This window comes from Streptomyces sp. Ru71 (assembly GCF_002920535.1).
Taxonomy (GTDB): Bacteria; Actinomycetota; Actinomycetes; order Streptomycetales; family Streptomycetaceae; genus Streptomyces.
Genome location: NZ_PQSS01000022.1, coordinates 1 through 57,328, shown reverse-complemented (window position 1 = coordinate 57,328; position 57,328 = coordinate 1). Strand labels below are relative to the sequence as shown.

Below are 57,328 nucleotides of genomic sequence, written 5' to 3'. Positions count from 1 at the left end.
GGGCCGCGCTCACCGCCGCCCTCGACCACGCGCAGGACTGCCTGTCCGGGCCCCGGCTGCGGCGCTACGCCTCCTGCGCCGCCGAGCGGCGGCTGCACGCGCAGTACGCCGCCGCCCTGCCGCTCGCCGAGGCCGCGACCGCGCTGGCCTGGGCCGGGGAGCCGGCCGGGCCGCGCGCGGGCGAGGGGCCGCGCCGGCTCGCGGCCGCGGTGCGCGGCAACACGCACACCGGCCCGTTGCCCGCGCCGAGCCGTTCGGCGCCCGCGCTGCGCGCCCTCGACGACGCGCTGCTGCGGGCCGCCGAGGTCTTCGACCGGGGCCACGGCACCGACCTGCCGCGGCGGCGCCGCACGACACGGCAGGTGCTGCGGGCCGTGTTCGGCGGAGGCGGACGTGAGTACGGGGTGCGGGTCGCGCTGTCCTTCGGTGCCGCGGTGGCCGTGGCCCAGGCACTGCACCACGCGCGCTGGTACGGGCAGCACAGCCACTGGTACTGGCTGCCCGCCACCGCCGTCTTCCTGGTCAAGCCCGATCTCGGGCCGCTGGCGTCCCGGGTGCTGTGCCGGGCCGCCGGGACCGTGCTCGGGGCCGTCGTCTTCGCCGCGCTCGCCGCCGTACTGCCCCGGCCCGCCGGGCTCGTCGTCCTCGTCGCCGTGTGCGGCGCGCTGGTGCCGGTCGCGACCCGGCACTTCGCCGCGCAGACCGCCGTCGTCACCGTCCTGGTGCTCGCCCTGGTCATGGTGGGCGGCGAGCCGCAGGCGTCCCTCAGCCGGATCGGGGAGACGCTGCTGGCCTGCGCCATCGTGCTCGTCGTGGGGCATCTGCCGGTGCCGGGCCGGCGCGGCGGCGGCGTGCACGACCGGCTGGCCGTGGCGGCCGGCGCCGCGGACGCCTACCTCACCCACGTCCTCACCGACTCCGAGTCGCGCGCCGCCCGCTGGGCCCTGCGGCGCGAGGCCTACCGCAGCCTGGCCCAGGCCCGCACCGCCAGCGCCCTCGCCGCCGCCGAACTGCCCGCGCTGGCCCGGCACACCGCGGGCACCGGCGAGGTCACCGCCGTCCTCGAACGCCTCGTCGACACCGCCACCGCGTGCGCGGTCCACCTCGACGACACCGGACGGCTCACCCCGCGGCACGAGCGGTCACTCGCCGAACTCGTCGACGAACTCAGGGCCTCCGGGGCGACTTCGGATTTTTTTCCGCGGCAGCGATGAGTTCCGCGCGGACCGTCGGTCACCTCCTGGGAACGGACCGTTGCACAGGAGGGGCCCATGTCGCTTCCGGAAGTCGTCACGCGTGAGCAGTGGCGCGCGGCGCGCGAGGAACTGCTGGTCAAGGAGAAGGCCGTGATCCGCGCGCGCGAGGCGTTGAGCGCTGAGCGGCGCCGGCTGCCGATGGTGGAGGTCGACAAGGAGTACGTCTTCGAGGGCGGCGACGGCAAGGCGACGCTCCTCGACCTCTTCGACGGGCGCGAGCAACTCGTCGTCCACCACTTCATGTTCGCGCCCGAGTGGGAGGGCGGCTGCCGGAACTGCTCCGCATTTCTGGACCAAGTGGGGCATCTCGCCCATCTCCACGCCAGGGGAACGTCGTTCGTGGCGGTCTCCCGGGCGCCGTTCACCCGCATCCTGCCGTTCAAGGCGCGGATGGGATGGACGCTGCCCTGGTACTCCTCGTACGAGACCGACTTCAACCAGGACTTCGAGGTGACCGTCGAGCAGGATGACGGCTCCCTCGCCGAGCGGCCGGGGATCAGCTGCTTCCTGCGGGAGCACGACCGGGTCTTCCACACCTACTCGGCGTACGAGGGAGTTCTCGACGAGGTGGGCTCCACGGGGAGCCTGCTGGACCTCACGGCACTGGGCCGGGAGGGGGCCAAGAGGGAGCCGGTGCGCTACCACGACGAGTACGACGGCTGACACGCTTCGTACGAGAGCTGCCACGTTTCGTATCGGACGCGTGCGGTCCGTACGCGGAATTTCACGGTCCGCATTGAACGCGTGTCACCTACGTCTCAGTCGTGTCACTGACCGAGCCGTTGGGCCTCCGCAGGGCGTTAACTCCTACACGTCAACGTTTTGTGGAGGTGCGAGATGGTGAACGGGCGAACCGTGCTCGAACGCTTTCCCGCAGGCGGGCCGCGCGGATCGTGGCCCGCGGAGGAGTTCGCGCACGCGCGGCGACTGGAAGGTCTGCCCGCCGAGGTTGTCATGGACCTCGCGACGGACACGTTCCTGGTGATCGTCCGGAGCGGGGACGCCGGCGAGTGACGATCGCGCCGCCTGCCGCAGGTCAGCCCGCCGCCGAACTCCTCGGGGCGGGCACCTTCAGCATGAACTGCTCCGCCTGGAGCGCGTACAGCTCCGCGTACACCCCTCCCTTCGCCAGCAGCTCCTCCGGTGTGCCGGTCTCCGCCACCCGGCCCTGGTCCAGCACGTGCACCAGGTCGGCGTGGCGCACCGACGCCAGCCGGTGCGTGATCAGTACGACCGTCTGCCCGGCGGCGGCCAGGGCGCGGATCTTGTCGAAGACCTCCACCTCCGCCCGCGCGTCCAGCGCCGCGGTCGGCTCGTCCACGATCAGGATGCGCCCGCGCCGGTAGGCCGCCCGGGCGATGCCGAGCCGCTGCCACTGGCCGCCGGACAGCTCATGGCCGCCGGAGAAGTGCTTGGCCAGCAGCGTGTCCAGGCCGCGCGGCAGGTCCGCCACCACGTCCTGGGCACCGGCCTGGGCGATCGACTCGGCCAGCCGCTCCTCGGTCAGCGGGGCGGACGAGCGGCCGATCGCCACGTTGACGCGGGCCGTGAACGGCCACCGCTTGAAGTCCTGCGCCACCATCGCCACCCGCTCGGCCAGCAGCCGCCGGTCGGCCCGGGCGGCGTCGACGTCGTCCCACATGATCCGTCCGGCGTCCGGCCGGTACAGCCCCGCGAGCAGCTTGACCAGCGTCGTCTTGCCGGAACCGTTCTCCCCGACCAGCGCGATGATCCGGCCGAGCGGGAGGCTGAGGGTGACGTCGTCCAGCGCCGGGCGGGCCGCGTCGCCGGGGTAGCGGAACGTGACGTTCTCGAGGCGGATCTCCCGGGGGTCCTCGGGCAGCGGCACCCCGCCCACCGGAATGGCCCGCTCGGCCGCCTCGACGTACAGCCGCTCCAGATCACCGACGAACAGCGCCTCCTCGTGCAGCTCGTTGATCTCCAGCACGAGGGTGTTGAGGCTCGTCGCACCGCTGCGGATCGCGACCACCGCGGTGCCGGCCACCGACAGCGCCATCGCGCCCGTGAGCAGCAGCGCACCGAGGGTGGCGTACGTCGCCACCGTGGCCAGGCCCGTCCAGGAGGCCGCGATCAGCCCGGTGCGGGCGGTGAGCCGGGCCAGCCGGGCCTGCTCGGCCTCCGCCGTCTCCGACATCGCGCGGAAGTGGCGCAGCAGGAAGGGGCCCACGCCGTGCACCCGGATCTCCGGCGCGGCCTGCGGCTCGGTCAGCAGACTGCTCAGCAGATGGCCGGCGCGGGCGTGCTGCACCCAGGTGTGGAAGGACGCGTAGCGGCGCCGGGCGTCGGTCAGCGAGCTCCAGGCGCTCGGCAGGGTCATCGTGACCAGCAGCGGCAGCAGCGCCGGATGCAGCACGGTCAGCACCCCGGCCGCCGCGACCAGGGAGATCACCGCGTTCACCAGACGTGTGCCGTACATGATCATCCGGCGGGCGGAGGAGGCGCCGTACTGGGCCGTGTCCAGCAGCTTGTGGAAGGCGTGGTCCTCGATCGCGGACAGCTCCACGTTGGCCGCCCGCTCCAGGTACAGCTCCGTCGCCACGCGCTCCACCTTGGGCTCAAGGCGCCCGGTGGCGTACGTCGACGCGGCGTTCAGCAGCGCGGAGACGAGGAGTACGGCGGACAGCGCGGCCAGTGCCGGGACGGCGCCGCGCAGGCGCGTCTCCAGTGGGCCGGCGCCGAGCAGGCGGGCCAGCACGCTGTTGACCGCGAGCAGGCTGACCGCCTGGCCGACGCCCCGGCCGGCCTCGGCCAGCAGCACCGTGCGGGTGGCCCGGCGGTCGGCCTGGCGGGCGAGACGGAGGCTGGAGCCGAGCAGGGCGGGCAGCCGGGTGACCATCGCGCGCAGGTTCAGCTCCAGGAACGCGTCCACGTGCTGGTTCCAGCCCATGTCGTAGCGCAGCGGCCCACCGAAGAGGAGCCGCTCCGACTCCGACACGTCGCGCTGTTCCGCCGCGTCGCGCTGGTCCGCGTCGTCCGTGCCGCCGCCCACCCGACCTCCCCCGACAACCGGTTCCTTCCGGCCGTCACTATCGCGGGGCGGGGCATGGGCGGGGGAGGGCGCGGAGCGGGGGGTGCGGGGCGCCGGCGGGTGCGCGGGTGGGGAGGGGTGCGCGGGGGTGCGCGGGGCGGGGGTGCGGAGGTGCGCGGGGATGGGGCGCGGTGGGGAGTCGCGAGCCGGCGGGTTCGGCCTGGGGCGCGCTGCGGGCGTTACGCGCCGGCCCCCGGCATCACGCGCCGGCCGCAGGCATCACGCACCGGCCGCAGGCGTCACGCGCCGGCCCCAGGCGTCACGCGTTGATCGGGCGCGACCGCGTCACGCGTTGACCGGGCGCGACCAGGCCGGGGTCGTGTCGGTCAGGCGGCACAACGCCAGGTAGAGCGGGATCGGCGGGGTGTATGGAACCGTGTCGTCCGGTCGGTGGATCAGGCCCGGGGCGGGCCGAGGGCCGGAGTCGGGCAGGACCGCGCCGGTGGCGTAGTGAGCGGGAGCCGGCCACTCCAGGGCGTAGTCGGAGTCGGACGGGACGATCCACCACCAGTTCGCCTCGTCGGCGTACACGCATCCGACGCGTGGCAGACGGGGCAGGACCAGCGGTCCGAAGCGGGCGGGCACGGCCACGGCGTCGCAGCCGAGCGGGGCGGTCATGCCCTCCGGCACGGCGAGCCGGCGCGGTGCCTCGGGCGTGTGCGCGCGGCGGGTGAGCTGGACGAGCGTGTTCATGGTCAGTACCTGGCCGTGGCCGGATGCGGGCCTCACGGCCTCCCCCTCTCGCGACCCGTCCCGGCCCCCCACGGGCCGTCGGGCGCGAACGCTTCGGTCATCGGCCCGGCACCGCCGTCGAGCCGAGCGGCGTCGCCGTCGAGTCGCCCGTTGCCGCCCTCGCGTCGCGCGGCGTCGTTGTTCGCTGCGGCGGCCCCGGTCTTGGGCCGGGCGTGGCCCTCGGCCTCGTCGCCGTTGTCGTCGCCCTCGCCCGAGCCGTCGCTCGGGCCGGGTTTGGGGCGGGTGCCCCAGCCCAGGTCGTTGAGGGGTTCGCCGGGGGTGCCCGGCGTGTCGGCCTGGCGCGGCAGCTCGGCCCAGACCAGCAGGCCGGGTCCGTGCTCCTGGGCGCCCCAGGCGCGGCACATCGCGTCGACCAGCAGCAGTCCCCGCCCGTGTTCGGCCTCGCCCCGCTGTCCCGCGGCCGGCCGCGGGTCGCCGGGCGCGCAGCCCTCGTCCCGTACGGCTATGCGCACGGTGTCGTCGTGGTCGTGCAGCTCGCACACCACGCGGCTGCTCGCCGTGTGCACGATCGCGTTGGTGACCAGCTCGGATATGACCAGTTCCGCCGTGTCGCAGGTGTCCTCGCCCACCGACCAGCCGGTGAGCCGGGCCCGGGTCAGATGTCGGGCCCGCGCCGGGGAGCCCGGGTGCGCGGCCAGCTCGAAACGGAACCGGCGCTCGGCAGCCTTCCCCGCGGGGTTCGCTCCCGCGGCGGCACCGAGACCGGCCCGGTCTGCGGCGGCGTCTGTTCCTAAGGGCGCGGACGGAATCACGCTTGCCACTATCTCCCCGCCTTGAACACTTGGCAAGTGTCACTCTGGAAATTGCAGAGTGCTGTGTGCGCCGTCGAAGCGTCGTGGCACACTGCTCGCATCAGCACGTCGAGCGGCGCCAGTTCGGATCGCGGAGGTCTGCCCAGATCTTCGAATAGGTCTTCGAATGGCGCCGCAAGGCTGTCAGCATGCGTCCGGGCCCCGCGTCACCGCGCGGCCCGTCGCCCTTGAGTTGCGTCGCTTCGTGGAGGTGGAGCGTGAGCGAGCCGCGGTCCGCGCCGACCGTGGGACAGGTGGTCCTCGGCCGGCGCCTGCTGGACCTGCGGGAACGCGCCGGGCTCAAGCGCGAGGAGGCTGCCCGCATCCTCCGTGTCGCCCCCGCCACCGTCCGCCGTATGGAGATGGCCGAGGTCGCGCTGAAGATCCCGTACCTCCAGCTGCTGCTGAAGGCCTACGGCGTCGAGGCCGACGAGGCCGACGCGTTCGTGCAGCTCGCGGAGGACGCCAACCGGCCCGGCTGGTGGCAGCGCTTCCACGACATCCTGCCCGGCTGGTTCTCCATGCACGTCAGCCTGGAGGGCGCGGCGTCCCTGATCCGCCAGTACGAGCCGCACTTCGTGCCCGGTCTGCTGCAGACCGAGGACTACGCGCGCGGTGTGCTGCGGTCCGGCGCCATCGGCCAGACCCGCCCCGAGGACATCGAGCGGCATGTCGCGCTGCGCATGCAGCGCCAGGACCTGCTCGCCCGTGAGGACGCCCCCCGGCTGTGGGTGGTGATGGACGAAACCGTCCTGCGCCGCCCGGTCGGCTCCGCTCAGGTGATGCGCGCCCAGATCGAGAAGCTGCTCGACGCCACACAGCTGCCGCATGTGACGCTGCAGGTCGCCGAGTTCTCCGCCGGCCCGCATCCCGGCACGTACGGACCGTTCGTGCTCTTCCGCTTCGCCATGCCGGAACTCCCGGACATGGTCTACAGCGAGTACCTGACCGGCGCTGTCTATCTCGACGCGCGTCCCGAGGTGGCCGCCCATCTTGAGGTCATGGACCGCATGGCGGCACATGCCGCGACCGCACATCGCACGAAGGAGATCCTGGAGGATCTCCGCAAGGAGCTGTGAATGGACCACACCACGTCCGCGTCCCGCCCACGGATCCGCGCCGAGCGGATATACAACGGCATGCCCGCCCGGGAGCTGGGCAGCGAGGGCTGGCACAAGCCGTGGAGCGGTGGCAACGGGGGCAACTGCCTGGAGGCGATGAAGCTCGCCGACGGCCGCATCGCCGTCCGCCAGTCCACCGACCCCGACGGGCCCGCACTGATCTACACCTCGGACGAGATGACCGCGTTCATCGAGGGCGCGAAGGCGGGGGTGGCGGACTTCCTGCTCTCCTGAACCCGACTGCTGCTTTTCGATCAACCCCCTGATGCTGAGACCCAGTTGACCGACACGCTCTCCTCACAGCCGGAGCGCGAGACCTAGACGGCCATCGGGCGGTCGTACGGCCCGATCGGCGCCGGAAGGCGTGAGCTGCCCGTCAGATAACGGTCGACGGCCGCCGCGACCGCCCGTCCCTCCGCGATCGCCCACACGATCAGCGACTGCCCGCGCGCGGCGTCCCCGGCGGCGAACACCCCGGGGGCGTTCGTCGCGAAGCCCGCGTCCCGCGCGATCGTGCCCCGCGGGTTCATGGCCAGGCCGAGCTGGTCGATCAGGCCGTCGGCCCGGTCCGGGCCCGAGAAGCCGAGGGCGAGCAGGACCAGATCGGCGGGCAGCGTCCTCTCCGTGCCCGGCATCGGGCGGCGCTGTGCGTCCACCTCGACCAGGTGCAGGGACCGCACATGCCCGTCGGCGTCGCCGGTGAACCGCAGCGTCGACGCCGCGAACAGCCGCGCGTCCGCGTCCGCCGCGGGCGCCGTGCGCAGCTCGCGGGCCTCCTCGTGCGCGGCGGACAGACGGTAGATCTTCGGATACGTCGGCCACGGCTCGGTGTCCTCGTCGCGCTCGCCGCCAGGCTGGGCGTAGATGTCCAGCTGCGTGACGGACGCCGCGCCCTGCCGCACCGCCGTGCCCAGGCAGTCCGCTCCCGTGTCCCCGCCTCCGACGATCACGACATGCCGGCCGGCGGCCGACAGCGGCGACACGTTGAGGTCGCCCTCGCACACCCGGTTGGCCGGCGGCAGATACTCCATCGCCTGATGGACACCGGCCAACTCACGCCCCGGAACCGGCAGTTCCCGCCATGCGGTGGCTCCGGTGGCGACCACGACCGCGTCGTAGCGCGCCCGCAGTTCCTCGGCCCCGACATCCCGGCCGACGGCCGTCGACGTACGGAACTTGGTGCCCTCCGCCCGCATCTGTTCCAGCCGTCGTTCCAGATGGTGCTTCTCCATCTTGAACGCGGGGATGCCGTACCGCATGAGGCCGCCGAGCCGGTCGTCGCGCTCGTACACGGCGACCGTGTGCCCGGCCCGGGTCAGCTGCTGGGCCGCGGCGAGCCCGGTCGGCCCGGAGCCGATCACCGCGACCGTCTTCCCGGACAGCCGGTCCGGCGGCCGGGGCGGGGTGAACCCCTCCTCCCAGGCCCGGTCGGCGATCGCGCACTCGACGTTCTTGATCGTGACGGCGGGCTGGTTGATGGCCAGCACACAGCCCGCCTCGCACGGCGCCGGGCACAGCCGCCCGGTGAACTCGGGAAAGTTGTTCGTCGCGTGCAGCCGGTCGCTCGCCGCCCGCCAGTCCTCGCGGGAGACCAGGTCGTTCCACTCCGGGATGAGATTGCCGAGCGGGCAGGCGTGGTGGCAGAACGGAATGCCGCAGTCCATGCATCGGTCGGCCTGCTTGCTGATGATCGGCAGCAGCGCCCCGGGGACGTACACCTCGTCCCAGTCCCGCACCCGCTCCTCGACAGGCCGGCGCGGCCAGTCCTGGCGGGGGGTCGTCATGAATCCCTTGGGGTCGGCCATGGCCGTCTTCCTCGCGTGCGCTTACGACAGGCCGTGCGTCATCGGGCGGCACACCTTCCGGCCACGATACGTCCGGCCCGACGGCTGCGCAGTGCGGCGAAGTGTGCCTTGTCGCCAGCGATGCAGGAAACGAAAAGTGTTGGGGATGGTGGTACCGGCGGTGAAGTTGAGGTGGGACGCGGAGGGGCGAGCCGTTCCCGAGGGGTCGGGCCGCCGACCGGAGGGGCGGGGTTCGCCGAGGCGCGCGCCCTCACGCCTCACGCCTCACAGCAGTGCCACGAGATACGCCAGCGCCGCCGCGACCGAGGCGATCATCCGGACGTGGTTCCACCGCGTCCATTCACGGACGTACGACGGCCAGTACGCGGCCGCCTCCGGGGATCCCGCCGTCTGCAGCATCAGCGCGTCGTTGCGCGGCACGTTCGCCGCCGCCGTCACACCGAACGAGCCGAACAGATACAGCCCGCTGCCCAGCAGCAGCTCCACGGCGCCGTCCTCGGGCCACAGCACGAAGGTGACCACGGCGATCACCGCGCACACCACCGCCGTGCCCAGGAACACCAGCATGAACGCCGGTGTCATCGCCGTCCGGTTGATCGCGTTCATCGCGGCGACGCCCTGCGCGGGCGGCAACGCGGCGAGTCCGCGCATCACGAGCACGGAGAAGGCGCAGAAGACGCCGGCCATCAGTGCCGTCGCCAGCACACCCGCCACCGCCAGCACCAGATACGGTCCCTCGACCATGGCTACGCCAATCCCCCCGTCAGGCTGCCCCAAGTGCCGTAGATCCTGCCTGGCCCCACCCCCGGCCGCCACCCCCGTGGGCAGGGAGGCGTGCGGGGGCATGTGCTTTCAGCTCGCCGACGGCAACCGCTCGTTCCGCCACCGTGCGAGCAGGGCCTCCAGACCGGGCGCGATCCGCCGCCGTGCCTCGTGACGCGGCACCCCGCTCATCAGCAGCCGGTCGTACGGTGTGTCCTGGTGCCGCAGGGCCGCCCGCACCGCCACGATCACCGCATCCTCCGACAGCGCCCGCCCCGCCGCGCTGCGGCCCACCCGCCCGCTGCCCCGCACCGAGGCGTGCGCCGCGATGGCCTGCGCCCGCTCCTGCGGACAGCCCGGGAACAGGCGCCGGATCTCGGCGGCGAACTCCGCCGTGAACCGCTCGTCCTCGGCCGCCCGCCTGCGCGCGTCCCGCGCCCGGCGCCGCCGCCGCGCCTCCGCGTCCGCGAGACAGCGCTCCTCGGCCCGGGCCAGCGCCTCCTCCTCGACCAGGATGCCCTGCCGCTCGTAGCGCGCCTTGCGCCGGTTGAACCGGACGACCACGGCCGACAGCGTGCTCTCCTCCCGCGACCGACGGGTCAGCGCCGTGTCCCCGCGCGGCAGGAACACCAGGTGCCCCAGGTCGGCGCAGTCGAGGCAGCGCGGTACACCGCCCTCCAGGACGAGCATCGCCAGCGGACCCCGCCGGCACGCAGCACACCGCTTGCGCCGCAGCGGCTGGACGACGACAGGGCCGGGACCGGGCGGGAGAGTCGCGGGACGGTGTGGGGGAGTGGGAGGAGCGGGAGGGCGAGGAGTGGGTGGGCGAGGAGTGGGTGGGCGAGCGGGGGCCATATCCCGTTCATGCCCGCCGGCAGGGGCCATGGCACGCGGGTGGTTTGGGCCGGGTGGCGCGGCGTGCCATGTGGCGTGGTGCGCCGGGTGTCGCGGTAGGCCAGGGGGCGTGCTGTGTCATGTGGCGCGGTGTGCCGGGCGGCGTGGTGCGCCGGGTGGTGTGTCGTGTCGTGTGGCGCGGTGTGCCAAGTGGTGTGTTGTGCCGGGCGGCGCGGTGTGTCACATCGCGCGTTGCGCTGGACGGCGCGGTGTGCCGGACGGCGCGCTGCGTCATGTGGCGCGGTGTGCCGGACGGCGCGCTGTGCCATGTGGCGCGGTCGGCTGCACGGCGCGCTGTGTCGCGTCGCGCGTAGCGCTGGACGGCACGGTGTGTCGGGCGGCGTGCTGTGTCATGTGGCGCGGTGGGCTGCACGGCGCGCTATGTCATATGGCGTGCCGTGTCCGTCGGTCAGTCCACCGGGCCCCGGCGCAGTCGTCGGGGCAGGTGGCGCATCATGGGCGTGTGCGACTCGAAGCGATCACCTGGGACCGGCTCGCCGACCTGCTCGCCGAGCGGCTGCTCGATCTGACGCCGGCCGACGGCAGCCCCTGGCCGCGGATCGCCTTCGACGGTGCCCCGGCCGCCCGCCCCGGCGACCTCGCCGAGCGCGTGAGCCAGGCGCTGCGGGTCCGGGGCCGCCCCTCCCTCGCCGTCGGCACCGAGGGCTTCCTGCGCCCAGCGTCCCTGCGCCTGGAGTACGGCCGGCACGACGTCGAGGCGTACTACGACGGCTGGTTCGACACCGGCGCCCTGTGGCGCGAGGTGTTCGGGCCGCTGGAGCCCGGCGGTGACGGACGTGTCCTGCCCGACCTGTGGGACCCGGTCGCCGATCGCGCCACCCGCAGCAGCTACGTCCAACTCCCGCCCGGGGGCCTGCTGTTGCTGCACGGCCCACTCCTGCTCAGGCACTGGTTCCCCTTCGATCTCTCCGTCCATGTCCTCCTCTCCCCGGGTGCCTTGCGCCGCCGTACTCCGGACGACGAGCACTGGACCCTGCCCGCCTTCGAGCGCTACGCCGACGAGACCGACCCGGCCGGCACCGCCGATGTCCTGGTGCGCGCCGACGACCCCCGTCACCCGGCGTGGAACGGGTGAGCACCGAGCGGGTGCGCAGGTGCGGCGCATGGCGGGTGCGGTGAGAATGGACGACGCCGGGACCGCGGTGCCCTCCGCGCCGCGCCGGCCGTCCGGCTCAGGGAGGTACTCCATGACCACTGCCGGAGACATCATGCACCGCGGCGCCCAGTGGATCCCCGCTCATGAAACCCTCGACCGCGCCGCCCAGCTGATGCGCGAACTCAACGTCGGCGCCCTGCCGATCAGTGACGAGAACGAGCGGCTGTGCGGCATCCTCACCGACCGTGACATCGTCGTCGGCTGCGTGGCCATGGGGCACGACCCCGCCCGCGTCACCGCCGGCGACCTCGCCAAGGGCACCCCTCGCTGGATCGACGCGGGCGCCGACGTCGGCGAGGTCCTGCGTGAGATGCAGCAGCACCAGATCCGCCGGCTCCCCGTCATCGAGAACAAGCGGCTGGTCGGCATGATCAGCGAGGCCGACGTCGTCCGGCACCTGTCCGAGGGGCAGATCGCGTCCTGGGCCGAGAGCGTCTACGCCCCCAGGTGAGATGTACTGCTCATCGCCGCCGGCCGGGGCACCGGTCTCCTCACCCGCTGTGGGCCGAAGCGGTCGGCGTCACAGCCAGCCGTTGCGCCGAAATCCCCGGTACAGCACCAGGCAGGCGACGGATATCACGCCTATGACCAGTCCGTAGCCGAACCTCCAGTGCAGTTCCGGCATGTGGTCGAAGTTCATGCCGTACACGCCGCACACCATCGTCGGTACGGCGATCACCGCGGCCCATGCCGTGATCTTCCGCATGTCCTCGTTCTGCGCGACGGTGACCTGCGCCAGATGTGCCTGGAGAATCGAGTTGAGCAGCTCGTCGAAGGCGGCGATCTGCTCCGTGGCGCGCAGCAGATGGTCGGAGACGTCCCGGAAGTAGGCCTGTATCTCCGGCTCGATGACCCGCATCGGCCGGTCGGCGAGCTCCAGCAGCGGCCGGCCGAGCGGCACCACGGCCCGCTTCAGCTCCAGCAGCTCGCGCTTGAGCTGGTAGATACGGCCCGGGTCGACGCGGGCGCCGGTCTCCGCGAACACGTCCGTCTCCACCTGGTCGATGTCCGCCTGCACCGAGTCGATGACGGCCAGATAGTCGTCGACCACATGGTCCGCGATCGCGTGCAGCACCGCCGACGGCCCCTTGGTGAGCTGCTGTGGATCGGCCTCCAGCCCCTCGCGCACCGGACCCAGCGAGCCGTGCCGGCCGTGCCGCACGGTGATGACGAAGTCCGCGCCCACGAACGCCATGATCTCCCCGGTGTCCACCACCTCGCTGGTCGCCGTGAGCTCCTCGTGCTCGACGTAGCAGACCGTTTTGAACACCGCGAAGAGCACCTCGCCGTACCGCTCCACCTTCGGGCGCTGGTGGGCCTCGACCGCGTCCTCCACCGCCAGCGGGTGCAGGTCGAACAGCTCGGCGATGCCGGCGAACTCCTGGTTGGTGGGCTCGTGCAGGCCGAGCCAGACGAAGCCGTCCCCGCTCTTGCGCACCTGCCGCACGGCCTCCACCAGGTCCCCGGTGGCCGGCGCCCGGACCCCGCCGTGGTAGGTCACGCAGTTCACCACCGAGGAGCCGAGCGGGGAGCGTGCCGGATGGCTCAGGTCCACCCGCGGTCGCCGCCGGGCCAGCCGTGCCACTCTGCTCAGCCCGCCGACCCTGCTCAGCCCGGTGACCTTCCGCAGATTCCCTGCCATCGACATACGGATCTCCTCGTGTGGATCTCCCCGCACCGCATCGCCGCGCCCTGGCTGACGCTAGGACCGTGCCGGAGCCGCCAGTGTGCCAGTCCGGCGCCACGAGCGGACCAGCCTGTGGGAGGCCGCAATTCCGCTTGGTTCCCGTCTGTGGACGGCCGGATGCACGGGCGTCCGCCCGGCGGCCCCGGGAGTCCACCACGCCGCACGAGTCGGACAACTGGGATGATCGCGGCATGACGCCAACCGACGACGGCTACCTTCTCGACAACCGGCAGAGCGAGGCGGCGGAGCGCTTCGACGCCTTCACCGACCTCTTCGACCCCGTCACGTTCCGGCACCTGGAGCGGCTCGGCATCGGCCCCGGCTGGCGCTGCTGGGAGGTCGGCGCCGGCGGCACCTCCGTGGTCTCCTGGCTCGCCAGGAAGGTCGGCCCGACCGGCAAGGTCGTCGCCACCGACATCGACACCACCCGGCTCGCCGAAGCGGCCCGCCCGCCGGTGGAGGTGCTGGTGCACGACGTGGCCGCCGAGGAACCGCCGGGGGACGGTTTCGACCTCGTCCACGCCCGTCTGGTTCTCGTCCATGTCCCCGACCGCGAGCAGGCGTTGGCGTCCATGGTGCGGGCTGTGCGGCCCGGTGGGCGGCTCCTCGTCGAGGACGCCGACCCCGCCCTGCAGCCCCTGGTCTGCCCTGACGAGTACGGCCCCGAGCAGCAACTGGCCAACCGGCTGCGGCAGGGCTTCCGCTCGCTGCTGGCCGACCGCGGCGCCGACCTCGCCTACGGCCGTAAACTGCCGCGCCTGCTGCGCGAGGCGGGCCTGCGCGAGGTCGAGGCGGACGCCTACTTCCCGCTCACCTCGCCCGCCTGCGCCGCCCTGGAGGCCGCCACGGTCCGCCAGATCCGCTCCCGGCTGGTCGAGGCCGGTCTCGCCACGGACGAGGAGATCGACCGACACCTGGCCCATGTCGCCTCCGGCACGATGGACCTGGCGACGGCCCCGATGATCTCGGCGTGGGGGCGACGGGCGTAAGCGGTGCCGAAGGTGTGGTCGGGCCCTGGTGGCCATGGCCGCCGACCCCGGCCCTTCTTGCCCGGACTGGCGCCAGCGGCGGTGGCCTCTTGGTCCACCGTCAGACAGCCTTGGTCCACCGTCGGGGATTCACGGTCCCTCGGGACGCCGGGGCCGGCCGCCCACCTGCGCCACCGCCAGCGCGCCGGCCCGGCAGCCCTCCGTCGCCGCGTCCTGCGGGGCGGCGCCGGACAGCAGCGCGGCCAGGAAGGCACCCGTGAAGGCGTCCCCGGCGCCCGTCGTGTCCCGGGCGTCCGCCGCGACCGCCGGTATCCGGGCGTCCACGGCACCGGACCTGGCCACGAGTGCCCCCTCGGCGCCCGAGGTGGCCACCACCAGCGGGACACGGCGGCTGAGCTCGGCGGCCGCGTCGGCCGCGTCGGGCAACCCGGTGAGCAGACACGCCTCGTCACGGCTGGGCAGAAGGACGTCGACGCCCTCGACCAGCGCGAGGAAACGGTCCACGCCCAGCTCCCGGAGGAAGCCGGCCGACGCCGGATCCACGCTGACCGGCACGCCACGCGCACGTGCCGACGACAGGGCCGCCGCCACCAGCCCGCGGCTCGGCTCGGAGAACAGCAGATAACCCGACAGGTGCAGCCACCCCACACCGTCCAGCAGCGCGTCCGACCAGTCGGAGCGGTCCAGGAGCAGCGAGGCGCCACTGTCGGTGAGGAACGTCCGCTCGGCGCCCGCGTCGGTGTCGACCAGGCAGATCACCGTCCCGGTCGGCGCCCCAGGGTCGACGACCAGCCGTGGCCGTACCCCCCACTCCTCAAGGTGCCGTGCGTGCCACTCCGCCGAGTCCGCCCCGACGCGGCCCAGCATCCGAACGTCACGGCAGCCCCAACGCGCCGCCCAGCACGCCACGTTGGCGCCCGCGCCGCCGGGCAGGATGCGCACGGACGCGGCCGTGTCCGTGCCGCCGGCCGGCGTGCCGCGATGGCGGGCGACGACATCCGTCACGACGTCGCCCACGACCAGCAGCCCACCCGGCCCCGCCTGCTCGCCACCGCCCTGCTCAGCTCCGTCCACGCGCGCCCGGCCCCTCTCGCTCACGCCCCCGTCCACGCCGCCGCGATCCGTGCCGCCAGCCGCACGTTGCCGCGGACCGCCGCCAGGTTGGCGCTCAGCGAGGCGCCGTCGGTGTGCCGCACCAGGTGGTCGAGCAGGAACGGCGTGACCGCCTGCCCGGTGATGCCCTCCGCCTCGCACGCGTGCAGCGCCTCGGCCAGCACGCGCGCGTGCAGCTCCGGGTCCAACTGCTCGGACTCCGGCACCGGGTTGGCGACGATCAGCGCCGACTCCTGCCCCGCGAGCGCGTCCTGCGCCCGCATCACGGCGGCCACCTGCTCGGGTGTGTCCAGCCGCCAGTCGACGGGATGCCCGGAGTCGGACAGATAGAAGCCGGGGAAGCGGTCCGTGCCGTACCCGGCGACCGCGACCCCCAGCGTCTCCAGCCGCTGCAGCGTCGCCGGGACGTCCAGGATCGACTTCACACCGGCGCACACCACAGTGATCCGGGTGCGGGCCAGCAGCCCCAGGTCCGCGGACTCGTCCTGGGTGAGGGTCCACTGCCGGTGCACCCCGCCGAGCCCGCCGGTGGCGAACACCCGTACGCCGGCCAGCGCCGCGAGCTGCGCGGTCGCCGACACCGTCGTCGCCCCGCTCGCCCCGGACGCCACCGCGAGCGGCAGGTCGCGGTGGCCCAGCTTGCGGATGCCGTCCTCGTTCGCGACCCGCTCCACCTGCTCCTTGTCGAGGCCGACACGAGGGATGCCGTCCAGGACGGCGATCGTCGCCGGAACGGCCCCTTCGTGCCGCACGGCGGCCTCCAGCTCAAGCGCCACCTGGAGGTTGCGCGGCCGTGGCAGCCCGTGCGCGATGATCGTGGACTCCAGTGCCACCACCGGCCGACGCGCGGCGAGCGCCTCACGCACCTCTTCGGACACCACCAGCACCACGGGCGACCCTCCTGTCTGTCGGTCCTCCCTCAACTCTGGCGGTCTGCGGCCCGGGCCAAACCCTTGCGTCGGCCGGCAATGTCTTCGAGGCCCGGCACGACGACCCACACGCGGGCAGTGTTGGAGGCGGCGGCGCCCGCTCAGCCGTCCGCCGGGGCCGGCCGCTTCCGGCCGGCCCGGGTGAACAGGGCGAGCGCCGCCAGGGGTATGAGCAGGCAGGCGGCGGTGAGGTTCAGCCAGGCGTAGCTCGCCTGCGCCACCACCAGACCGGCGACCGCCCCGCCGATCCCGGCGGAGGTGTTCATGGTCAGGTCGGACAGACCCTGCGCGGCCGCCCGAGCGGACTGCGGCACCGCGTCGGTCAGCAGCGCCGACCCGGACACCAGCCCGGCCGACCAGCCCAGGCCCAGCACGAACAGCCCGGCGGCCGTCTGCCCGTGGCTGTCGCCGGCCGTCCCGGCCAGGAACAGCGCCACCGCCAGCAGCCCCACGGACAGTCCCGTCACGGCGAGCCGTCCCAACCGGTCGGCCAGCCGCCCCATCAGCGGCGAGAACGCGTACATGCCCGCGATGTGCCCGCTGATCACCAGCCCGATCAGGTCGATGCTCGCCCCGTGGTGCGTGAGGTCGACCGGAGTCATGGACATCACCGAGACCATCGCCGTGTGCGACACGGCCACCGTGACCAGGGCGAGCCTGGCACGTGGCGAGGCGGCCACGGCGGCCAGCCCCGCGCGCAGCGAGCGCCCGGCGGACGAGTGCTCCTCGGGCGGAGCCAGCGCACGCGCCGTCAGCAGCGGGTCGGGGCGCAGCCGTACCGCCACGACGGCGGCGGCGACCACGAAGATCCCGCCGGCCCACAGGAACGGCCCGGCCGCCCGCGGTATCCCGAGCCCGGCGACACTGCGGCCCGCCGGAGCGGCGATGTTCGGCCCGAGGACCGCGCCCAGCGTGGTCGCCCACACCACGAGCGAGATGGCCCTGGCCCGCCGGTCGGGCTCGGCGAGATCGGCCGCCGCGAACCGCGCCTGGAGGTTCGCCGACGAGGCCGCTCCGAAGCCGGCCATCCCGCACAGCAGCAGCGGAAAACTCCCGACGGCGGCCGCCACCACGACGACCACGGCTCCCAGCGCACCGAGGAGATACCCGAGGACCAGGCCGGGCCGCCGGCCGCGAGCCGTCATCAGGGCGGCCAGCGGCACGGACAGCACGGCCGTCCCGGCGACGGTCGCGGTGGGCGCGAGCCCGGACAGCGACTCGCTTCCGCTCACCTGCCGGGCCAGGACGGCGGCGAGCGCGATACCGGTGGCCACGCCCAGGCCGCCGAGGATCTGGCTCACGATCAGCACGGTGGAGATCCGGCGGCGCAGGGCGGGCAGCGCGCCGGGCGCCGGCGCCTCGGCCACGGCCGTCCGCCGCTCGACCGCGCTCATCCGGCACCGCCGCACACCCGGCCGGCCGCGCCGCTCGACGGACGGCCGGCCGCACCGGCCGGAGATCGCACCGCTTCGGGCGCGTACGCATGGGTGAGTGTCGAGGTCACCGACGCAGTCTCCCCCCGGTCGTTCCCCGGCCCAAGAGAGGGGACGGGATCCTTCAGAACAGCGGCTCGGGCAGTACCCCCTCCAGTGCGAGCAGCTTCCGCTTGGTCTCCAGGCCGCCGCCGAAGCCGCCGATCCCGCCGTCGCTCTCCACGACCCGGTGGCAGGGGACCACGACCGGCAGCGGATTGGCCCCCATCGCCAGACCCACGGCCTGGGCCGCGCCCGGCTGACCGACCCGCCGCGCCAGGTCGCCGTACCCGACGACCGTGCCGTAGGGCACCCCGTCGGCCAGCTCGCGCAGCACCTGCCGGTTGAAGCCGGAGACCAGCGACCAGTCCAGGGGCAGCGCGAAATCCCGCCGGGCACCGGTGAAGTACGCCTCCACCTGGCGTATCGCCTCGGCCAGCAGCGGGGAGTCCGGCGCCTCGACGGGCTCGGCGCCCAGCCGGTCGGCGAGCCGCGCGAGCGCCCGGTCGCGGACCGGGTCCGTCGCGTGGAACACGACGCTGACCAGGCCCTCGGGGGTCGCCGCCAGCAGCAGCGGGCCGATGCCGCTGTCCACGACGGCCCACACGACCCGCTGCTCGTCCTGCTCGTGGCTGTTCATGCGACCACGGTACGGCCCGCCACTGACAACGCCCCGCGGTCCGCTCACGCGGCCCCCGGACCCGCGGGCCGGACCTACCCGCCGAGGGCGTCGAGCACCACGTCGGGCTTGTTGGTGATGATGCCGTCGACGCCGTACCCGGCGGCCTTCACGGCGCCGTCCGCGTCGTCGACGGTCCAGGTGAACAGCTCCATCGGCTTGCCGTGCGCACCGTTGAGGGCGTGGACGGCACCGACGTAGTCCGTGGAGATGGAGCTGTAGGTCGGGTTGACCTGGTCGACGAAGCCCGCGTACCCGGGCAGGTCCGCGGTCTTCGGGGTGCCGAGGAAGCCCGTCTTCACCGCCGGCTTCAGCTGGTGCACGGTGCGTACGCTGTCCGCGCTGAAGCTCTGGATGATCAGGCGGTGCGCCAGGTGCCTGGTGTCGAGCCAGCCCTCGTTGCCGAGCAGCTTGAGGGTGTCCTGCTCGATGCCCGGGTAGAGCTCGGGGTTCTTCAGCTCCAGCAGCAGCCGCTGGTGATTGTGCTCGACGCGGCGCATGTAGTCCGTCAGCGTCGGCACGCGCGTGCCCGCGTACTCGGGGCCGAACCAGCTGCCCGCGTCCAGACGGGCGATCTCGGCGGCGGTGAAGTCCTTCACCTTCCAGGGGGAGCGGTCGGGGTAGACCTCCTCCACGTTGGTGGTGCGCTTGAGGCTGTCGTCGTGGATCACCACGAGCAGGCCGTCCTTGGTGCGCTGGACGTCGTTCTCCACCCAGCGGATGCCGAGCGCGGCCGCCTTGTCGATGGCGGGCAGTGTGTTCTCGGGGGCGTAGGCCGAGGCACCGCGGTGCGCGATGACCACGGGCGGGTCGCCGCGGTCAGCGGCGTGGGCGCCGGGTGCGACGAGCGTGAGGACGGCGGCGGACAGGAGCGCGGTGGTCGTGGCGGCAAGTACGCGCGCGTGCATGCGGACTCCTCGCGTCGGATGATCACGGACAGCTCAACTCTGACAGCAGAGCGTCAACGACGGAGGAGTGCAGAATGGCCACGGGTTGAATGGAGTTGCCCAAGTCCGCTCACTGCGGGCGCACATCTGAGGCAGTGCCGTGTTTCTTTGCCGGAAAATCGTTCGACCATTCCGGTGGGGGTCATACTCTCTGCCTCAACCCCGGCCGCTCACGCGAACCCGGGAGGGGGTGCACTTCAGGAGATTGCCGGACGGAACAGGGCGGAAGGGCAGCCGCGCATGCAAGGCACGGTCGACGGATTCAGCTACGGACTCGTCACACCGGTGGTGGCCTACCTCATGGCCTGCCTCGGTGGCGCGCTCGGTCTGCGCTGCACCACTCGGGCCCAGCTGGTCGGCGGCTCCTGGCGCCCGGGATGGCTCGCCCTGGGCTCGGCGGCCATCGGCTCCGGCATCTGGACGATGCACTTCGTCGCGATGATGGGCTTCACGATCGACCAGGCCCCGATCCACTACGACAAGCCGACGACGTACGCCAGTCTCGGCGTCGCGATCGTCATGGTCGGCGTCGGGATCTTCATGGTCGGCTACCGGGGCGCCACCGGGACGGCGCTGTTCACCGGCGGCACGATCACCGGCCTCGGCATCGCCTCCATGCACTACCTCGGCATGGCCGGCATGCGGTTCGACGGCCGGCTGGAGTACAACACCCTCACCGTCGCCGCCTCGGTCGCCATAGGCGTGGCCGCCGCCACCGCCGCCCTGTGGGCCGCCGGGAAGGTCAGGGGCTTCCTGTGGAGCGTGGGCGCCTCCCTCGTCATGGGACTCGCGGTCAGCGGCATGCACTACACCGGCATGGCCGCCCTCAGCGTCCACCTCCACGCCGCCACCCCCGGCGAGGGTGACTCACCCGCGGCGCTGCTCGCCCCGATGATGATCGGCCCGCTCGCCTTCCTGTGCCTCGCCGCGGCCGTGGTGATCTTCGACCCGCTGGCGGTCACGGGCCGGCTGCCGCGGCCCGCCGCCGAGCACGGCCTGGGCGTCCCCGCCCACCCCGTCGCGCACCGGCCCGCCCGCCGCACGCCCATGCGCCCCGGCCGCGACCTGGACCGACGCCGCCCGCGCGCCCCCCAGAACCGCTGAGCCGGACCCCGTTGTCAGTGGCGGGTCGTACGGTTGATGTCATGCGGCCCGTTTCCCACATCGAACGCACGGTGGCGCCCTTCGAGGTCGTCAGCCCCTACCAGCCCAACGGCGACCAGCCGGCGGCCATCGCCGACCTCGCCCGGCGCATCCAGGCCGGGGAGAAGGACGTCGTCCTGCTGGGCGCGACCGGCACCGGCAAGTCCGCCACCACCGCGTGGATGATCGAGCAGCTCCAGCGCCCCACCCTGGTGATGGCGCCGAACAAGACGCTGGCCGCCCAGCTGGCGAACGAGTTCCGCGAGCTGCTGCCGAACAACGCCGTCGAGTACTTCGTCTCGTACTACGACTACTACCAGCCCGAGGCCTACGTCCCGCAGTCGGACACCTACATCGAGAAGGACTCCTCGATCAACGAGGAGGTCGAGCGGCTGCGCCACTCCGCGACCAACTCGCTGCTCACCCGGCGCGACGTCGTCGTGGTCGCCTCCGTCTCCTGCATCTACGGCCTCGGTACGCCGCAGGAGTACGTGGACCGGATGGTCCCGCTGAAGGTCGGCGACGAGATCGACCGCGACGAGCTGCTGCGCCGCTTCGTCGACATCCAGTACACGCGCAACGACATGGCGTTCACCCGGGGTACCTTCCGGGTCCGCGGCGACACCATCGAGATCTTCCCGGTCTACGAGGAGCTGGCCGTCCGCATCGAGATGTTCGGCGACGAGATCGAGGCGCTCACCACGCTGCACCCGATCACCGGCGAGATCATCAGCGACGAACAGCAGCTGTACGTCTTCCCCGCCTCCCACTACGTCGCCGGTCCCGAGCGGATGGAACGCGCGATCAAGGGCATCGAGGCCGAGCTGGAGGAGCGCCTGACCGAGCTGCGCAAGCAGGGCAAGCTGCTGGAGGAGCAGCGGCTGCGCATGCGCACCACCTACGACCTGGAGATGCTCCGCCAGATCGGGACCTGCTCCGGCGTCGAGAACTACTCGATGCACTTCGACGGCCGCCTGCCGGGCACCCCGCCGAACACACTGCTCGACTACTTCCCGGAGGACTTCCTCCTCGTCATCGACGAGTCGCATGTCACGGTCCCGCAGATCGGCGCCATGTACGAGGGCGACGCCTCCCGCAAGCGCACCCTCGTCGAGCACGGCTTCCGGCTGCCGTCCGCGCTGGACAACCGGCCGCTGAAGTGGGAGGAGTTCCAGCAGCGCATCGGGCAGACCGTCTACCTGTCGGCCACCCCCGGCACGTATGAGCTGTCGCGTTCCAAGGGCGTCGTCGAGCAGATCATCCGGCCCACCGGCCTGGTCGACCCCGAGGTGGTCGTCAAGCCCACCGAGGGCCAGATCGACGACCTGGTCCACGAGATCCGCACCCGGGTCGACAAGGACGAGCGCGTCCTGGTCACCACGCTCACCAAGAAGATGGCCGAGGACCTCACGGACTACTTCCTTGAGCTCGGCATCCACGTGCGCTACCTGCACAGCGACGTGGACACCTTGCGCCGTGTCGAGCTGCTGCGCGAGCTGCGCGCCGGTGAGTTCGACGTCCTGGTCGGCATCAACCTGCTGCGCGAGGGCCTGGACCTGCCCGAGGTCTCCCTGGTGGCGATCCTCGATGCCGACAAGGAGGGCTTCCTGCGGTCGGGCACCTCGCTGATCCAGACCATCGGCCGTGCGGCGCGCAACGTCTCCGGCCAGGTCCACATGTACGCCGACAAGATCACCCCGGCGATGGAGAAGGCCATCGAGGAGACCAACCGCCGGCGGGAGAAGCAGATCGCGTACAACAAGGCGAACGGCATCGACCCGCAGCCCCTGCGCAAGAAGATCAACGACATCGTCGCGCAGATCGCCCGCGAGGGCGTCGACACCGAGCAGCTGCTCGGCACGGGCTACCGGGCGAAGAAGGACGGCCGCGGCACCAAGGCGCCCGTCCCCTCCCTCGGCGAGCACGCGGTCAAGGGCGCCAAGAGCACCAAGGCCACGAAGGCCGCCAAGGGCAAGGCCAAGGAGACCGTGCCCACCGACCGGCCGGCCACCGAGCTCGCCGGGCAGATCGAGGAGCTGACCGAGCGCATGCGGGCCGCCGCCGCGGACCTGCAGTTCGAGATCGCGGCCCGGCTGCGCGACGAGGTCGCCGAGATGAAGAAGGAGCTGCGTCAGATGAAGGAGGCGGGTCTGGCCTGACGGCCGTAGCCGCCCCCCTCGCCCGGGCCCCGGTGAGCACGCACTGTGTTGCAAGACCGACACAAAGCATGCGCCGGGGTTCGGCACTGTCGGTGCCGCTGCGTAGGGTTCTGATCAACCGCGGACTTTGCGGCAACAGGGGACTGCTTGAGAGGGGAATCAGCGCGTGACCGTCAACTTGACCAAGGGTCAGGCCATCAGTCTGCAGAAGAACGACGGTGGCAGCCTGTCCGCGGTGCGCATGGGCCTCGGCTGGCAGGCGGCGCCCCGCCGCGGCCTGTTCGGCTCCCGCACCCGCGAGATCGACCTCGACGCCTCCGCCGTCCTCTTCGCGGACAAGCAGCCCGTCGACGTCGTCTTCTTCCGCCACCTGGTGAGCGACGACGGCTCGGTGCGCCACACCGGTGACAACCTCGTCGGCGGTGTCGGCCAGGGCGGCGACGACGAGGCGATCCTCGTCGACCTCCAGCGCGTCCCGGTCCACATCGACCAGATCGTCTTCACGGTGAACTCCTTCACCGGCCAGACCTTCCAGGAGGTGCAGAACGCGTTCTGCCGCCTGGTCGACGAGACCAACGGCCAGGAACTCGCCCGCTACACGCTCGCGGGCGGCGGCGCCTACACGGCCCAGATCATGGCGAAGGTGCACCGGGCGGGCGCCGGCTGGACGATGACGGCCCTCGGCTCCCCGGCCAACGGCCGCACCTTCCAGGACCTGATGCCGGCCATCTGGCCGCTGCTCTAGGCAGGCAACGGCGCGGGCGGAGCGCGCCGCGCAACACCGTGACACCGAGGGGGACTTGATCGATGACGGCCGAGCTGGCGCGGGGACAGAACCACCCGCTGGACCAGGTGCGCCTGGAGATCCGGGTCTCGGCCGGGGCGCCGGTCGTGGCCGCCGCGACGCTCGTCGACGAGGCCGGCCGGGCGTCCGGGCCGGAGTCGGTGGTCCACCCCGGCGCCCCCTCGCTGCCCGGCCTGGAGGTCTCCCGGCAGGCGGCCACCGCGCACCGCCTCGCGGTCGACCTGGACGCCATGCCGGACGCCGTGCACCGCGTCAACGTGCTGCTCGCCCTGCCCACCGGCACCGGCGGCCCGGTCCGCTTCGGTGCCGTGGCCGCGCCCTTCGTCGCGGTCACCGGCCTGGACGGCACCGAGGTCGCCACGTTCACGCTCACCGGTCTGGACGCCGAGTCGGCCGTCATCGCCCTGGAGCTGTACCGCCGGCAGGGCGCCTGGAAGGTCCGTGCGGTCGGGCAGGGATACGCCGGCGGCCTGGCGGAGCTCTTCGCCGACCAGGGGCTGGCCGAGGCCCGGCAGCTGGCGAACGGTATCCACGAGGCGGTGGCACAGGGGCTCACCCGCTCCGTCCAGGCGCCGCGCGTGGCGGACGGCGCCCCCACCCGGCAGACGACGCCCTCCGCCCACGGCGGACCGGCCCCGATGGGCCCGAGCGGGGCCATGCCCCCACAGCCGGCCGGCGCACCCCACGCGACGCATGCCGCCGGCTCCTCCGACCCGACGCCGCCCACCGCCGGCGGCCCCGTCGACTACACCCACCCCGGCCGACGGCACACCGCCCCGCCGCCGCCCGCGCCGGCCGCCCCTGCCCCGCCGCCCGGACAGCCCGCCCGGCCCGTCGCCGGTGACGCCACCGGCTGGACCATGGACGAGCGGCTGTACAACCAGGTGTGGGGCATGTTCGAGGACTACGCCCGCACCGCCGCCGCCTACCGCAGCGCCGTCGACTTCGCCGACTCGCGTCAGGAGAAGGAACTCGACGCCGTCCTGTCCGACCCGCGCAGCCGGATCGGCGGACAGGGCGACGCGGCGCGCGAGGAGGCGCGCGCCCGGCACGGCGCGCTCGTGGAGCAGGCCCGGCAGGCGCTCGACCGGGACGTCGCCCAGCTGGTCGCCGAGGCCGAGGTCGTGGAGCCCGCGCTGCCGCCGGCGTACGCCCGGTGGGACAGTCCTGTCTGGCACGGCTACCGGGTGCCGATGGAGATGCCGATGGCGTTGCGCCTGGGCGATCTGACGCTGCCCGAGAGCGACCGGCTGAGCATCCCGATGCTGGTCCGGCTGCCGCTGGAGCGCGGCCTGTGGATCGACAGCGGCCGGGTGGCCGGGGAGGCGGGGGTGTTCACCGACGCCCACGACAGACGGCGGCTGGCCCTGGAGGCGGCTGTGGCGCACGCCGCGCGGCTGCTGGCCGTGCATCCGGCGGGGGAGTTCGCCGTGCACGTGATCGACCCGGCCGGTACGGCGGCGCACGCCCTGGCACCGCTGACGGACACCGGTGTGCTCGCCGGACCGCCCGCCGTGGGCGCCGCCGGTGTGGCGGACGTGCTGGGCCGGCTGACGCAGCGGGTGGACCTGGTGCAGATGGCGGTGCGGGGCGGCGCGGCCGACTCCCTCCCGCCGGGCTTCGACACCGCCCAGCAGCTGCTGGTGGTCAACGACTTCCCGCACGGCTTCGACGACCGTGCCGTCACGCAGCTGCGCTATCTCGCGGACGAGGGCCCCGTGGTCGGCGTCCACCTCATGATGGTCGCCGACCGGGAGGACGCCGCCGGTTACGGTCCGTTGCTGGACCCGTTGTGGCGAGGACTGCTACGGCTGACCCCGGTGCCCGACGATCACCTGGCCGACCCCTGGGTCGGGCATGCCTGGACGTACGAGCCGGCGCTGGTGCCGCCCGGCAGCCAGGTGCTCCGGCTGGTTCTGGCGCAGGTCGCGGCCGAGCGCACCAAGTACTTGTAAACCGCCTCCCACCAGGGAACTTGGCCCTTTCTTTGCCAATCCCTTTACCTTTCCTTGGTCGTTGGGTACTGTTGACGGCACGGAGGGGAGTACTCCCTGTCACTGCGACGTACCCGTCAATACGGATCAAGCCTGATCCCGGGGCGTCGGCCCGTCCCGGGTGGAAGAGACCTCCGGTAGCGATGACGCTGACTACGTGCCGTTACGACTGCCGGAGGTGCAGTGGACGTTTCGATGACCCTGTGGGTCCTGACCATCCTGGGCTTGGCCGCCCTGATCGCGGTCGACTTCTTCATCGGCCGCAAGCCGCACGACGTGTCCATCAAGGAAGCCGGCATCTGGACGATCGTCTGGATCGCCCTCGCGGCGCTCTTCGGGCTCGGTCTGCTCGTCTTCGGCGGCGGACAGCCTGCTGGTGAGTTCTTCGCCGGATTCATCACCGAGAAGTCGCTGAGCGTCGACAACCTCTTCGTCTTCGTACTGATCATGGCGAAGTTCGCGGTGCCCTCGCGGTACCAGCAGCGGGTGCTCCTCGTCGGCGTGCTCATAGCCCTGGTCCTGCGGGCCGTCTTCATCGCCGCGGGCGCGGCCATCCTCGCCAGCTTCAGCTGGGTCTTCTACCTCTTCGGCGCCTTCCTGATCTGGACCGCCTGGAAGCTCATCCAGGAGGCCCGCGCCGACGAGGAGGACGAGGAGTTCGAGGAGAACAAGCTCCTCAAGGCCGCCGAGCGCAGGTTCGGTGTCGCGGACCGCTACCACGGCACCAAGCTGTGGATCCAGCAGAACGGCAAGCGGGTCATGACCCCGATGCTCGTGGTCATGCTCGCGATCGGCACCACCGACGTGCTGTTCGCGCTGGACTCCATCCCCGCGATCTTCGGTCTGACGCAGGACCCGTACATCGTGTTCACCGCGAACGCCTTCGCGCTGATGGGTCTCAGGCAGCTGTACTTCCTCATCGGCGGCCTGCTGAAGAAGCTGGTCCACCTGAGCTACGGCCTGTCGATCATCCTCGGCTTCATCGGCGTCAAGCTGGTGCTCCACGCGCTGCACGAGTCGGGCGTCCATGTCCCGGAGATCAGCATCCCGGTCTCGCTCGGCGTCATCTGCGCCGTCCTGGTCGTCACCACGCTCACCAGCCTGCGGGCCTCCCGCAAGCAGGCGGCCGTCGAGGCGCAGCGCAGCGAGGTCACCCGCGAGGAAAGCGGCGTCAAGGGCTGACCACCGTGGTGCCGGCACCACGGGGTGCAGGGAGCGGGGGCCGCCGAATTGCCGGTCCCCGCTCCCGGTGCTTTGTTGAGTGGCAGGGCGCCCTCCGCCGTGGGGCGCCGCGGCAGGTGGAGCGGCTGACGCGTCCTTCACCGAGCGCGACCGAGAGGAGATGAACGATCTCACCTGACACCAAGACGCCCACCCCGACCCGACGCCCGCCGCTCGCCCGGCTCAGGTCGCTCACCACTCAGTGGACGTCCCTGCTGCCGGTGCTCGCGGTCGTGCTGCTGATCCTCACCTGGGGGCGAGACCTGCCCGGCGCGGTGGTCGCGCTGGTGACCGTGGTGCTCGCCGGTTCCGTCCTGGCCGCCGTCCACCACGCCGAGGTGATCGCCCACCGGGTCGGCGAACCCTTCGGCTCGCTCGTCCTGGCCGTCGCGGTCACCATCATCGAGGTCGCTCTGATCGTCACCTTGATGGCCGACGGCGGTGACAAGTCCGCCACGCTCGCCCGGGACACGGTGTTCGCCGCCGTGATGATCACCTGCAACGGCGTCGTCGGACTCAGTCTGCTCGTCGCCTCGCTGCGCCACGGCACCGCGATCTTCAACCCGGAGGGCACCGGCGCCGCCCTCGCCACGGTCGCGACCCTGGCCACGCTCAGCCTGGTGCTGCCCACCTTCACCACCAGCAAGCCCGGACCGGAGTTCTCCACGGCGCAGCTCACGTTCGCGGCGCTGTCCTCGCTGATCCTGTACGGCCTGTTCGTGGCGACCCAGACCGTCAGACACCGCGACTACTTCCTGCCCCTCACCCGTGAGGGCAAGGTGATCACCCAGGACGACCACGCAGAGGCCCCGTCCTCGCGGACCGCGATGATCAGCCTGGGCCTGCTGGGTCTCGCGCTGATCGGTGTGGTGGGTCTCGCCAAGGGGGTGTCGCCGACCATCGAGAAGGGTGTGGCGGCGGCCGGCCTGCACCACGCCGTCGTCGGTGTGATCATCGCGCTGCTGGTGCTGCTGCCCGAGACCATCGCCGCCGTGCGCTCCGCGCGCCGCGACCGGGTGCAGACCAGCCTCAACCTGGCCCTCGGCTCCTCCATGGCCAGCATCGGCCTGACCATCCCGGCGGTCGCGCTGGCGTCCGTGTGGCTGTCCGGCCCACTGGTCCTCGGTCTCGGCGCCACCCACATGGTGCTGCTCGCCCTGACCGTGGTGGTCGCCTCGCTCACCGTGGTGCCGGGCCGGGCGACGCCCCTGCAGGGCGGGGTGCACCTGGTGCTGTTCGCCGCGTACCTGGAGCTGGCGATCAACCCCTAGCGCCGGTCGCCGTCGCGTCAGTCCACGGCCGGCCGCACGACCGGCACCGGCACCGGGCGGGTCTCCGGCAGGAGCGCGAAGCAGCCGAGGCTCAGCAGCGAGATCCCCGTCAGATACGCGCCGACGCCCCAGGGCACCCGCCCGCCCTGTTCGGCCAGCGCGGTCGCCACGACGGGGGTGAGCGCGCCGCCGAGGACCCCGCCGAGGTTGTAGCCGACCGCCGCGCCCGTGCAGCGCACCCGTGGCTCGTACAGCTCGGGCAGGTAGGCGGCGATGACGGCGAACATCGTGACGAACGCGAGCAGGGCCCCCGCGATGCCGAGGAACATGGGCAGCGGCTCGCCCGTGGCCAGCAGCGCGACCATCGGGAACATCCACAGGGCGGCGGCCGCACATCCCGTCAGGCACAGCGGCCGTCGCCCGAAGCGGTCGCCGAGCAGCGCGAACAGCGGTGTCAGCGCGCCCTTGAGCACCACGGCCGCCATGATGCAGCCGAGCATCACCGGGCGGCTCACCCCGAGCCGCTCCGTCGCGTACGCCAGCGACCAGGTGGTGACCGCGTAGAAGATCGCGTACCCGGCGGCGAGCGCGCCGGCCGTCAGCAGCACCAGTCGCCCGTGGTGGCGCACGACCTCGGCGAGCGGCACGCGCGCGTGGTCGTCGATCTCCAGGAACCGGGGACTCTCCGTGAGCGACGACCGCAGCCACAGCCCGGCCACGGCCAGCACGCCGGCCGCCCAGAACGGCACCCGCCACCCCCACTCGGCGAACTGGCCGTCCGTCAGCACCGCCGTGGGCGCCAGCACCATCGCGTTGGCGAGCACGAACCCCACGGCCGGCCCGACCTGCGGAAAGCTCGACCACAGCGCGCGACGGGCCGGCGGGGCGTGCTCGGCGGTGAGCAGCACCGCCCCGCCCCACTCGCCGCCCAGCCCCAGCCCCTGCAGGAACCGCAGCACGACCAGCAGCAGAGGAGCGGCCGCGCCGATCGTGCCGTAGGTCGGCAGACAGCCGACCGCGACGGTCGCCGCCCCGGTCAGCAGCAGCGAGGCGACCAGTACGGGCCGCCGCCCGTGCCGGTCCCCGATGTGCCCGAACAGCACCGAGCCCAGCGGGCGGGCGACGAATCCCACGCCGAACGTCGCGAAGGCGGCCAGCGTGCCCGCCAGCGGCGAGAACGACGGGAAGAACAGCGGGCCGAGGACCAGGGCCGCCGCGGTGCCGTAGACGAAGAAGTCGTAGAACTCGATGGCCGTTCCGGCGAGCGAGGCGGCCGCGAGCCGTGGCATGGACGGCGTCCTGACGCTGCGTACGTCGTTCATGCCGCGTCAACCGTCCACGGTCACCGACGGTTACGGGGCGCGCGGGGGCACGGGGCTCTCAGTAGGTGACGGTGATGCGCCGTGCCGGGCCGTCCACCCGGACGACGCCGCCGTAGGGCAGCACGAACTGCGGGTCGGTGTGGCCGAAGTCCACGTCGAAGACGATCAAGGTGTCCGGGGCGTACAGGCGCATCGCCCGCAGCACCGCCTGCCGTTGCTCGGCGGCGTACCGGGCGGCCTCCTCGGGCGTCGTGGGGTTCTCCAGCGACCACGACTTGGCCCGGCCCACCAGCACCGCGGAGAACCGCTGGAGCAGGCCGCGCTCACCCATGCTGCGCACGGTGCGGAAGACCTCCCGGGCGATGGGCATCTCCTCGGACGTCTCCAGGAGCAGCACCCCGCCGTCGTAGACCGACAGGTCGTGGCTGATCTCGCGGTCGGCCATCAACAGCCGGCCGACGACCTCCAGGCAGCCGCCCCAGGCGCGGCCCTCCACCACACGGTCGGCGTTCTGCCAGATCCAGCCCGTGCCCGGGCGGGTCCGAGGCTCCGCCTCGAAGGTCGCCGGATCGGCCCAGTCCCGGTCGACGTCGCGCCACCGCTCGGCGGGCCGCAGCTCGTAGGGGCCGGAGGTGAACAGCGCCGCCCGCAGCGAGTCGGCGGTCTGCGGATGCATGGCCACGGGCCGCCCCAGCTCCACCATCACGCTCGCCCCGTGGTAGGCGACGATCCCGGTGTTGTACAGGAACGCCAGCAGGTTGCTGTTGTCGCTCATCCCGAAGAACGGCTTCGGGTTCGCCCGGATCAGTTCCCTGTCCAGCAGCGGCAGCACGGTGATCTGGTCGTCGCCGCCGATGGACGCGATGACGGCCCGTACGTCCGGGTCGGCGAAGGCCGCGTTGATGTCGTCGGCCCGCTCACGGGGCGAGGCGTCCAATGTGCGGGTCGTCGGGTATTCGACCGGTTCGAGCCCGTAGTCCTTGTGTAACCGTTCCAGACCCAGTTCGTAGGGGCGCGGGAAGAGCGCCGGCAGGCCCGCGGACGGCGACAGGACGGCTATGCGGTCACCGGGGCAGGGTTTCGGCGGGTACGCGATCGTCGTCATGCCCGGAGGGTAGGGGCGGTCGGCGCTCCGGCGCACCGTGATAAACCGAAGACCAGCGGCGGCCCGCGCCGGGCCGCCCACGACCGGACCGGAGGAACCGTGCCCCGCACCCTGGCCAACGCCCCGATCATGATTTTGAACGGCCCGAACCTGAACCTGCTGGGGCAGCGCCAGCCGGAGATCTACGGCTCCGACACGCTGGCCGACGTGGAGGCGCTGTGCGCCAAGGCGGCGGCCGCGCACGGCGGCACGATCGACTTCCGCCAGTCCAACCACGAGGGCGAGCTGGTCGACTGGATCCACGAGGCCCGGCTGAACCACTGCGGGATCGTCATCAACCCCGCCGCCTACTCCCACACCTCGGTCGCGGTCCTGGACGCCCTCAACACCTGCGACGGCCTTCCGGTGATCGAGGTGCACATCTCCAACATCCACCAGCGCGAGTCCTTCCGGCACCACTCCTACGTCTCGCTGCGCGCCGACGGTGTCATCGCGGGATGCGGGGTGCAGGGGTACGTGTTCGGCGTGGAGCGGGTCGCCGCGCTGGTGGGAGCGGCCCAGGCCGACGCGTAAGGACCGCGGCCATGGCGGGGCGCCCCTTACACCGGCCCTGGCGGGGCGCCCCTTGCCTCCGCCAGGGGCACCCCTCACCTCGGCTACAGCCGCCCCGCCTCCACGATCCGCCGCAGGAAGCGCTTCGTGCGCTCCTGCCGCGGGTCGCCGAAGACCTGCTCCGCGCTGCCCCGTTCCAGCACGACTCCGCCGTCCAGGAAGCACACCTGGTCGGCGACGTCGCGCGCGAACCCCATCTCATGGGTGGCGAGGACCATGGTCATGCCCTGCTCCTTCAGACCGCGCACGACGTCGAGCACCTCGCCGACCAGCTCGGGGTCGAGGGCGGCGGTGATCTCGTCGAGCAGCAGCAGCCGGGGCCGTACGGCCAGGGCGCGCACGATCGCCACCCGCTGCTGCTGGCCGCCGCTGAGCCGGTCCGGGTAGGCGTCCGCCTTGCCGCCGAGCCCGAGCCGCTGAAGCAGCTCACGCGCGTGTGCCTCGGCCTCGGCGCGCGGGACGCGGTGCACCCGGCGCGGGGCGAGGGTGATGTTGTCCAGCACGGTCATGTGCGGGAAGAGGTTGTACGCCTGGAAGACCACGCCGATCCGGCGCCGTACCGCGTCCTGGTCCACCCGCGGGTCGGTGATCTCCTCGCCGTCCAGCCAGATGGCGCCGTCGTCGATCTCCTCCAGCAGGTTGGCGCAGCGCAGCAGCGTCGACTTGCCGGAACCGGAGGCTCCGATCAGCGCGGTCACCGTGTGCGGCGCGACCTCCAGGTCGACGTCCCGCAGGACGACCGAGCCGCCGAAGGTCTTGCGCACGGCCTCCATCCGCAGCACGGGCCCGTCGCTCACAGAGAACCTCCTTGCGCCCGCTGCCGGTCCATCCGGGCCGTCACCCAGTCCGTGAGGCGGGTCATCGGGATGGTCAGCGCCACGAAGACCAGCCCCGCGACGATGTACGGCGTGTAGTTCAGGCTGCGGCCGACGATGATGTCGGCGGCCCGTACGGCGTCCACGGCCCCGCCGATCGACACCAGGCCCGTGTCCTTCTGCAGGGACACCAGGTCGTTCAGCAGCGGCGGCACCTGGCGGCGCACGGCCTGCGGCAGGACGACGTGGCGCAGCGCCTGACGGTTGGTCAGGCCGAGGGAGCGGGCCGCGGCGCGCTGCGAGGGGTGGACGGACTCGATGCCGGCGCGGAACACCTCGGCCACGTACGCCGAGTACGTCAGCGTCAGCGCCGTACCGCCCAGCAGCACCGGGTCGACCGTCACCCCCTGCAGCCGCAGGGCGGGCACGCCCAGGACCACGATCATCAGGTTGATGATGAGCGGCAGCCCGCGGAAGAAGTCCGTGTACGCCGCCGCCAGCACCCGCAGCGGGAAGAACACCGGGCCGCGCAGGGTGCGGGCGACGGCGATCAGCATCCCGAGGACCAGCACCGCGGCGCCGCACACCAGCAGCAGCCGGACGTTCAGCCACAGCCCGTCGAGCACCTTGGGGAACGCCTCGCGCGCGTAGCGCGCGCTGAAGAACGTCTCCTTGGTGCGCGGCCAGCCGGGCGCGTTGACGACGACCAGGTAGAGCACGACGCCCGTGACGAGCGTGGAGAGCGCCGCGACGGCCGTGGCGCGGCGGGCGCGGGCACGCTTGAACCGCTCCCGCTCCAGCCGGCGTTGCGACGGGGTGTACCCGTCGCGCAGGTCGTCGCCGGCGTTCTTGCCGGAGTCCTCTCCCGACTCCTCCTTCGTGACGGTCACCGCTGCTCCGTCACTTGAGCACCGGCGCGTCGACGGCGTCGGAGAGCCACTGCTTCTCCAGCTTCGCCAGCGTGCCGTCCTTGCGCAGGGCGTCCACGGCGGTGGTGACGCACGGCGTGAGCGCGCTGCCCTTGTCGAGCACCAGGCCGAACTGTTCCGGTGCGGCACCCTGGTTCTCGAACTGCCCGACGATCTTCGCGTCCGTCACCTCGGCGGAGGTGATGTAGAAGGCGGTCGGCAGGTCGACGACGATGGCGTCGACCTGACCGTTCTTCAGCGCGGACTTGGCTTGGTCGTTCTTGGCGAACGCGGCCGCCGGCTGCGTCGGGCGCACCACGTCGTTGATGTAGTTCAGGCTGGTGGTGCCGACCTGGGCGCCCAGCTTGAGGCCCTTCAGGCCGGCGATGCCCGTTGCCTTCGCGGCCTTGCCGCTCTTGAGCGCGATGACCGCCTGGCGCACGTCGTAGTAGCCGGACGAGAAGTCCACGGCGTTCTTGCGCTCGTCGCTGATGGAGACCTGGTTGATGTCGAAGTCGAAGGTCTTCTCGCCGGGCGCGAACGCCTTGTTGAACGGGACGCTCTGCCACACCACGGCGTCCTTGCCGTAGCCGAGCCGCTGCGCCACGGCGTAGGCGACGGCCGACTCGAAGCCCTCGCCGTTCGCCGGCTTGCCGTCCTTGAACCACGGCTCGTAGGCGGGCTCGTCGGTGGCGACGGTCAGCTTGCCCGACGTCCTGGTCGCCAGCGCGCCCGGTGCGCAGGACGATCCGCCGGCCGAGCCCGACGGCTTGGCTGCGGCGTTCTCCTCCGGCTGCGGCGCGCAGCCGACGGCGGTGGCGAGGAGGGCTACGGAGGCGGCGGCGACGGCGCCGCGCAGGGCACGGAGGGCAGGTTGCATGGCGGGAGAGTGGCAGCGAAACCGACGTTTGTCGAGGTCACACCAACAAATGTCCGCATGATGGGAACGGGTGTTGCGGCAGTGTGAACACTCACCGGCCCGACGCGTGACGCTCCGCCGGGACGCTCACCAGCCCCGCGCGCGCCACTCCGGCAGATGCGGCCGTTCCGCGCCCAGCGTCGTGTCGTTGCCGTGGCCCGGGTAGACCCAGGTCTCGTCGGGCAGCACGGCGAAGATCTTGGTCTCGACGTCGTGGATCAGACTGGCGAACGCCTTCGGGTTCTTGTGGGTGTTGCCCACGCCGCCGGGGAAGAGGCAGTCGCCGGTGAAGACGTGCGGATGCCCGTGCGGGTCGTCGTAGACCAGGGCGATCGAGCCCGGGGTGTGCCCGACGAGGTGGCGTGCGGTCAGCTCGACCTGTCCCACCCGGATCGTGTCGCCGTCGTCGACCAGGACGTCGGTCGGCACGGGGATGCCCTCCGCGTCGTCCCGGCCCGCGTAGGTGCGGGCGCCGGTGGCCGCCACGACCTGGGCGAGCGCCTGCCAGTGGTCGCCGTGGCGGTGGGTGGTGACGACGGAGGCGATGCCGTCGTCACCGATCATGCCGAGCAGCGTCCCGGCCTCGTTCGCCGCGTCGATCAGCAGCTGCTCGTCGGTGGCCCGGCAGCGCAGCAGATAGGCGTTGTTGTCCATGGGGCCGACCGCGATCTTGGTGATCATCAGGTCCTTCAGCTCGTGCACGTCCGCCGGGCCGCCGACCGTCACCTGTCCGCTGTACGTCATGACCGTCAGCCTATCTCCGGGACGGCCGGCGGGAATCCGGAGCCGCCCCTACAGCGGCGGGAGGGCGGGCAGCGCGCCGCCCTGGACGCTCAGCGCGGCACCCTCGCGCCGTCCGGCCAGCCAGCCCAGCAGATCGGCGGGCTTCCCGGAGACGGTGACCTCCGCCGGGGACCCCTCACCGTCGTCCCGGCCGGTGCGCCACACGCGCGTGCCGTCCGTGACCCGGGTCGCCGGCACCTCGGGGTGTCCGCTGAACCGGGCGGCCAGGAAGTCGATCTCCCGCTCGGTGAAGTCGTCCGGGAGGTCCTCCAGCTCGTAGCCGATCCCGAGGTCCACGTGGTGCAGCTCGACCTCGACCCAGCGCCGGAACGGCACCCGGGCGGCGGCGTCGGTCACGCCGTTGCGCAGCTCCACGGTCCGTGACCAGTCCTGCGGCGCGGCCCCCGCCGCCTGGAAGCGCTCCGCGCTCTCGCGGACGTCCGCGAGCTGGGCGTCCAGGGGGCGCGGGGCGTCCCGCTCGATGTCGGCGTCCCGGGCCTCGCCCGAGACGTACATGGGACGCCCCTGGAGGACGTTCACGAGGGCGTCGGCGTTGCGTGCGATGTGAGCCAGGACATGGCCGCGGCTCCAGCCCGGCAGCCGTGACGGCTCGGCCACCGACGCGTTGTCCAGTTCGGCGACTGCGCTCAGCAGTCGGTCGGTGGCGTCACGTACAGACGCCAGGTCATGCGCGTGATCAATCATGGTGCTGACATTAGCCCCGCCACACGTTCGGGTGAAGGTGGTGCAGCAGTGCCGTAAATCGAAAGCACGTGCTATATGGTCGGACGTGGCGTCGGGCATGCTGGAGAGCCGGGGTTTGTTGACAACCCGTGAATCCGACCGGCGTTGTCAGTGGCTCCCCCTAGTCTGAGAAGGACGGGGGCCCCGCCCCTGTCACTTCTCTCAAGAAAGGTGCGGACCGGCGTGGCCGACCGTCTCATCGTCCGTGGCGCGCGCGAGCACAACCTGAAGAACGTCTCGCTCGACCTGCCTCGGGACTCGCTCATCGTCTTCACGGGCCTGTCCGGGTCGGGCAAGTCCTCCCTGGCCTTCGACACGATCTTCGCCGAGGGCCAGCGGCGCTACGTGGAGTCGCTCTCCTCGTACGCCCGCCAGTTCCTCGGCCAGATGGACAAGCCGGACGTCGACTTCATCGAGGGCCTGTCCCCGGCCGTCTCCATCGACCAGAAGTCGACCTCGCGCAACCCGCGCTCGACGGTCGGCACCATCACCGAGGTCTACGACTACCTGCGTCTGCTCTTCGCGCGCATCGGCAAGCCGCACTGCCCGGAGTGCGGCCGCCCCATCTCGCGCCAGTCGCCGCAGGCCATCGTCGACAAGGTCCTGGAGCTGCCGGAGGGGAGCCGCTTCCAGGTGCTCTCCCCGCTGGTGCGCGAGCGCAAGGGAGAGTTCGTCGACCTCTTCGCCGACCTCCAGACCAAGGGCTACTCCCGCGCGCGGGTGGACGGCGAGACGATCCAGCTGTCCAGCCCGCCCACGCTGAAGAAGCAGGAGAAGCACACCATCGAGGTGGTCGTCGACCGCCTCACGGTGAAGGACTCCGCCAAGCGCCGCCTCACCGACTCCGTGGAGACCGCCCTCGGGCTGTCCGGCGGCATGGTCGTGCTCGACTTCGTCGACCTCCCCGAGGACGACCCCGAGCGTGAGCGGATGTACTCCGAGCACCTGTACTGCCCGTACGACGACCTGTCCTTCGAGGAGCTGGAGCCGCGCTCCTTCTCCTTCAACTCGCCCTTCGGCGCCTGCCCCGAGTGCACCGGCATCGGCACGCGCATGGAGGTCGACCCCGAGCTGATCGTCCCGGACCCGGACAAGACGCTCGACGAGGGCGCCATCCACCCCTGGTCGCACGGCCACACCAAGGACTACTTCGACCGCCTGATCGGCGCGCTCGCCGACGCCCTCGGCTTCCGCACCGACATCCCCTTCGCGGGGCTGCCGCAGCGCGCGAAGAAGGCCCTGCTGCACGGCCACAAGACGCAGATCGAGGTCCGCTACCGCAACCGCTACGGGCGCGAGCGGGTGTACACCACGCCCTTCGAGGGCGCGGTGCCCTTCGTCAAGCGCCGGCACAGCGAGGCCGAGTCCGACGCCAGCCGTGAGCGCTTCGAGGGCTACATGCGCGAGGTGCCCTGCCCCACCTGTGAGGGCACGCGCCTGAAGCCGGTCGTCCTCGCCGTCACGATCATGGACAAGTCGATCGCCGAGGTCTCGGCGATGTCGATCAGCGACTGCGCGGACTTCCTCGGCCGGCTCAAGCTGACCGCCCGCGACAAGAAGATCGCCGAGCGGGTCCTGAAGGAGGTCAACGAGCGGCTGCGGTTCCTGGTCGACGTCGGCCTGGACTACCTCTCGCTGAACCGGGCCGCCGGCACGCTCTCCGGTGGCGAGGCCCAGCGCATCCGCCTGGCCACCCAGATCGGCTCCGGACTCGTCGGCGTCCTGTACGTCCTCGACGAGCCGTCCATCGGTCTGCACCAGCGCGACAACCACCGGCTGATCGAGACCCTGGTCCGGCTGCGCGACATGGGCAACACGCTCATCGTCGTCGAGCACGACGAGGACACCATCAAGACCGCCGACTGGGTCGTCGACATCGGCCCCGGCGCCGGCGAGCACGGCGGCAAGGTCGTGCACAGCGGCTCCCTGAAGGAGCTGCTGGCCAACGAGGAGTCGCAGACCGGTCAGTACCTGTCCGGCCGCAAGTCCATCCCGCTGCCCGAGATCCGCCGCCCCCGCGACCCGTCCCGGCAGCTCACCGTGCACGGCGCCCGCGAGAACAACCTCAAGGACATCGACGTGTCCTTCCCGCTGGGCGTGTTCACGGCGGTCACCGGCGTGTCAGGATCCGGCAAGTCGACGCTGGTCAACGACATCCTGTACACGCACCTGGCGCGCGAGCTGAACGGCGCGCGCAACGTCCCCGGGCGGCACACGCGCGTGGACGGCGACGACCTCGTCGACAAGGTCGTGCACGTGGACCAGTCGCCGATCGGCCGCACCCCGCGCTCGAACCCGGCCACGTACACCGGCGTCTTCGACCACATCCGCAAGCTGTTCGCCGAGACCACCGAGGCGAAGGTCCGCGGCTACATGCCCGGCCGCTTCTCCTTCAACGTCAAGGGCGGCCGTTGCGAGAACTGCGCGGGCGACGGCACGATCAAGATCGAGATGAACTTCCTCCCGGACGTCTACGTCCCGTGCGAGGTCTGCCACGGCGCCCGGTACAACCGGGAGACCCTGGAGGTCCACTACAAGGGCAAGTCCATCGCCGAGGTCCTGAACATGCCCATCGAAGAGGCCATGCACTTCTTCGAGGCCGTGCCGGCGATCAACCGCCACCTCAAGACGCTCAACGACGTCGGCCTCGGCTACGTCCGCCTCGGCCAGTCCGCGACCACCCTGTCCGGCGGTGAGGCGCAGCGCGTCAAGCTCGCCAGCGAGCTGCAGAAGCGCTCCACCGGCCGCACGGTCTACGTCCTGGACGAGCCGACCACCGGTCTGCACTTCGAGGACATCAGCAAGCTGCTGACGGTCCTGTCCGGCCTGGTCGACAAGGGCAACACGGTCATCGTCATCGAGCACAACCTCGATGTGATCAAGACCGCCGACTGGCTCGTCGACATGGGCCCCGAGGGCGGCGCCGGCGGCGGTCTGGTGGTCGCCGAGGGCACGCCCGAAGAGGTCGCCGCGGTCCCCGCCAGCCACACCGGCAAGTTCCTGCGGGAGATCCTCGGCGCAGACCGGATCAGCGACGCGACCGTGCCGGCGGCGCGCAGGAAGACGCCGGCGAAGACCGCGGCGGCCGCGTCCGGTGGCCGCAGGACCGCCACCAAGGCGGTCAACAGCACGGCCGCCAAGAAGCCGGCGGCCACGGCCAAGAAGGCGGCCGCGACGAAGACGACGCGGGCCCGCAAGGCCTGACCCGCGCCTGCCTTTGGGCGGTGCCTCCACGGAGATGTCCCGCGGCGGCACCGCCCGTCGTCGTTCCCGGCCGGCTCAGGCGCTCGTCGGCTCCACGAACTGCATGTCCAGCTGGATCTTGACCACGTCGCCGAGCAGCCCCGGAGCGAAGTCCAGGCCGAAGTCCGCGCGCCGGATCTCGCCCGTGGCCTCGAACCCGGCGTGCCGGCTGCCGTCGACCGGCACGTCCACCAGCCCGCCGAACTCCACGGCCAGCGTCACCGGGCGGGTCACCTCGCCGATGGTCAGCTCGCCCTCCATGGTCCAGTCCTCGCCCTCGCCCCGGATCCGGCTGGAGCGGAAGTCCATCGTCGGGCGCTTGGCGACGTCGAGCAGGTCGGACGTGCGGACATGCGCGTCCCGGTCGGGGTTGCCCGTGTCGATCGTGGCCAGGTCGATCGTCGCGGACACCCGGACGTCCTCGATGCGCTCACCGACGTACAGCTCGGCCCGCACCCCGTTGAAACGGCCCCGGACCTTGGCGATGCCCAGGTGGCGGATGGTGAAGTTCACGGCGGAGTGCAGCGGGTCCAGGGCCCAGACCCCCGGGGCGAGCGGCAGAGCGGCAGGCGTGGTGATGGTCTCGTTCGTCATGCCCTCACCCTGCGGCCTCGGCCACCGCGCAGGGAGACCGGCCGAAGCCTGGTAGTGGCAGGGCCACCCTTTCGGAGCCCGGCATTGGTACGTTCGCGTTCGTGAGCGACAACGAGTTGGGCAGGTTCCTGCGGGCTCGGCGGGAAGCGGTCGGCCCCGAGCAGGCCGGGCTGCCGGCCGGCCTTCGCCGCCGCACACCGGGGCTGCGGCGAGCCGAACTGGCGACGCTCGCCGGCATCAGCGTCGAGTACCTCACCCGGCTGGAGCAGGGCCGGGACCGCAACCCCTCCGCGCAGGTGCTGGGCGCGCTCGCCGACGCGCTGCAGCTGACCCTCCAGGAACGGCTGCTGCTGCGCCGTCTGACCAAGGAGGCGCACGACGGCGACCCGCTGGTGTGCGCCGCCGCCCCGCCGCTCAGCCGGACCGCGCGCCCCACCGTGCGGGCGGTGCTGGACCGCCTTGAGCCGGCCCCCGCCGCGGTGATCAACTGGGTCGGCGACGTCATCGCCCACACCAGCGGTCACGCCCGGCTCTTCGGGCCGCTCGGCGCCCTCGACGGCGAGCCCCCCAACCTGCTGCGCCACCTGTTCACCGACGAGCGGGCCCGCACGGCCTACCCCGACTGGGACCGGGTGGCCGACGAGACGGTCGCCCGGCTCCGGCACGAGGTGCCGCTGCGGGACCCCTATGTCGCCGATCTCGCCGAGGAGCTCACGATCACCGCCGGGGCGGAGTTCGCCGACCGGTTCGCCGACCTGTCCGCGGTGCCGCGCCGGGTGGGCTCACGCCGGGTCGCGCACCCCGAGGTGGGGCAGCTGAGGCTGCTGTACGAGACGCTCGCGCTGCCGGAGGACGGTCAGTGGGTGGTCGTCCACCTGCCCGCCGACGACGCCACGGCGGCGGCCCTGGACCGCCTGGCCGGCCGCCGCCCCGGCGCCCTGCGCGCGGTGGCCGACACGGGCTGAGACCTGCGGCCCTGGGCCCCCGCTGGTCAGTCCTCCAGCTCCCGCGCGTACGGCGGCTCCGCGCCCGCCCGTGAGCAGGTGACCGCCGCCGCCCGGGCCGCGAACCGCAGCAGCTCCTGCCAGCCGTCGGGGCCCAGGGCCGCCAGGGCGGCGGGGGAGAGGGCGTCGCGGGCGGCCAGCCCGTGCAGCAGGGCGGCGTTGACCGTGTCGCCCGCGCCGATCGTGTCCACCACGTCCACCGCCTCGCCGGGCACGGGGTGCACCCCGCCGTCCGCGGTGAACGCGGTCAGACCGTCGCCGCCGTGGGTGATCACCACGGCCGACGGGCCGGCGGCCAGCCACTCCTGCGGGGTACCGCCCAGCCACAGGGCGTCCTCCTCGGACAGCTTGAGCAGCGTCACCGAGGGCAGCCAGCTCTTGAAGCGGGCCCGGTAGGCGTCCGCGTCGGGGATCAGCCCCGGGCGGATGTTCGGGTCCAGGGCGGTGAACAGGCCCTGCGCCGCCGCCGTGCGCATCAGCTCCTCGTACGCGCTCGCGCCCGGCTCCAGCACCAGCGAGCAGGTGCCGAAGGACACCGCCCGGGTTCCGGCCGGCAGCGCCGACGGCGCAGAGAAGAGCCGGTCCGCGGTGCCCTCGACGTAGAAGGAGTACGCGGCCGAGCCGCCGGCGCCGATCGTGGCGACGGCCAGCGTGGTCGGCTCGGGGCCGCGCTGTACGGCCGTGACGTCCACCCCGGCGGCGCGCAGCCCGTCGAGCAGGGCCTCGCCGAACGCGTCGTGCGACACCCGGGAGCAGAAGGCGGTGGGGGAGCCCAGGCGCCCCAGGGCGACCGCCGTGTTGTACGGGCCGCCGCCGAGCGCCGGCCGGAGGGCGGCGAGGGCACCCGTGCCCTGCGGTACCAGGTCGATCAGTGCCTCACCGGCGACGACGATCATGCGACGGTTCCTTTCTGGGACGCTTTCGGACGGGCCGCTTCGGGGCGGGGCGCATCGGGGCCGGGCGCATCGGGGCGGAGCTCCGCGGAACCGGCCTCCGCGGAACCGGCCTCCGCGGAACCGGCCTCTCCGAAACCGGCCTCCGCAAAACCGGCCGCTTCGGGACCAGCCTCCTCCGGACACCCGCAGGAGGTGCGGTGGACGAACGAGCAGGGCAGCCGCACGGTCCGCGCCGGCCGCTCCGGCCGGGCGAGCCGCTCCAGCAGCACGCGGACGGCGGTGGCGCCCAGCTCCCTGCTGGGCTGGGCGATCGCCGTCAGCCGGGGGGAGAACAGGTCCGCCCAGGCGAAGTCGTCGAAGCAGCACAGCGCGATGTCCCCGGGCACGGCCAGGCCCCGGGAGCGCAGGGCGCGCAGCGCGCCGATGGTCATCGCGTTGTTGGCGCTGACCAGCGCGGTGGGCGCTGCGGCGAGCGACAGCAGGTCGGCGGTGGCCCGCTCGGCGCCGCCGGTCGCGGAGTCGCCGTGCACGACGAGCCGCTCGTCATAGGGCAGCGCCGCGGCCGCGAGCCCGTCCCGGTAGCCGCTGATCCGCTCCCTGGTGGTGCTCAGCCCGGGCAGCCCGGCGATCAGGCCGATGCGGCGGTGGCCGAGCCCGGCGAGATGGGTGACGAGCCGGGCGGTGGGCTCCGCGTTCTCGGCGCACACCTGGTCGAAGCGGGGCGCCGCGTCCGGCGGGGTGGGGACGGCGCGGTCGAGCAGGACGGTGGGGACGGCGTGCCGGGTCAGATAGGCGACCAGGTCGTCGGGGCGGGCGGACGGCGCGACGATCAGGCCGTCGACGCGGCGCTCGTGCAGCAGCTGCACGACCCGGCGCTCGTGCGCGGGGTCGTCGTGCGGGTCGGCGATGAGCAGGCTGTAGCCCTCCTGCAGGGCGGCCGCCTCGACGCCCTGGAGGATCTCGGTGAAGTAGGGGTTGCTGATCGCGGAGACCGCCAGGCCGATGGACCGGGTCCGGGAGGTCACCAGCGAGCGGGCCAGGGTGTTCGGGGTGTAGCCCAGCTCGTCGATGGCGTCCAGGACGGCCTGGCGGGTCTGCGGAAGGACCGGGCGGGTGCCGTTGAGCACGTGCGAGACGGTCGCGACGGACACGCCGGCCGAGCGGGCGACGTCGGCCATGGTGGGCATGCGGGCGCTCCCTTCCCGGGCTTTCGACTGTGGGCTCAGGCGGGGAAGCTATCTCATCCCGCGGCTGACGTAAACGCTTGCGTAAACGTTTACGTCCGGTCCGGCGCCAGGGAGCCGGTGAACACGGGGGTGATCAGGGGCGGTATCGTCACGCACGCACCACCGTCCGAACCCGTGGAGAACCTCATGTCCGGCAGCCCGGTACCCAGCCGCCGCACCCTGCTGAAGGGTGCCGCCGCCGTCCCCGCCGCCGGTCTCGGCCTCACCGCCTGCTCCGAGTCCGGGCCGGGCCGGCCCACCGGTCCGGTCGACGTGGGCGCCGAGAGCGAGGTCCCCCAGGGCGGCGCGAAGCTGGACCGCAAGCACAACGTGGTGGTCAGCCGGGACTCCGCCGGTTCGCTGAAGGCCTTCAGCACGATCTGCACGCACGCGCAGTGCCCCATCGCCAAGCTGGACGGCACGAAGCTGACCTGCACCTGCCATGGCAGCCAGTTCGACGCCACGACCGGTGAGGTGCTGCACGCCCCGGCGACGGAGCCGCTCAAGGAGCTGTCGGTCAAGGTCGAGAACGGCCGGATCGTCGCGAGCCCCTCGGCCTGAGACTCTCCGGGCGCCCCGCCCCGCGAGACCCTCCGGGGCTTCCCGCCCCGGGACCCTCCGGGCACCCCGCCCCAAGCCCCTCCGGGACACCCCGCCCCGCTCCTCCCGACGCCCCCGGGACACCCGCCCGGCGTTGTCCACAGCCGCGCCGCGCTGTCAGCGTGCGCCAGTAGGGTGTGAGACATGGCCGACCCCTCCAGCTACCGCCCCAGGCCGGGTGAGATCCCGGACTCCCCGGGGGTGTACAGGTTCCGTGACGAGCACCGCCGGGTGATCTACGTCGGAAAGGCGAAGAGCCTGCGCCAGCGCCTGGCGAACTACTTCCAGGACCTGGCGAACCTGCACCCCCGCACCCGCTCGATGGTGACCACGGCCGCGTCCGTGGAGTGGACGGTGGTGTCCACGGAGGTCGAGGCGCTGCAGCTGGAGTACTCCTGGATCAAGGAGTACGACCCCCGGTTCAACGTCAAGTACCGCGACGACAAGAGCTACCCCTACCTCGCGGTGACGATGAACGAGGAGTTCCCGCGCGTGCAGGTGATGCGCGGTCACAAGAAGAAGGGCGTCCGGTACTTCGGCCCGTACGCGCACGCGTGGGCCATCCGCGACACCGTCGACCTGCTGCTGCGCGTCTTCCCGGTGCGCACCTGCTCGGCCGGCGTGTTCAAGAACGCCTCCCGCACCGGCCGCCCCTGTCTGCTCGGCTACATCGGCAAGTGCTCCGCCCCCTGCGTCGGCCGGATCGCCCCCGAGGACCACCGGGAGCTGGCCGACGAGTTCTGCGACTTCATGGCCGGCCGCACCGGCACCTATCTGCGCCGCCTGGAGAAGCAGATGATGGAGGCGGCCGAGGAGATGGAGTACGAGCGGGCCGCCCGCCTGCGGGACGACATAGAGGCCCTGAAGAAGGCCATGGAGAAGAACGCGGTCGTGCTCGCGGACGCGACCGACGCCGACCTCATCGCCGTCGCCGAGGACGAGCTGGAGGCGGCCGTGCAGATCTTCCACGTGCGCGGCGGACGCGTGCGCGGCCAGCGCGGCTGGGTCACCGACAAGGTGGAGGAGATCACCACCGGCGCCCTCGTCGAGCACGCCCTGCAGCAGCTGTACGGCGAGGAGAGCGGGGACGCGGTACCCAAGGAGGTCCTCGTCCCGGCGCTGCCCGACCCGGTCGAGCCGGTGCAGGAGTGGCTCACCGGCCGCCGCGGGTCGAGCGTCTCGTTGCGCATCCCGCAGCGCGGTGACAAGAAGGCGCTGATGGAGACGGTGCAGCGCAACGCCCAGCAGGCGCTGGTGCTGCACAAGACCAAGCGCGCCTCCGACCTGACCACGCGCTCGCGCGCCCTGGAGGAGATCGCCGACGCCCTCGACCTGGACAGCGCCCCGCTGCGCATCGAGTGCTACGACATCTCACACCTGCAGGGGCAGGACGTCGTGGCCTCCATGGTCGTCTTCGAGGACGGACTCGCCCGCAAGAGCGAGTACCGCCGCTTCCAGATCAAGGGCTTCGAGGGGCAGGACGACGTCCGCTCCATGCACGAGGTGATCACCCGCCGCTTCAGGCGCTACCTCGCCGAGAAGGAGCGCACCGGCGAGTGGGTGGACGAGGACGGCGGCGTCGACGGCGCGGACGCGCGCAGCGGCCTGCCCGAGAGCCCCGACGGGGGCCCCGGCCTCAAGGACGACGACGGCCGGCCCAGGAAGTTCGCCTACCCGCCCCAGCTCGTCGTCGTGGACGGCGGACAGCCCCAGGTCGCCGCCGCCCAGAAGGCGCTCGACGAGCTCGGCATCGACGACGTCGCCGTGTGCGGCCTGGCCAAGCGCCTGGAGGAGGTCTGGCTGCCCGGCGACGACGACCCGGTGGTGCTGCCCCGCACCAGCGAGGGCCTCTACCTGCTCCAGCGCGTGCGGGACGAGGCGCACCGGTTCGCGATCACCTACCAGCGCTCCAAGCGGGCCAAGCGCTTCCGTTCCAGCCCCCTGGACGACGTGCCCGGCCTCGGCGACACGCGCAAGCAGGCACTGCTGAAGCACTTCGGGTCGTTGAAGAAACTGCGAGCCGCCACCATCGACCAGATCTGCGAGGTCCCCGGCATAGGCCGCAAGACGGCCGAGACGATCGCCGTGGCACTGGCCCAGGCGTCCCCGGCCGCACCGGCCGTGAACACGGCGACCGGAGAGATCATTGAGGATGAGGAACCCGGCACCATGGGTTCCGGCGGGGAACCCGTGACGACGGGCGCCCCGGACGAACGACGGGGGCAGGAGACATGACCGTGAACAAGCACGACGGGCAACAGGGTCAAGGCGGAGACGGAGCACACGTGAGTACGGGCACGAATGGCGAGACGCCCGGGGTCCCCGACGCGGCCATCCCCGAGCTGGTGATCATCTCCGGCATGTCCGGAGCGGGCCGCTCGACCGCGGCCAAGTGTCTGGAGGACCTCGGCTGGTTCGTCGTGGACAACCTGCCGCCCGCCCTGATCCCCACCATGGTGGAGCTCGGCGCGCGCTCGCAGGGCAACGTCGCCCGGATCGCGGTCGTCGTCGACGTACGCGGCCGGCGTTTCTTCGACAACCTCCGCGAGTCCCTCGCCGACCTCGACTCCAAGGGCGTCACCCGGCGGATCGTCTTCCTGGAGTCCTCCGACGAGGCCCTGGTGCGCCGCTTCGAGTCCGTGCGCCGCCCGCACCCGCTGCAGGGCGACGGCCGGATCGTCGACGGCATCGCCGCCGAGCGCGAACTGCTGCGCGAGCTGCGCGGCGACGCCGATCTGGTGATCGACACCTCCAGCCTCAACGTGCACGAGCTGCGCGCCAAGATGGACGCCCAGTTCGCCGGCGACGAGGAGCCCGAGCTGCGGGCGACCGTGATGTCCTTCGGCTTCAAGTACGGCCTGCCGGTCGACGCCGACCTGGTCGTGGACATGCGGTTCCTGCCCAACCCGCACTGGGTGCCCGAGCTGCGCCCGTACACCGGGCTCAACGAGGAGGTCGCCGGCTACGTCTTCAACCAGCCCGGCGCCAAGGAGTTCCTGGACCGGTACACCGAGCTGCTTCAGCTGGTCGCCGCGGGCTACCGGCGTGAGGGCAAGCGCTATGTGACCATCGCGGTCGGCTGCACCGGCGGCAAGCACCGCTCGGTGGCCATGTCGGAGAAGCTCGCCGCGCGGCTCGCCGCCGAGGGTGTGGAGACGGTGGTCGTGCACCGGGACATGGGACGGGAATGACGCGACGTACTCCGCGGCTGAGCCGGCTGCGCCGGGTCATGCCCGAAGGGCGGGCGAGCCGGCCCGCCGAGGCCCGGGGCGCCAGGCCGCGCCGCCGGGGCACCCAGCCCAAGGTCGTCGCCCTGGGCGGCGGCATGGGCCTGTCCGCCTCGCTCGCCGCGCTGCGCCGGATCACCGGCGACCTCACCGCCGTCGTCACCGTCGCCGACGACGGCGGCTCCAGCGGGCGCCTGCGCGACGAACTGGGGGTGCTGCCGCCCGGCGACCTGCGCAAGGCGCTGGCCGCGCTGTGCGGGGACGACGACTGGGGCCAGACCTGGGCCCGGGTCATCCAGCACCGCTTCCACTCCCAGGGCGACCTGCACGACCACGCGGTCGGCAACCTGCTGATCGTCGCCCTGTGGGAACAGCTCGGCGACCACGTCAAGGCGCTCGACCTGGTCGGCAGGCTGCTCGGCGCGCACGGACGCGTGCTGCCCATGTCGGCCGTGCCGCTGGAGCTGCAGGCGCTGGTCAAGGGGCACGACCCGGAGCGCCCCGAGGACGTGGACACCGTGCGCGGGCAGGCCACCGTGGCCCTCACCCCCGGCGATGTGCAGTCGGTGCACCTGGTGCCGCACGACCCGCCGGCCGTGCCCGAGGCAGTGGAGGCGGTCCTGGACGCGGACTGGGTGGTCCTGGGTCCCGGCTCGTGGTTCTCCTCGGTGATCCCGCACCTGCTCGTGCCCGAGCTGCTGGACGCGCTCACCCAGACCAAGGCACGCCGGGTGCTGTCGCTGAACCTCGCTCCGCAGCCCGGGGAAACCGAAGGCTTCTCCCCGCAGCGTCATTTGGAGGTTTTGGGGCGACACGCCCCTAAACTCGCCCTCGACGTGGTGCTGGCCGACGAGGCCGCCGTGCCCGACCGCGACTCGCTCACCGAGGCCGCCAAGCGGCTGGGTGCCGCGGTCGAGCTGGCGCCGGTCGCGCGGACGGACGGAACTCCCCGGCACGACCCCGAGCTGCTGGCCGCCGCGTACGACCGTATTTTTCGGATGCATGGAAGGATCGGCCCATGGCGATGACGGCAGCGGTGAAGGACGAGATCTCCCGGCTCCCCGTCACCCGGACCTGCTGCAGGAAGGCGGAGGTCTCCGCCATTCTGCGGTTCGCCGGCGGCCTCCACCTGGTGAGCGGGCGCATTGTGATCGAGGCGGAGCTGGACACCGCGATGGCGGCCCGCCGCCTCAAGCGGGACATCCTGGAGATCTTCGGCCACAGCTCGGAGCTGATCGTGATGGCTCCGGGCGGACTGCGCCGCGGCTCGCGCTACGTGGTGCGGGTCGTCGCGGGCGGTGACCAGCTGGCCCGCCAGACCGGTCTGGTGGACGGCCGGGGCCGCCCGATCCGCGGCCTGCCCCCGCAGGTGGTCTCCGGGGCCACCTGCGACGCGGAGGCGGCCTGGCGCGGGGCCTTCCTCGCGCACGGCTCGCTCACCGAGCCCGGTCGCTCCTCCTCCCTTGAGGTGACCTGCCCGGGCCCCGAGGCCGCGCTCGCGCTGGTCGGGGCCGCGCGCCGGCTGTCGATCGCCGCCAAGGCCCGCGAGGTGCGCGGAGTGGACCGGGTCGTGGTCCGCGACGGCGACGCCATCGGCGCGCTGCTGACCCGGCTCGGCGCGCACGAGTCGGTGCTGGCCTGGGAGGAGCGCCGGATGCGCCGCGAGGTGCGCGCCACGGCGAACCGGCTGGCCAACTTCGACGACGCCAACCTGCGCCGCTCCGCCCGCGCGGCCGTCGCGGCCGGGGCCCGGGTGCAGCGCGCCCTCGAAATCCTTGGCGAGGACGTGCCCGAGCACCTGGCGGCCGCCGGCCGGCTGCGCATGGAGCACAAGCAGGCGTCCCTGGAGGAGCTGGGCGCGCTCGCCGACCCGCCGCTGACCAAGGACGCGGTGGCGGGCCGTATCCGCCGGCTGCTCGCCATGGCCGACAAGCGCGCCGCCGACCTCGGCATTCCGGGCACGGAGGCGAACCTCAGCGAGGAGCTGGCCGACAACCTGGCCGGCTGACGAAACCTCACCAGCGCCGGTGGCTTGGGCCGTTCAGGTCCAAGCCACCGGCGTTTCCGTGTCCTTGAGGCGCTCTTGACTCGATCATGCAGTGACATGAGCCTGGCAACCATTCGTCGCTGTGGCGAACCACTGCTAGGGGGGTTCATGAGACCCAGAGCGAGATCGATCCTCGCTGTCGGCGCGCTCCTGCTCGGCGGAGCGAGCCTCGCACCCATCGCCCAGGCACAACCGTCACCCGGTCACGACACCGACGAGATCAAGGTCTTCCGCGCCGACGTCACCAAGGAGCAGGTACCCCTGCTGCTGGCCGCCGGACAGGACGCCCACGAACTCGGCGCACGAACCCCGGAGAGGGGCAGGGCCGCCGTCGAGGTCTACCTCACCGACGAGCAGGCCGCGAAGCTGCGCGAGAAGGGCGTCGCCCTCACCGAGCGCACCCTGTCCGCCCGTGCCGAGCAACGCGTCGAGAACGCCGCCCAGGGCGTCTTCCGGCCGTACAGCGGGGCCGGCGGCCTGAAGGAGGAGATCGTCAGGACCGGGCAGCAGCACCCCGGCCTGACCAAGGTGGTCTCCATCGGCAAGACGATCAACGGCCAGGACATCCTCGCGCTCAAGCTCACCAAGAACGCCAAGAGGACACGGGACGGCGCCAAGCCCGCCGTGCTGTACATGTCCAACCAGCACGCGCGCGAGTGGATCACGCCCGAGATGACGCGCCGGCTGCTCCACCACTACCTGGACCACTACACCACCGACCGGCGTATCAAGAAGATCGTCGACTCCACCGAGCTGTGGTTCGTGCTCTCGGCCAACCCGGACGGCTACGACTACACCTTCAAGGACGCGAGCACGCGCCTGTGGCGCAAGAACCTGCGGGACGTCAACGGCGACGGCGTCATCTCCACCGGCGACGGCGTCGACCTCAACCGCAACTTCGCCTACAAGTGGGGCTACGACGACGAGGGTTCGTCCCCGAACCCCACCAGCCAGACCTACCGCGGCGCCGCCCCGGCCTCCGAGCCCGAGACCCGGGCCCTGGACGCCTTCGAGAAGCGCGTCGGCTTCCGGTACGCCATCAACTACCACTCCGCCGCCGAGCTCCTCCTCTACGGCGTCGGCTGGCAGGTCGCCACCCCGACCCCGGACGACGTGCTGTACAAGGCGCTCGCGGGCACGCCGGACAACTCCGCGATCCCCGGCTACCACCCGCAGGTCTCCTCCGAGCTGTACACCACCAACGGCGAGGCGGACGGGCACGCCGGAAACGTCAACGGCGTCGCCATGTTCACCCCGGAGATGTCGACCTGCCAGACCGCGTCGAACGCCGATCCGGACGACGCCTGGAACGCGGCCGACTGCCGCTCGGTCTTCACCTTCCCCGACGACGAGAAGCTGATCCAGCAGGAGTTCGCCAAGAACGTCCCCTTCGCGCTGTCCGTCGCCGAGACGGCGGCCCACCCCGACCGGCCGTCGTCCTCGGTCGGCCTGAGCGCCGCCGACTTCACCCCGGCGCCGTTCACCACGTCCTACTCCCGGGGCGCGGAACAGGAGGTCTCGGTCGTCGTACGCAAGGCCGTGCGGGACAAGGAGCTGAAGTACCGCGTCAACGGCGGCCGGACGCACGACAGGGCGCTGCGGCCCTGGAAGGGCGGTGAGCGCTACGGCGGCGCCGACAACCTGTACTTCGACGAGTACCGGGCCAAGGTCGAGGACGGCGACCCGGGGGATCGCGTCGAGGTGTGGTTCACCGGCGAGAGCCCGAGCGGCCGGCGGATCTCCAGCGAGCACTTCACCTACACCGTCGCCGAGCGGCCCCGCGCCGACACCCTCGTGGTCGCCGAGGAGGGCGCCAAGGCCGTCCAGGCGCAGACGTACGCCGACGCGCTGAAGGCCACCGGGCACCGGGCCGTCGTCTGGGACGTGGCCACGCAGGGTGTGCCCGACGCGCTCGGTGTGCTGAAGCACTTCCGGACGGTCGTCCACTACACGGGCGCCTCCGTCCCCGGCAACGCCACCCAGCTCCAGCTGCGCGCCTACCTCAACGAGGGCGGCAAGCTGATCGAGGCGGGGGAACAGGCCGGCGGCAGCGTCGACCTGGGCGGCGGCACCCTGTCCGACGACTTCAGCCAGTACTACCTGGGCGCGTACTCGCGTACGTCGACCCCGGGCGCCACCGGGTTCACCGGCTCCGGCGCGCTGGACGGCTTCTCCGGCGGCCTTGCCGCGGCGCCCGGCAACGCGCTGGACAAGGCGGGCACGTACGGCGTGACCTCCGAGGAGCTGCCCGCCGACAGCCATCCCCAGTTCGCGAGCGCCGGGGCGGGCCAGTTCGCCGGGACGGTGAACCCGTACGGGCCGTACGCGGGCGCGTCGATGGCGGCGGCCGTGCACACCGACGACGCCTACAAGCGGCTCACCCGCACCATCGACCTCACCGGTGTGACCGCCGCCGACCAGCCGGCCCTGCGCATGCGGCTGCTGTGGGACACCGAGCCGGGCTACGACCACGCGCTGGTCGAGGCGCACGGCGTGGGCGCCGAGGACTGGACGACGCTGCCCGAGGCGGGCGGCGCGACCAGCACGAAGGTGCCCGAGGAGTGCGGGGGCGGCTTCTACGTCGGTGAGCACCCCTGGCTCACGCACTATCTGACCCTGACGGCGAACGGCTGCACCGCGACCGGCACCTCCGGCAGCTGGAACAGCCTCACCGGCGCCTCCAGCGGCTGGCAGCAGGTGAGCTTCGACCTGAGCGCCTACGCGGGCCGCAGCGTCGAGGTCTCGCTCAGCTATGTCACCGACCCCGGCACCGGCGGGCACGGCGTGCTCGCCGACGACGTCCAGCTCGTCGCCGGGGGCAGCGCGCGGGAGACCGAGGGGTTCGAGACGTCCCTGGGCACCTGGAAGGCCGCCGGTCCGCCGGCGGGCAGCCCGGCCGTCCTGAAGGACTGGACCCGCACCGGAACGCTGTTCCGCACCTACGGGGCGGTCACCACCGAGGACACCGTGCTGCTGGGCTTCGGGCTGGAGCACCTGCCGTCCGCGGCCGACCGCACGGCACTGCTCGGCAGGGCGCTCGCCGCGCTCGGCAGATGACGTTCCGCCGCGCTCACAGGGGACGTTTCGGGTGGGTGACGCAGGCAACGTTGACAGATGTCGCCCACCTTGTTCCACAGGTGAGCGCGGCCCCTCTCAGGGGTGCACGAAAAGGGCCCGCATCAGGTGAGCCGACGCGCTCACGAACGAGTGACAACGGCGTCAATAAGGGTAGGCATTTCGTAGTAAACCCGGGCGTTTCCATCGCCGATCCACGTGGTCCGTACCCCTACCAGTGGGTACGGACCGCCTGCCCGCGTATGTGACATCTCGATGTCACTCCGGGGGCCTCGGAGAGGTAGGGTCGGGGGTGGTCGGGGACATCCCAAACAGAGCTCGCCGGCTCCGCATGGCCGGCGTACCCAACGAGGAGATCGGTTCGTGACGATCCGCGTAGGCATCAACGGGTTTGGCCGCATCGGTCGTAACTACTTCCGCGCGCTGCTTGAGCAGGGCGCCGACATCGAGATCGTGGCTGTCAACGACCTGGGTGACACCGCGACCACCGCACACCTGCTCAAGTACGACACCATCCTCGGCCGCCTCAAGCAGGAGGTCTCGCACACCGAGGACACCATCACCGTCGACGGCAAGACCATCAAGGTCCTGTCCGAGCGCAACCCCGCCGACATCCCGTGGGGCGAGCTGGGTGTCGACATCGTCATCGAGTCGACCGGCATCTTCACCAAGAAGGAAGACGCCGAGAAGCACATCGCGGGTGGCGCCAAGAAGGTCATCATCTCCGCCCCGGCGAAGAACGAGGACGTCACCATCGTCATGGGTGTCAACCAGGACACCTACGACGCGGCCAACCACAACGTCATCTCCAACGCCTCCTGCACCACCAACTGTGTGGCGCCGATGGCCAAGGTCCTCGACGAGAACTTCGGCATCGTCAAGGGCCTGATGACGACGGTGCACGCGTACACGAACGACCAGCGCATCCTGGACTTCCCGCACAAGGACCTGCGCCGCGCCCGTGCCGCCGCCGAGAACATCATCCCCACCACCACCGGCGCCGCCAAGGCCACCGCCCTGGTGCTGCCGCAGCTCAAGGGCAAGCTGGACGGCATGGCCATGCGCGTCCCGGTCCCGACCGGCTCGGTCACCGACCTGGTCGTCGAGCTGTCCCGCGAGGTCACCAAGGAAGAGGTCAACGCCGCCTTCCAGAAGGCCGCCGAGGGCGAGCTCAAGGGCATCCTGGAGTACACCGAGGACCCGATCGTCTCCTCCGACATCGTCAACGCCCCGGCGTCCTGCACCTTCGACTCCTCCCTGACCATGGTCCAGGAGGGCAAGAACGTGAAGGTCATCGGCTGGTACGACAACGAGTGGGGCTACTCCAACCGCCTCGTCGACCTCACGGTCTTCGTCGGCAACCAGCTCTGACAAGCCTCCCGTAGGCATCTCGATGCGACAGCAGGGCTCGGCCGGTGCGCACCGTCGCGCACCGGCCGGGCCCTGACGCACGTACAGGACCGGTCCCTTTACGATCACGGAGCACCACGAGCCCTCCTCAGGAGAGTCCCCAGCAATGAAGACGATCGACGAACTTCTCGCCGACGGCGTGAGCGGCAAGCGGGTCTTCGTCCGCGCCGACCTCAACGTGCCGCTCGACGGCACGACCATCACCGACGACGGCCGCATCCGCGCCGTGCTGCCCACCGTCAAGGCCCTCGCCGAGGCGGGCGCCAAGGTGGTCGTCGCATCCCACCTCGGCCGCCCCAAGGGCGCCCCGGACCCCGCCTTCTCCCTCGCCCCGGCCGCCGCGCGCCTCGGCGAGCTCCTCGGCAGCGAGGTCGCCTTCGCGACCGACACCGTCGGCGACTCCGCCCGGGCCACCGTCGCGGGCCTGACCGACGGCCAGGTCGCCGTCATCGAGAACCTGCGCTTCAACGCCGGTGAGACGTCCAAGGACGACGCCGAGCGCGCCGCCTTCGCCGACCAGCTCGCCGCGCTCGCCGACGTCTACGTCGGCGACGGCTTCGGCGCCGTGCATCGTAAGCACGCCTCCGTCTTCGACCTGCCGAAGAAGCTCCCGCACTACGCCGGCTACCTCATCGCCACCGAGGTCGGCGTCCTGAAGAAGCTCACCGAGGACGTCCAGCGGCCCTACGTCGTCGCGCTCGGCGGCGCCAAGGTCTCCGACAAGCTCGCCGTCATCGACCAGCTCCTCGGCAAGGCCGACCGCCTCCTCATCGGCGGCGGCATGGCGTACACCTTCCTCAAGGCCAAGGGCTACGAGGTCGGCATCTCCCTGCTCCAGGAGGACCAGATCCCGGTCGTCAAGGAGTACATGGAGCGCGCCGAGAAGAGCGGCGTCGAGCTGGTCCTGCCGGTCGACGTGCTGGTCTCCACCGAGTTCCCGGACCTGAAGACCAAGGCCCCGGCGACGTACACCACCGTCGACGCCGACGCCATCCCGGCCGACCAGGAGGGCCTGGACATCGGCCCGAAGACCCGGGAGCTGTACGCCTCGAAGCTCGCCGACGCCGCGACCGTCTTCTGGAACGGTCCCATGGGCGTCTTCGAGCACCCCGACTACGCCGGAGGCACCCGGGCCGTCGCCCAGGCGCTCGTCGAGTCCAAGGGCTTCACCGTCGTCGGCGGCGGTGACTCCGCCGCCGCCGTGCGCACCCTCGGCTTCGACGAGAACGCCTTCGGCCACATCTCGACCGGCGGCGGCGCCTCCCTCGAATACCTTGAGGGCAAGACGCTCCCCGGCCTCGCCGCACTGGAGGACTGACCCCGCATGACCACTCGCACGCCGCTGATGGCGGGCAACTGGAAGATGAACCTCAACCACCTTGAGGCCATCGCGCACGTCCAGAAGCTCGCCTTCGCCCTGGCCGACAAGGACTACGAGGCCGTCGAGGTCGCCGTCCTGCCGCCCTTCACCGACCTGCGCTCCGTGCAGACCCTGGTCGACGGCGACAAGCTGAAGATCAAGTACGGCGCCCAGGACATCTCGGCGCACGACTCCGGCGCCTACACCGGTGAGATCTCCGGCCCGATGCTGGCCAAGCTGAAGTGCACGTACGTGGCCATCGGCCACTCCGAGCGCCGCCAGTACCACGCCGAGACCGACGAGATCGTCAACACCAAGGTCAAGGCCGCCTTCAAGCACGGCCTGACCCCGATCCTGTGCGTCGGCGAGGAACTGGACGTCCGCGAGGCGGGCAACCACGTCTCCCACACCCTCAGCCAGGTCGAGGGCGGTCTGAAGGACGTCCCGGCCGAGCAGGCCGAGACCATCGTGATCGCCTACGAGCCCGTGTGGGCCATCGGCACCGGCAAGGTGTGCGGCGCCGAGGACGCCCAGGAGGTCTGCGCCGCGATCCGCGCCAAGCTCGCCGAGCTGTACTCCCAGGAGCTGGCCGACAAGGTCCGCATCCAGTACGGCGGCTCCGTGAAGGCCGGCAACGTCGCCGAGATCATGGCCCAGGCCGACATCGACGGCGCCCTGGTCGGCGGCGCCTCGCTGGATGCCGACGAGTTCGTCAAGATCGTGCGCTTCCGCGATCAGTGAGGCGAGCTGTGAGTATGCGGTGACGGCGTTTCGTCGTACCCTTGCGGGGGCCGGTGGATGTCCGCCGGCCCCCGTCGTCCATCCGATACCGAGGAAGTTGGTCCAGCCGTGGTTCTGGGGTTCTCGATCGCCCTGATCGTCTTCAGCCTGTTGCTGATGCTGCTGGTGCTGATGCACAAGGGCAAGGGCGGCGGCCTCTCCGACATGTTCGGCGGCGGCGTGCAGTCCTCCGTCGGCGGCTCCTCGGTCGCCGAGCGCAACCTGGACCGCATCACCGTGGTGATCGGTCTGCTGTGGCTCGCGTGCATCATCGTGCTCGGCATCCTGATGAAGACCAACAGCTGAAGTCGAAAAGCCGAAGCCGAAAAGCCGACGACGCAGATCAGGCACATCCCGCACATTCCGCTACGTAAGGCCCCATGGTCGGTGCGCGCCCCGGAGCGCGGCCTATCATGGGGCTTGCGTCTATGGGCGGGGGCTGTAACTCCCATCACTGGACGCGCGTTGGGCCTTACGTAGACTGAGGCGCTCGCGGCGAAGCGAAACGCCGACTCGCTTCGCGGCACCATCACGCAGGGAGTTACGACCGTGGCAAGTGGCAACGCGATCCGAGGAAGCCGGGTCGGGGCTGGGCCGATGGGCGAGGCCGAGCGCGGCGAGTCCGCGCCCCGGCTGCGCATCTCCTTCTGGTGTTCCAACGGGCACGAGACGCAGCCGAGCTTCGCCAGCGACGCGCAGGTGCCCGACACCTGGGACTGCCCGCGCTGCGGCTTCCCGGCCGGACAGGACCGGGACAACCCGCCGGACCCGCCGCGCACCGAGCCGTACAAGACGCACCTGGCGTACGTACGGGAGCGGCGCAGCGACGCGGACGGCGAGGCCATCCTCGCCGAGGCGCTCGCCAAACTGCGGGGCGAGATCTAGAACTTGACGACCGGCCGGGCACCCAAGGGCGCCTGGCCGGCGGCGTTTCGCCCCCCGGCGGAACCGGCGCCTGTGCTGAGGCCGGTGGCTCTGTCACCGCGCCCGCGCGGGGCTGGGGCCCTGTCACCCGGACCCGCACCCTCGGCCACGGACCGTTGTCAGTGGTGCCCTCTACCGTTCTACGCGTCGGTGTGGACCGGGAGGGGGAGCCGTGACAGGGGTCGAGGCGAAGGGTGCGGTGGCGCCCGCGTGGCGTGGGGGATTCGGGCGGTTGTGGGGCGCCGCCGTGCTCTCCAGCTTCGGTGACTCCGTGCGGACGGCCGCGCTGCCGCTGCTCGCCGTGACGCTCACCGACCGGCCGCTGCTCATCGCCGCGGTCACGGCCTGCGGTTATCTGCCCTGGCTGGTCTTCGGACTGCTCGGCGGCGCCGTCGCCGACCGGGTGGACCAGCGGCGCGCGATGTGGACGGTGGACGCGGCACGGGGCCTGCTGCTCGCCTGCTTCGCCGTCGCCGTGGCCCAGGGCCACGCCTCCATCGCCCTGCTGATCGCCCTGGCCTTCACCCTCACCACCCTGCAGACCCTGTTCGACAACGCCGCCACCGCCCTGCTGCCCGCACTCGTGCCCGGTGAGGCCCTGGGCAGCGCCAACGCCCGCCTGATGACGGGCCAGCGCATCGCGGGCGGCCTGCTCGGCACCCCCGTCGCACCGCTGCTCCTCGCGGCCGGCGCCGCCGTCCCGTTCGCCGCCGACGCCGTCACCTTCCTGCTGGCCGCCGCGCTCGTCGCCTCCCTGCGCACGCCCGCCCCCGAGCGCGAGGCACGGCCGACGGGCAGCACCCTGCGCCGGGAGATCGCCCAGGGGCTGGGCACCCTGTGGCGGGACCGGACCCTGCGCGGACTGTGCACCGCCACCGCGCTGTGCAACATCGGCATGGGCGCCCTCATCGCCACCCTGGTCGTCATCGTCACCGACTGGCTGCACGCGGGCAGCGCGGGCTACGCGGCAGCGGGCGCCGCCTACACGGTCGGCAACCTCCTCGGCGGCGCCGCCAACGGGCGGCTGGTCGCCCGCCTGGGGCAGGTGCGCGCCGTGCTGCTCGCCGGGGCCGTGCAGACCGGCGCGCTGCTCGTGATGGGCACGGCGCGCAGCCTGGCCGCCCTGGTGGCGGCGATGGCCGTGTTCGGGTTCATGGGCATGGTGTGGAACGTCAGCACCACCACGCTGATGCAACAGCGCAGCCCCGCCGGGATGCTGGGCCGGGTCAGCTCCGCGTACCGCACCCTGGCCGTCGCCGGTGCGCCCCTCGGCGCGTTGCTCGGCGGCGCCGTCGCCACCGCCTGGGGGCCGAACACGCCCGCACTGCTCGCCGCCGGGTTCTTCCTGCCGGCCGTCGCCGCGCTGATACCCGCGCGCCGCATGGACGTACCCGTTGTCACGCCGGACGACGGCGCCACGACGGTTCGCGCCGCACGGTGATCGAATAGGTTGGAACCGCTGGGACAGGCACGAAAGAAGGCTGAAGTCGGACATGAACGCAGACGCCCGCACGAGGCTCCACCAGACGCCGGAATGGGCCGCGCTCGCCAAGCACCGGGAAGAGCTGGCCGACACGCATCTCAGGGAACTGTTCGCCGCCGATCCCGAGCGCGGCACCGGATACACCCTTCAGGTCGGTGACCTGCACATCGACTACTCCAAGCACCTCGTCACGGACGAGACCCTGCGGCTGCTGCGGGAGTTGGCCGCGGCGAC

51 protein-coding genes and 1 pseudogene (1 of these 52 cut by a window edge) are annotated in these 57,328 nt (G+C 72.1%); 30 read left to right on the top strand and 22 right to left on the bottom strand.

All coding sequences use genetic code 11. The features are described 5' to 3' along the window. The 3 genes from C3489_RS16000 to C3489_RS38690 all read left to right on the top strand — a co-directional run. Positions 1-1,214 carry the 3' portion of an FUSC family protein gene (locus tag C3489_RS16000; RefSeq protein ID WP_103782492.1) on the top strand. It extends 631 nt beyond the left edge of the window, so only the last 1,214 of its 1,845 coding nucleotides appear in the window; its start codon lies beyond the left edge, outside the window; its stop codon occupies positions 1,212-1,214. A gap of 57 nt (positions 1,215-1,271) precedes the next feature. After that, complete coding sequence (locus C3489_RS15995; protein WP_103782491.1) at positions 1,272-1,919, top strand: DUF899 domain-containing protein; 648 nt, start codon at positions 1,272-1,274, stop codon at positions 1,917-1,919. A 174-nt stretch (positions 1,920-2,093) separates the two neighbouring features. Then, a complete protein-coding gene (locus C3489_RS38690) occupies positions 2,094-2,270 on the top strand; it encodes a hypothetical protein (protein WP_181139687.1) in 177 nt (58 codons plus the stop codon). Positions 2,271-2,292: 22 nt separating this feature from the next. On the opposite strand, the gene C3489_RS15990 is transcribed toward C3489_RS38690, so the two are convergent. The 3 genes from C3489_RS15990 to C3489_RS15980 form a co-directional block, all read right to left on the bottom strand. Continuing rightward, entirely contained in the window at positions 2,293-4,164 is a 1,872-nt protein-coding gene (locus C3489_RS15990; protein WP_181139692.1) for an ABC transporter ATP-binding protein, read from the bottom strand. 426 nt (positions 4,165-4,590) lie between these two features. Beyond that, complete coding sequence (locus C3489_RS15985; RefSeq protein WP_103782532.1) at positions 4,591-4,998, bottom strand: hypothetical protein; 408 nt, start codon at positions 4,996-4,998, stop codon at positions 4,591-4,593. 32 nt (positions 4,999-5,030) lie between these two features. Beyond that, positions 5,031-5,846 carry an ATP-binding protein gene (locus tag C3489_RS15980; RefSeq protein ID WP_258054712.1) on the bottom strand — a complete coding sequence of 272 codons (816 nt, stop codon included), beginning with the start codon at positions 5,844-5,846 and terminating at the stop codon, positions 5,031-5,033. Positions 5,847-6,067: 221 nt separating this feature from the next. Between C3489_RS15980 and C3489_RS15975 the strand changes: the two genes are divergently transcribed. Both C3489_RS15975 and C3489_RS15970 read left to right on the top strand, forming a co-directional pair. Further along, positions 6,068-6,928 carry a helix-turn-helix transcriptional regulator gene (locus tag C3489_RS15975; protein ID WP_103782489.1) on the top strand — a complete coding sequence of 287 codons (861 nt, stop codon included), beginning with the start codon at positions 6,068-6,070 and terminating at the stop codon, positions 6,926-6,928. Continuing rightward, a complete protein-coding gene (locus C3489_RS15970; protein WP_103782488.1) occupies positions 6,929-7,204 on the top strand; it encodes a DUF397 domain-containing protein in 276 nt (91 codons plus the stop codon). A gap of 83 nt (positions 7,205-7,287) precedes the next feature. On the opposite strand, the gene C3489_RS15965 is transcribed toward C3489_RS15970, so the two are convergent. From C3489_RS15965 to C3489_RS15955, 3 genes are all read right to left on the bottom strand, one after another. After that, positions 7,288-8,775: a glutamate synthase subunit beta gene (locus C3489_RS15965; protein WP_103782487.1), complete on the bottom strand. Its 1,488-nt coding sequence runs from the start codon at positions 8,773-8,775 to the stop codon at positions 7,288-7,290. 264 nt (positions 8,776-9,039) lie between these two features. Continuing rightward, a complete protein-coding gene (locus tag C3489_RS15960) occupies positions 9,040-9,519 on the bottom strand; it encodes a DUF1772 domain-containing protein (RefSeq protein ID WP_103782486.1) in 480 nt (159 codons plus the stop codon). Between the two features lie 108 nt (positions 9,520-9,627). Continuing rightward, positions 9,628-10,227 carry a DUF2293 domain-containing protein gene (locus tag C3489_RS15955; protein WP_258054711.1) on the bottom strand — a complete coding sequence of 200 codons (600 nt, stop codon included), beginning with the start codon at positions 10,225-10,227 and terminating at the stop codon, positions 9,628-9,630. A 667-nt stretch (positions 10,228-10,894) separates the two neighbouring features. Between C3489_RS15955 and C3489_RS15950 the strand changes: the two genes are divergently transcribed. Together C3489_RS15950 and C3489_RS15945 are read left to right on the top strand one after the other, a co-directional pair. Continuing rightward, positions 10,895-11,527, top strand: a complete 633-nt coding sequence (locus C3489_RS15950; RefSeq protein WP_103782484.1) for a uridine kinase — start codon at positions 10,895-10,897, stop codon at positions 11,525-11,527. Positions 11,528-11,639: 112 nt separating this feature from the next. After that, positions 11,640-12,059 (top strand): CBS domain-containing protein, encoded by a 420-nt coding sequence (locus tag C3489_RS15945; protein WP_103782483.1) that lies wholly within the window; start codon positions 11,640-11,642, stop codon positions 12,057-12,059. Between the two features lie 69 nt (positions 12,060-12,128). On the opposite strand, the gene C3489_RS15940 is transcribed toward C3489_RS15945, so the two are convergent. After that, complete coding sequence (locus tag C3489_RS15940) at positions 12,129-13,256, bottom strand: magnesium and cobalt transport protein CorA (RefSeq protein WP_103782482.1); 1,128 nt, start codon at positions 13,254-13,256, stop codon at positions 12,129-12,131. Positions 13,257-13,486: 230 nt separating this feature from the next. Between C3489_RS15940 and C3489_RS15935 the strand changes: the two genes are divergently transcribed. Beyond that, the gene (locus C3489_RS15935; RefSeq protein ID WP_103782481.1) at positions 13,487-14,284 is read left to right on the top strand and encodes a methyltransferase domain-containing protein; all 798 of its coding nucleotides are present in this window, start codon (positions 13,487-13,489) and stop codon (positions 14,282-14,284) included. A 129-nt stretch (positions 14,285-14,413) separates the two neighbouring features. Here C3489_RS15935 and C3489_RS15930 read toward each other — a convergent pair whose 3' ends face one another. The 5 genes from C3489_RS15930 to C3489_RS15910 all read right to left on the bottom strand — a co-directional run bounded on the left by C3489_RS15930 (position 14,414) and on the right by C3489_RS15910 (position 19,385). Continuing rightward, positions 14,414-15,358: a carbohydrate kinase family protein gene (locus C3489_RS15930; protein WP_181139686.1), complete on the bottom strand. Its 945-nt coding sequence runs from the start codon at positions 15,356-15,358 to the stop codon at positions 14,414-14,416. A gap of 20 nt (positions 15,359-15,378) precedes the next feature. Next, positions 15,379-16,287 (bottom strand): pseudouridine-5'-phosphate glycosidase, encoded by a 909-nt coding sequence (locus tag C3489_RS15925; protein ID WP_181139685.1) that lies wholly within the window; start codon positions 16,285-16,287, stop codon positions 15,379-15,381. A 140-nt stretch (positions 16,288-16,427) separates the two neighbouring features. Continuing rightward, positions 16,428-17,720 (bottom strand): MFS transporter, encoded by a 1,293-nt coding sequence (locus C3489_RS15920; protein WP_103782479.1) that lies wholly within the window; start codon positions 17,718-17,720, stop codon positions 16,428-16,430. 163 nt (positions 17,721-17,883) lie between these two features. After that, positions 17,884-18,438 carry a methylated-DNA--[protein]-cysteine S-methyltransferase gene (locus C3489_RS15915; RefSeq protein WP_103782478.1) on the bottom strand — a complete coding sequence of 185 codons (555 nt, stop codon included), beginning with the start codon at positions 18,436-18,438 and terminating at the stop codon, positions 17,884-17,886. A 74-nt stretch (positions 18,439-18,512) separates the two neighbouring features. Then, positions 18,513-19,385, bottom strand: coding sequence for a glycerophosphodiester phosphodiesterase family protein (locus C3489_RS15910; RefSeq protein ID WP_103782477.1), 873 nt, complete (start codon positions 19,383-19,385; stop codon positions 18,513-18,515). 279 nt (positions 19,386-19,664) lie between these two features. Here C3489_RS15910 and C3489_RS15905 point away from each other — a divergent pair, with 279 nt between their 5' ends. The 6 genes from C3489_RS15905 to C3489_RS15880 all read left to right on the top strand — a co-directional run bounded on the left by C3489_RS15905 (position 19,665) and on the right by C3489_RS15880 (position 28,017). Next, positions 19,665-20,528, top strand: coding sequence for an MHYT domain-containing protein (locus tag C3489_RS15905; protein ID WP_103782476.1), 864 nt, complete (start codon positions 19,665-19,667; stop codon positions 20,526-20,528). 41 nt (positions 20,529-20,569) lie between these two features. Continuing rightward, entirely contained in the window at positions 20,570-22,726 is a 2,157-nt protein-coding gene (uvrB, locus tag C3489_RS15900; protein ID WP_103782475.1) for an excinuclease ABC subunit UvrB, read from the top strand. Between the two features lie 166 nt (positions 22,727-22,892). Continuing rightward, positions 22,893-23,471 (top strand): TerD family protein, encoded by a 579-nt coding sequence (locus tag C3489_RS15895; protein ID WP_103782474.1) that lies wholly within the window; start codon positions 22,893-22,895, stop codon positions 23,469-23,471. Positions 23,472-23,533: 62 nt separating this feature from the next. Then, a complete protein-coding gene (locus tag C3489_RS15890) occupies positions 23,534-25,486 on the top strand; it encodes a TerD family protein (protein WP_103782473.1) in 1,953 nt (650 codons plus the stop codon). 222 nt (positions 25,487-25,708) lie between these two features. Continuing rightward, positions 25,709-26,707 (top strand): TerC family protein, encoded by a 999-nt coding sequence (locus C3489_RS15885; protein WP_103782472.1) that lies wholly within the window; start codon positions 25,709-25,711, stop codon positions 26,705-26,707. Positions 26,708-26,961: 254 nt separating this feature from the next. After that, on the top strand, positions 26,962-28,017 hold the full coding sequence (locus tag C3489_RS15880) for a calcium:proton antiporter (RefSeq protein WP_103782471.1): 1,056 nt from the start codon (positions 26,962-26,964) through the stop codon (positions 28,015-28,017). Positions 28,018-28,034: 17 nt separating this feature from the next. Here C3489_RS15880 and C3489_RS15875 read toward each other — a convergent pair whose 3' ends face one another. After that, entirely contained in the window at positions 28,035-29,339 is a 1,305-nt protein-coding gene (locus C3489_RS15875; protein ID WP_374936749.1) for an MFS transporter, read from the bottom strand. A 58-nt stretch (positions 29,340-29,397) separates the two neighbouring features. Then, positions 29,398-30,444 carry a S66 peptidase family protein gene (locus C3489_RS15870; protein ID WP_103782469.1) on the bottom strand — a complete coding sequence of 349 codons (1,047 nt, stop codon included), beginning with the start codon at positions 30,442-30,444 and terminating at the stop codon, positions 29,398-29,400. 99 nt (positions 30,445-30,543) lie between these two features. Here C3489_RS15870 and aroQ point away from each other — a divergent pair, with 99 nt between their 5' ends. Next, on the top strand, positions 30,544-31,017 hold the full coding sequence (aroQ, locus tag C3489_RS15865) for a type II 3-dehydroquinate dehydratase (protein ID WP_103782468.1): 474 nt from the start codon (positions 30,544-30,546) through the stop codon (positions 31,015-31,017). Between the two features lie 83 nt (positions 31,018-31,100). On the opposite strand, the gene C3489_RS15860 is transcribed toward aroQ, so the two are convergent. The 5 genes from C3489_RS15860 to C3489_RS15840 form a co-directional block, all read right to left on the bottom strand. Further along, positions 31,101-31,829, bottom strand: a complete 729-nt coding sequence (locus tag C3489_RS15860) for an amino acid ABC transporter ATP-binding protein (protein ID WP_103782530.1) — start codon at positions 31,827-31,829, stop codon at positions 31,101-31,103. A 20-nt stretch (positions 31,830-31,849) separates the two neighbouring features. Continuing rightward, positions 31,850-32,761 (bottom strand): amino acid ABC transporter permease, encoded by a 912-nt coding sequence (locus C3489_RS15855; protein WP_103782467.1) that lies wholly within the window; start codon positions 32,759-32,761, stop codon positions 31,850-31,852. A gap of 10 nt (positions 32,762-32,771) precedes the next feature. Continuing rightward, positions 32,772-33,659 carry an ABC transporter substrate-binding protein gene (locus C3489_RS15850; protein WP_103782466.1) on the bottom strand — a complete coding sequence of 296 codons (888 nt, stop codon included), beginning with the start codon at positions 33,657-33,659 and terminating at the stop codon, positions 32,772-32,774. 126 nt (positions 33,660-33,785) lie between these two features. Further along, positions 33,786-34,442 (bottom strand): MBL fold metallo-hydrolase, encoded by a 657-nt coding sequence (locus C3489_RS15845; protein ID WP_103782465.1) that lies wholly within the window; start codon positions 34,440-34,442, stop codon positions 33,786-33,788. A 48-nt stretch (positions 34,443-34,490) separates the two neighbouring features. Next, positions 34,491-35,186 carry a maleylpyruvate isomerase family mycothiol-dependent enzyme gene (locus tag C3489_RS15840; RefSeq protein WP_103782464.1) on the bottom strand — a complete coding sequence of 232 codons (696 nt, stop codon included), beginning with the start codon at positions 35,184-35,186 and terminating at the stop codon, positions 34,491-34,493. Positions 35,187-35,408: 222 nt separating this feature from the next. Here C3489_RS15840 and uvrA point away from each other — a divergent pair, with 222 nt between their 5' ends. Then, on the top strand, positions 35,409-38,429 hold the full coding sequence (uvrA, locus tag C3489_RS15835; RefSeq protein ID WP_103782529.1) for an excinuclease ABC subunit UvrA: 3,021 nt from the start codon (positions 35,409-35,411) through the stop codon (positions 38,427-38,429). A gap of 75 nt (positions 38,430-38,504) precedes the next feature. Here the strand turns inward: uvrA and C3489_RS15830 are convergent, their stop codons facing one another. Further along, the gene (locus tag C3489_RS15830) at positions 38,505-39,062 is read right to left on the bottom strand and encodes a YceI family protein (RefSeq protein WP_103782463.1); all 558 of its coding nucleotides are present in this window, start codon (positions 39,060-39,062) and stop codon (positions 38,505-38,507) included. Between the two features lie 101 nt (positions 39,063-39,163). Here C3489_RS15830 and C3489_RS15825 point away from each other — a divergent pair, with 101 nt between their 5' ends. After that, on the top strand, positions 39,164-40,027 hold the full coding sequence (locus C3489_RS15825) for a helix-turn-helix domain-containing protein (RefSeq protein WP_103782462.1): 864 nt from the start codon (positions 39,164-39,166) through the stop codon (positions 40,025-40,027). A 26-nt stretch (positions 40,028-40,053) separates the two neighbouring features. Here C3489_RS15825 and C3489_RS15820 read toward each other — a convergent pair whose 3' ends face one another. Both C3489_RS15820 and C3489_RS15815 read right to left on the bottom strand, forming a co-directional pair. Next, positions 40,054-40,962 carry a carbohydrate kinase gene (locus C3489_RS15820; RefSeq protein ID WP_103782461.1) on the bottom strand — a complete coding sequence of 303 codons (909 nt, stop codon included), beginning with the start codon at positions 40,960-40,962 and terminating at the stop codon, positions 40,054-40,056. After that, positions 40,959-42,149, bottom strand: coding sequence for a LacI family DNA-binding transcriptional regulator (locus C3489_RS15815; RefSeq protein WP_146075322.1), 1,191 nt, complete (start codon positions 42,147-42,149; stop codon positions 40,959-40,961). Before C3489_RS15815 ends, C3489_RS15820 begins: the two co-directional genes overlap by 4 nt. Before the next feature lie 186 nt (positions 42,150-42,335). Here C3489_RS15815 and C3489_RS15810 point away from each other — a divergent pair, with 186 nt between their 5' ends. From C3489_RS15810 to C3489_RS15745, 13 genes and pseudogenes are all read left to right on the top strand, one after another. After that, positions 42,336-42,749: a Rieske (2Fe-2S) protein gene (locus C3489_RS15810; RefSeq protein WP_103782528.1), complete on the top strand. Its 414-nt coding sequence runs from the start codon at positions 42,336-42,338 to the stop codon at positions 42,747-42,749. Between the two features lie 183 nt (positions 42,750-42,932). Continuing rightward, on the top strand, positions 42,933-45,023 hold the full coding sequence (uvrC, locus tag C3489_RS15800) for an excinuclease ABC subunit UvrC (protein ID WP_103782460.1): 2,091 nt from the start codon (positions 42,933-42,935) through the stop codon (positions 45,021-45,023). Then, complete coding sequence (rapZ, locus tag C3489_RS15795) at positions 45,020-45,979, top strand: RNase adapter RapZ (RefSeq protein WP_103782459.1); 960 nt, start codon at positions 45,020-45,022, stop codon at positions 45,977-45,979. Before uvrC ends, rapZ begins: the two co-directional genes overlap by 4 nt. After that, on the top strand, positions 45,976-47,043 hold the full coding sequence (gene yvcK, locus C3489_RS15790; RefSeq protein WP_103782458.1) for a uridine diphosphate-N-acetylglucosamine-binding protein YvcK: 1,068 nt from the start codon (positions 45,976-45,978) through the stop codon (positions 47,041-47,043). The genes rapZ and yvcK overlap by 4 nt, the downstream gene beginning before the upstream one ends. Continuing rightward, positions 47,034-48,023, top strand: coding sequence for a DNA-binding protein WhiA (whiA, locus tag C3489_RS15785; RefSeq protein ID WP_103782457.1), 990 nt, complete (start codon positions 47,034-47,036; stop codon positions 48,021-48,023). The genes yvcK and whiA overlap by 10 nt, the downstream gene beginning before the upstream one ends. A gap of 147 nt (positions 48,024-48,170) precedes the next feature. Continuing rightward, a complete protein-coding gene (locus tag C3489_RS15780; RefSeq protein WP_103782456.1) occupies positions 48,171-51,119 on the top strand; it encodes a M14 family metallopeptidase in 2,949 nt (982 codons plus the stop codon). A 381-nt stretch (positions 51,120-51,500) separates the two neighbouring features. Continuing rightward, the gene (gene gap / locus C3489_RS15775) at positions 51,501-52,508 is read left to right on the top strand and encodes a type I glyceraldehyde-3-phosphate dehydrogenase (protein ID WP_103782455.1); all 1,008 of its coding nucleotides are present in this window, start codon (positions 51,501-51,503) and stop codon (positions 52,506-52,508) included. Between the two features lie 145 nt (positions 52,509-52,653). Further along, on the top strand, positions 52,654-53,865 hold the full coding sequence (locus tag C3489_RS15770) for a phosphoglycerate kinase (protein WP_103782454.1): 1,212 nt from the start codon (positions 52,654-52,656) through the stop codon (positions 53,863-53,865). 6 nt (positions 53,866-53,871) lie between these two features. Continuing rightward, complete coding sequence (tpiA, locus tag C3489_RS15765; RefSeq protein WP_103782453.1) at positions 53,872-54,648, top strand: triose-phosphate isomerase; 777 nt, start codon at positions 53,872-53,874, stop codon at positions 54,646-54,648. A 114-nt stretch (positions 54,649-54,762) separates the two neighbouring features. Continuing rightward, a complete protein-coding gene (secG, locus tag C3489_RS15760; RefSeq protein WP_181139691.1) occupies positions 54,763-54,993 on the top strand; it encodes a preprotein translocase subunit SecG in 231 nt (76 codons plus the stop codon). Between the two features lie 243 nt (positions 54,994-55,236). Continuing rightward, positions 55,237-55,572 (top strand): RNA polymerase-binding protein RbpA, encoded by a 336-nt coding sequence (locus C3489_RS15755; RefSeq protein ID WP_003957010.1) that lies wholly within the window; start codon positions 55,237-55,239, stop codon positions 55,570-55,572. Positions 55,573-55,783: 211 nt separating this feature from the next. After that, on the top strand, positions 55,784-57,052 hold the full coding sequence (locus C3489_RS15750) for an MFS transporter (protein ID WP_103782451.1): 1,269 nt from the start codon (positions 55,784-55,786) through the stop codon (positions 57,050-57,052). 52 nt (positions 57,053-57,104) lie between these two features. Next, positions 57,105-57,328: pseudogene (locus tag C3489_RS15745) on the top strand (glucose-6-phosphate isomerase); the annotation flags it as partial.

Bases quoted from the DNA above. Each gene is read 5' to 3' on its own strand.
- C3489_RS15995 (WP_103782491.1), top strand. From the start codon at position 1,272: ATGTCGCTTCCGGAAGTCGTCACGCGTGAGCAGTGGCGCGCGGCGCGC.
- C3489_RS38690 (WP_181139687.1), top strand. From the start codon at position 2,094: ATGGTGAACGGGCGAACCGTGCTCGAACGCTTTCCCGCAGGCGGGCCG.
- C3489_RS15990 (WP_181139692.1), bottom strand. From the start codon at position 4,164: ATGGGCTGGAACCAGCACGTGGACGCGTTCCTGGAGCTGAACCTGCGC.
- C3489_RS15985 (WP_103782532.1), bottom strand. From the start codon at position 4,998: ATGAACACGCTCGTCCAGCTCACCCGCCGCGCGCACACGCCCGAGGCA.
- C3489_RS15970 (WP_103782488.1), top strand. From the start codon at position 6,929: ATGGACCACACCACGTCCGCGTCCCGCCCACGGATCCGCGCCGAGCGG.
- C3489_RS15965 (WP_103782487.1), bottom strand. From the start codon at position 8,775: ATGGCCGACCCCAAGGGATTCATGACGACCCCCCGCCAGGACTGGCCG.
- C3489_RS15960 (WP_103782486.1), bottom strand. From the start codon at position 9,519: ATGGTCGAGGGACCGTATCTGGTGCTGGCGGTGGCGGGTGTGCTGGCG.
- C3489_RS15955 (WP_258054711.1), bottom strand. From the start codon at position 10,227: ATGCTCGTCCTGGAGGGCGGTGTACCGCGCTGCCTCGACTGCGCCGAC.
- C3489_RS15945 (WP_103782483.1), top strand. From the start codon at position 11,640: ATGACCACTGCCGGAGACATCATGCACCGCGGCGCCCAGTGGATCCCC.
- C3489_RS15940 (WP_103782482.1), bottom strand. From the start codon at position 13,256: ATGTCGATGGCAGGGAATCTGCGGAAGGTCACCGGGCTGAGCAGGGTC.
- C3489_RS15935 (WP_103782481.1), top strand. From the start codon at position 13,487: ATGACGCCAACCGACGACGGCTACCTTCTCGACAACCGGCAGAGCGAG.
- C3489_RS15920 (WP_103782479.1), bottom strand. From the start codon at position 17,720: ATGAGCGCGGTCGAGCGGCGGACGGCCGTGGCCGAGGCGCCGGCGCCC.
- C3489_RS15915 (WP_103782478.1), bottom strand. From the start codon at position 18,438: ATGAACAGCCACGAGCAGGACGAGCAGCGGGTCGTGTGGGCCGTCGTG.
- C3489_RS15910 (WP_103782477.1), bottom strand. From the start codon at position 19,385: ATGCACGCGCGCGTACTTGCCGCCACGACCACCGCGCTCCTGTCCGCC.
- C3489_RS15905 (WP_103782476.1), top strand. From the start codon at position 19,665: ATGCAAGGCACGGTCGACGGATTCAGCTACGGACTCGTCACACCGGTG.
- uvrB (WP_103782475.1), top strand. From the start codon at position 20,570: ATGCGGCCCGTTTCCCACATCGAACGCACGGTGGCGCCCTTCGAGGTC.
- C3489_RS15890 (WP_103782473.1), top strand. From the start codon at position 23,534: ATGACGGCCGAGCTGGCGCGGGGACAGAACCACCCGCTGGACCAGGTG.
- C3489_RS15875 (WP_374936749.1), bottom strand. From the start codon at position 29,339: ATGAACGACGTACGCAGCGTCAGGACGCCGTCCATGCCACGGCTCGCG.
- C3489_RS15870 (WP_103782469.1), bottom strand. From the start codon at position 30,444: ATGACGACGATCGCGTACCCGCCGAAACCCTGCCCCGGTGACCGCATA.
- C3489_RS15860 (WP_103782530.1), bottom strand. From the start codon at position 31,829: ATGGAGGCCGTGCGCAAGACCTTCGGCGGCTCGGTCGTCCTGCGGGAC.
- C3489_RS15850 (WP_103782466.1), bottom strand. From the start codon at position 33,659: ATGCAACCTGCCCTCCGTGCCCTGCGCGGCGCCGTCGCCGCCGCCTCC.
- C3489_RS15845 (WP_103782465.1), bottom strand. From the start codon at position 34,442: ATGACGTACAGCGGACAGGTGACGGTCGGCGGCCCGGCGGACGTGCAC.
- C3489_RS15840 (WP_103782464.1), bottom strand. From the start codon at position 35,186: ATGATTGATCACGCGCATGACCTGGCGTCTGTACGTGACGCCACCGAC.
- C3489_RS15830 (WP_103782463.1), bottom strand. From the start codon at position 39,062: ATGACGAACGAGACCATCACCACGCCTGCCGCTCTGCCGCTCGCCCCG.
- C3489_RS15820 (WP_103782461.1), bottom strand. From the start codon at position 40,962: ATGATCGTCGTCGCCGGTGAGGCACTGATCGACCTGGTACCGCAGGGC.
- C3489_RS15815 (WP_146075322.1), bottom strand. From the start codon at position 42,149: ATGCCCACCATGGCCGACGTCGCCCGCTCGGCCGGCGTGTCCGTCGCG.
- C3489_RS15810 (WP_103782528.1), top strand. From the start codon at position 42,336: ATGTCCGGCAGCCCGGTACCCAGCCGCCGCACCCTGCTGAAGGGTGCC.
- uvrC (WP_103782460.1), top strand. From the start codon at position 42,933: ATGGCCGACCCCTCCAGCTACCGCCCCAGGCCGGGTGAGATCCCGGAC.
- rapZ (WP_103782459.1), top strand. From the start codon at position 45,020: ATGACCGTGAACAAGCACGACGGGCAACAGGGTCAAGGCGGAGACGGA.
- yvcK (WP_103782458.1), top strand. From the start codon at position 45,976: ATGACGCGACGTACTCCGCGGCTGAGCCGGCTGCGCCGGGTCATGCCC.
- whiA (WP_103782457.1), top strand. From the start codon at position 47,034: ATGGCGATGACGGCAGCGGTGAAGGACGAGATCTCCCGGCTCCCCGTC.
- C3489_RS15780 (WP_103782456.1), top strand. From the start codon at position 48,171: ATGAGACCCAGAGCGAGATCGATCCTCGCTGTCGGCGCGCTCCTGCTC.
- C3489_RS15770 (WP_103782454.1), top strand. From the start codon at position 52,654: ATGAAGACGATCGACGAACTTCTCGCCGACGGCGTGAGCGGCAAGCGG.
- tpiA (WP_103782453.1), top strand. From the start codon at position 53,872: ATGACCACTCGCACGCCGCTGATGGCGGGCAACTGGAAGATGAACCTC.